We start from the raw sequence: 44,865 nt of genomic DNA on the forward strand, positions 1-44,865 counted from the left end.
CCGTGCACGTCCGCCGCCGCGCCCGGCCGCCGCCCTCCCCGGCCGGAGCGGGAGGACGGCGGTGGGCCAGGCCGTTCCGCGTCGGATCAGGAGATCGGATCAGGAGAACTGGATGCCGCCGTCGATCATCACCGACTGGCCGGTCATGTAGTCGGAGTCCGGCGAGGCCAGGTAGGAGACGAAGGCGGCGACGTCCGCGGGCTCCTCGACCCGGCCGAGCGCGATCGCCTCCGCGTGCTTCTTGATCGCACGGCCCTTGGCCAGGCCCTCCGCCTCCGCCAGCTTCTCGTCGATCAGGTCCCACATGGCGGTCCCGACGATGCCGGGGCAGTACGCGTTGACGGTGATGCCGTGCTTCGCCCACTCCATGGCGGCGGCCTGGGTGAGGCCGCGTACGCCCCACTTGGAGGCGGAGTACGGGCCGAGCAGCGCGAAGGGGCGGTAGGCGACGATCGAGGCGGCACCGATGATCTTGCCGCCCGTGCCCTGGGCGATCATCTGGCGCGCGGCGGCCTGGTAGGAGAGGAAGACGCCGCGCAGGTTCACGGCCATGACCTTCTCGAACTCCTCCACTTCGGTGTCCAGCAGAGGAGCGACACGGGCGATGCCGGCGTTGGCGACGAAGACGTCGAGCTTGCCGAAGTGGTCGGCCACGTCCCGCACCAGCGCGTCGGTCTGCTCCTTGCTCGTCACGTCCGTCTCCACGGCGAGGGCCCGGCGGCCCCGCTGCTCGATGGCGGCCACCACCTCGTCCAGCTCTCCGCGCATGGCGGGCAGATCGGCGACGGCCACGTCGAGGCCGTCCTGCGCCAGCCGCTCCGCTATGCCCCGTCCGATGCCGCGGGCCGCTCCGGTGACGATGGCGATACGGGAAGTCATGGGTGCTCCTCCGGTCTGTTCCGCTCGTTTCCGCTGAGGCGGAGCGGGCCGCGTGCCCTCCGCGGTCCGCCTCGTCCATCAGCGTGGCGGCGACCGGCTCCGTCGACTTTTTCAATGTGGAACACGGGCGCTCCGCCGTCGCCACGGCGGCCCCGACCGGCGGTCTCGCCGTTCCCGCGCGAGATCTTGCGCTCGAGCCCGGCATTCGTAATATGGCGGAAACACTCCCTCGGAAGACACCTCGCCCATGGACAGCACAGCGCGGGAACGGAACATCGCACGGGCGCGCCTGAAGTTCCTGCAGAGCGCGGAACCACCGGCCTCGGTCGTGCCCGAGAAGATCCGCGACTCCTGGCAGCGCTCGAAACACTGGGGAATCGGCATCGACGAAGTGACCGTTCCCTACCAGCCGGACTACGACCGGGAAAGCCGCCTGATGCGGGCCGCGACACCCGTGCTGGACCGGCTGGAGCGGACGCTGGCCGGTTCCGACGTCTGTGTCATCGTCACCGACCGGAAGGGGTGGGTGCGCGACCGCCGCGTCGGGGAGCTGCGGCTGTCGGCCCATCTGGACCGGGTGAAGCTGGCGCCCGGTTTCAGCTACGCGGAGCAGTTCGTCGGCACGAACGGCATCGGGATGGCGCTGGAGGAGCGCCGCTCCTCCATGGTGCTGGGCACCGAGCACTTCAACGAGCGCTTGCAGAAGGTCTCCTGCGCGGCCTCTCCGATCCGCAATCCGATCAGCGGTCGGGTCGAGGGTGCCATCAACCTGACCTGCTGGAACGGCCCTGCGGGCTCGCTGATGGCCGCCCTGGTGCAGGAGGCCGCCGACGACGTCGAGCGGATGCTGTACGAGTCCGGCACCACCTGTGAACACGCCCTGCTGGAAGCGTTCCGGCAGGCGACCCACTACGGCTGCCGGCCCGTGCTCTGCCTCGGCCAGGACCTGCTGCTCGCCAACTCCGCCGCGGCGGAACGGCTGACCGGCGACGACCACCGGCTGCTGCACGAGGCCGCGGCCGAGCTGGGGCACGCGCCACGCACCCGCCGGAGGGTGCAGCTGACGGGTGGCCGGTCGGTGCTGGTGCGCTGCCGCCGGGTGGACGGTCCGGCCGGCAAGGCCGGCTATCTGCTGGACCTGACCTTCGACGACGCGCCCACGGCGGAGGAGCCGCGCGGGACGGCGGGAAGCCGCGCCCCCGGCGGCCCCCGCGGCAGGGACACCAGGCCCTGCCCGCTGCCGGGGCTGGCCGGGACCGACCCCGCCTGGAACACCGTGGCCCGCACGGCGGCGCGCTGCGCCCGTGAGCGGGTACCGCTGCTCATCTACGGCGAGGCCGGGACGGGCAAGGCCGCGCTGGCCCGTGCCGCCCACGCGTTCGCCGGGGCGGCCTGGGCGCCGGTGGTCATCGACGCCGCGGATCCGCGGTACGGCGCGGACGAGGCCACCGGTCCGAATCCGCCGTACGGCGCGGACGGGGCCACCGCTCCGAATCCGCTGTACAACGCGGACGGGGCCACCGGTCCGGATGACGCGCCCCTCCCGGGCAGCCTGCCGTACGCGCTGCGCTCCGCGCCCGCCGGCCCCGGCCGCGCCCTGGTGCTGCTCCATCTCGACGCCGTGACCACCGCGGGGGCCCCGGCCGTCGCCCAGGCGCTGTCCGCCGCGGCGGCGCGGGGCACCTGGACCGTGGCGACACTGGGCGGTGCTCCCGAGGGGGCGGACACGTTGCTGCGGTGTTTCGCGGAGGCGGTCACCGTGCCACCGCTGCGGCACCGCCTCGCCGACCTGCCCGCGCTGGTGGACGCCCTGCTGCGGCGCGTCGGCGCGGGAGCGGAGTGCTCCCCCGAGGTGCTGCCGCTGCTGCGCCGGCAGGACTGGCCGGGCAATGTCCGCCAGTTGGAGTCCGTGCTGCGCAAGGCCGCCGCGGGGCGGCGCACGTACCGTGTCGAGCCCCGCGACCTGCCGCCGTCCCTGCACGCCGCCGGGCACCGCTCGCTGAGCGGCTGGGAGACCGCGGAGCGCGACACCCTGGTCGCGGCGCTGCTGGAGGCCGACGGCAACAAACTGCTCGCGGCCCAGCGGCTGGGCATCTCGCGCACGACGGTCTACCGCAAGATGCGGGCCTACGGAATCACCCTGCCCGCCCACCACTGATCGGGGCGTACCGTCCGGGCCCGGTGTTCCTGCCCGGATCGGCGTATCTCCTCGTCAACGGCCGCCGGACGGGGGCGGAAGGCGCCCGGCACACCCGCCTGGCGCTCGGCGGCTACGCACCGTGGCGGGTGTCCGCACCCGGCCGTCGGTGGTCGGCGGTCGTCTCCCGCGGCGCGGCCGGTGCCCGCGTGGCGGAGGCCAGGAGTGCCAGTTTCTCGGCGCTGTCGGTGCCGGGGTCCGGGTGGAAGATGACGAGCTTCTGGGCCGCCGTGCCGGCGATGCCCAGCCGCTCCCGGTTCAGCCGCAGACCACCGAGCTGGGGGTGGTCGATGCGCAGGGGTACGCCTCCGCAGCGCTGAACGTCGTGGCGGGCCCACAGCCGGCTGAACCGGGGGCTGGCCAGGGACAGCTCGCCGACCAGCTCGATGAACCGGGGGTCGTCCGTCTCGGTGCCGACGGACTGGCGGAAGCCGGCGACCAGGTCCACCAGGGCGTTCTCCCAGTCCGGGTAGAGGGCCTGCTCGGCGGGGTCGAGGAACGCGTCCCGCAGGCGGTTGGCCCCCGCCACCAGGCGCGGCGACAGGGCGGTGGCCACGTCGTTGGCGGCCAGGACGTCGAGGTAGCGGCCCTCGACATAGGCGGGCAGCGGCAGCGTGGCGATGAGCTTGGCGGTGCCCGGAGGGACGGTCTCCTGCCGGGGCCGGCGCCGCTGCCGTCGGGGGGTGGCGGCGCCGAGGCGGAGCAGGTGTGCCGTCGCGTCGTCGTCCAGCCGCAGCACACGGGCGAGGGACTCGAGGACCTGCACGGAGGGGTTGCGGTCGCGGCCCTGTTCCAGGCGCAGGTAGTAGTCGGCGCTGATGCCGGCGAGCATCGCGACCTCCTCCCGGCGCAGTCCCGGCACGCGCCGCAGCCCCTGTACGGGGATGCCCGCCTGTTCCGGGGTGACGAGCTCACGGCGGGCGCGCACGTAATCGCCCAGCGGGTTCGGTTCGTCGGCCATGCCCTCACTGTAATTTGCGCGGCCACGCGTGTGCCTGGTCCTGTCACCCCCAGGAACGCGGGGACTCTGGCACGGCCGGGGCCCGGGGCGGCAGCGTGATCGGTGGCCCCGCCCGCGCCAGATGCGCGCGGGCCGCCGTCCGTATATGTCCTCGTCCTTCCGCGCCCCGACGCGGACCGCCACAGCAAGGAGCGACAACCATGGCGACATATCTGCTGGTCCACGGTGCCTGGCACAGTGGACAGTGCTGGGAGCGGGTGGTGCCGTTGCTGACGGCGGCCGGCCACCGGGTGTTCGCGCCGTCGCTGACCGGCTACGGCGACACGACGCATCTGGCCGGCCCCGAGGTGGGGCTGGACACGCATGTCGACGACATCGTCGAGCTGATCACCGGGGAAGACCTCACCGACGTGATACTCGTGGGCCACAGCTACGCCGGGCTGGTCATCTCGTCCGTCGCCAACCAGGTCCCGGACCGGATCGCCCGGCTGATCTACCTCGACGCGATGGTCCCGGAGGACGGCGAGAGCGCGGTCGACGCCCAGCCCGCAACCCAGGCCCTGATCGACCTCGCGCTGAAGTCCGACAGCGGCTGGCGGGTTCCGCCGCTGCCCGAGATGCCGCCGCCCTTCGGCCTGTTCGGGGTCACCGACCCGGCGGACGTCGCCTGGCTGCGCACGATGCTCTCGGACCAGCCGGTGCGCTGCCTCCAGCAGCCGGTCCGGCTGGACAACCCGGCCGTGACGACGATTCCGCGGACGCACATCCACTGCACCGTCAAGCCCGACGGCATTCCCCGGCGGCCCGTTCCCGCGGTACAGCCCAACGGTGACCCGGCGCAGGTGTGGGAATTGGCGACCGGCCACGACTGCATGATCACCATGCCGGACGGGCTCTGCGAACTCCTGCTCAGGCTGGGCTGACACAGGCCCGCGGTGGAGCCGCACGCGATGGCGGCTCCACCGCGCGGTACGGCGGACGACCGCGCCGGACGGGCGCGGTCCCGGGCGATCACACAGGGGTCTCCTGTGGTGTTACGAGCCCCCTCGGCCTGATCGGGCCGGGGCGGCGGAGGGCCCCGGCGGAGCGCTTCGGCGACGTCATGACGCCACCCGCTCACCGCGTGCGTCGTCCGGGTGGGCGAGGCCGAGGTGGTCGCGCAGGGTCGGGCCCTGGTACTCCGTGCGGAAGACGCCCCGTTCCTGAAGCAGCGGCACGACCTTGTCGGCGAAGACGTCGAGGCCGCCGGGGGTGATGTGCGGGACGAGGATGAAGCCGTCGCTCGCGTCGGCCTGTACGAAGTCGTTGATGGTCTTCGCGACGGTGGCCGGGGAGCCGATGAAGGTCTGCCGGTTGCCGGTCTCGATGACGAGGTCGCGGATGGACCAGTTGTTGGCGGCGGCCAGCTCCCGCCACTCGCGAGCGGTGGCCAGCGGGTCGTGGTACATGCGCACCTGGGCCCGGCCGCGGGCGATGTGGTGCTCGCCGGGGTCCGGGTCGATGTCGGGGAGGGGGCCGTCCGGGTCGTACGCCGACAGGTCCCGGTTCCAGACGAACTCCAGGTGCTTGATGGCCGTGGCCCCGCTGACCTGCTGGCGGCGCACCTCCTTGGCCAGTTCCTCGGCCTCGGCATCGGTGTCGCCGAGGACGAAGCTGGCGGCGGGCAGGATCTTCAGTTGGTCGTGGCCGCGGCCGTAGGTGGCGAGGCGGTTCTTGACGTCCCGGTAGAACGCCCGGCCGCCTTCGAGCGTGGCGTACCGGCTGAAGATCGCGTCGGCGCTGGACGCGGCGAACTCGCGGCCCTCGTCGGAGTCGCCGGCCTGGAAGATCACCGGGCGGCCCTGCGGCGAGCGGGGCACGTTGAACTGACCGTGAATGTCGAAGTGCCGGCCGGTGTGCGTGAACGAGCCGGCCTTCGCATCGCGCAGGAAGGTGCCGGTGGCCTGGTCGGCGAGGATCTCGTCGCCGCGCCAGGAGTCGAAGAGTTCGTTGGCGGTGGCCAGGAACTCCTTCGCGCGGGAGTAGCGCTCCTCCTGCGGCAGGAAGCCGCCGCGCCGGAAGTTCTCACCGGTGAAGGCGTCCCAGGAGGTCACGACGTTCCACGCGGAGCGGCCGCCGGAGAGGTGGTCCAGGCTGGCGAACTGCCGGGCCACCTCGTACGGCTCGTTGAAGGTGGAGTTGATCGTGCCGGTGAGGCCGAGGTGTTCGGTGACGGCCGCGAGCGCGGCGAGGACCGTGAAGGTGTCGGGGCGGCCGACCACGTCCAGGTCGTAGATCTTCCCGCCCTGTTCGCGCAGCCTGAGCCCCTCGGCGAGGAACAGGAAGTCGAACTTGGCGCGTTCGGCGGTCCGCGCGAAGTGGGCGAAGGAGCTGAACTCGATATGGCTGCCGGCCGCGGGGTCGCTCCACACGGTGGTGTTGTTGACTCCCGGGAAGTGGGCGGCCAGATGGATCTGCTTCAGCGGCTTGCTCATGGGGCTGCGGTCCTTCCGGCTCAGGCGGTGGCGGTGGCGGTGGCGGTGGCGGTGGTGGCGGCGGTGGTGGCGGCGTAGCGGTTCGCGGGGCGGGCCAGGCCCAGCAGTCCGCGCAGGGTGTCGGCCTCGTAGGCGCGGCGGAAGGCGCCGCGGCGCTGGAGTTCGGGCACCAATCCGCTGGTGATGGCCGGGAGGTCGTGGCCGTGGACGGCGGGGCGCAGCCGGAAGCCGGTGAGGCCGGCGGACTGCAACTCCTGGAGCAGATCAGCGAGTTGGACGGGCGATCCGGTGAAGACGCGGGCGTCGCCGAGGTACGGTTCGCCGGCGAGGTCGTCGAGGCGGGCACGGCGGGACGCGGCGGCCGCGGGGTCGTCGTCGAGGAAGATCACCAGGTCGCCGAAGATGTGCAGCGGCTCCGCGGCGCGGCCGGCCGCCTCCTGCTCGGCGCGGATCTCCGCGACGATCGCCCGGGCCTGGCCGGCGTCGTGCGGGGTGACGTAGCCGATGTCGGCCTGACGGGCCACCAGCCGGTACGGCAGGGTGTCGTGGGCAAGGGCGCTGACCAGCGGCTGGCCCTGCGGCGGGCGGGGCGTGATGGACGGGCCCTTCACACTGAAGTACGCGCCCTCGAAGTCGATGTAGTGCAGCTTGTCGCGGTCGATGAAACGGCCGGTGGCGGCGTCCCGGATCTCCGCGTCGTCCTCCCAGCTGTCCCAGAGCCTGCGCACGACCTCCACGTAGTCGGCGGCCTCGTCGAAGAGGCCGGTGATCAGCTCCTGTCCGGCCGGCGACCGGAGCTGGGCCAGGCTGAACGGGGGGAAGGTGCGGCGGCCGAAGTGCGCGGCCTCGTGCGCCCGGGGGGTGATCCGCACGCGCAGCCCGGCCCGCCCGGTGCTCACATAGTCGAGGGTGGCGATCGCCTTGGAGATGTGGAACGGCTCCGTGTGAGTGGCCACCACGGTCGGTACGAGACCGATGTGCCGGGTGAGGGGTGCCACGCGGGAGGCGGTCAGCACGGCGTCCAGACGGCCGCGGACCTGGTCGGTGCGGCCGTCGAGGTCGCCGAAGTGGGAGGACTGCAGGCCCAGGCCGTCCTCGAAGGTCACGAAGTCGAGCAGGCCGCGCTCGGCCTCCACGACCAGATCGGCCCAGTATCCGGCGGTGAACAGGTCCCGGGGGCGGGCCACCGGCTCACGCCAGGAGGCGGGGTGCCAGCCGGTGCCGTCGAGGGCCACGGCGAGGTGCAGCGGTGAGGAGGGAGCTGAGGACACGAGTGGGTGCCTTCCTGGAGATCCGTAGCGGAGGGCCGGCCCTCGGCGAGGCGCGCGGGGCACGGCGGCGGGCCGGCGGGATGGGGGGGGAACTGCCCCGGCCAGGGGCAGAAGGAGGATCAGGGGCGACAGAGCGCGCCGGCCACACGCCGCAGATCGATGTGCGGCCGGGAGTGGAGACGGATACGGCGGCGGGGGTTCAGGGCGCGGGGGCACGGCAGCCGTCGCATGTGCCGCACCTCCCCGTCGCGCAGTACCGCCATCTCGTCGTAGCCCACAACAGCGGGGCACCGCGGTCTGTTCCCGGCGTGCGCGCGGAAGTGAGGTGCCCGGCGGCGCGGCCGAAACGGACCGCCGCCCGCCTTCCGGCCGCCCGAGGAAGCCGCGCTCGCCTCGGGGCGCGACGTCCCCGGGGGAGCCGTCGCGCGGTCGGGGTGTGGCGGGGCCACGCGCGTGGGATCGCCTTGCGCGGAGCGGGCGAAGACGACGTCAGGAGCGTCGACACCTGGACGCGTCGACGCGCGCCAGATCCACGTACAGCCTGCGGTACAGCGGTGGGGTGCTCATCTCACCATGTCTAGCAGGCGGATGAGGAAAGAATCATTGCGCCCGCGTGAAATCCCGTCGTCAGCGGTGCCGGACCAACACGGCGGGCGCCCGGCGGGGACCGGGCCGGAGCACGACGGGCCCGGCCGGAGCACGGCGGGCCCTGCCGTCCCGTATCGGCGGCCGGCTGCCGTTGACCTGCACCGGCGTCGGCAAGGCGCTCCTGGCGTTCTCCGGCGCCGAGCTGACCGAGGAGGTTCTGGCGGCACCGCTGCCCCGTCTCACCCCGCATTCGGTCACCGACCCGGAGCGGCTGCGCACCGCCATCGAACAGGCCCAGGTCGCGGGTCTGGCCTATGAGGAGGAAGAGGCGGCGGCGGGGTGAGCTGCATCGCGGCCCCGGTCTTCGACGACCCGGTGGCGGTGGCGGCGGTCTCGGTGGCGGTGCCCCGCGGCCGGTTCCGGCCCGCCCAGCCGGCACCGGCGGTGCGGACCGCGGCCCTGGGCATGTCGCGGGCGCTGCGCTCCGGCTCGTGAGCGGGGCGCCCGGCCGCCGGGAAGCGGCCACCGCCGCCGGGACGTGTGCGCACCCGCACGTGGCCGGCCACCGGCTCACAGGTCGAGGTCCTCCACGGCCGGGACCATGAACTCCGAGGGGTCGGTCGTCCGCCGGTCCGGACCCAGCGGCGCCTGCTCGGTCCAGATGCACTTCCCCATCGGTGTGTAGCGGGTGCCCCAGCGGTGGGACAGGGCGGTGACGAGTTGCAGCCCCCGGCCGCCTTCGTCGGTCTCCGTGGCGCGGCGGATGCGGGGCATGGTCAGGCTGCCGTCGAAGACCTCGCAGACCAGTCCGGCGGTGTGCAGCAGCCGCAGCCGCACCGGGCCCTTGGCGTGGCGTACCACGTTTCCCACCAGCTCGCTGGCCAGCAGCTCGGTGGTCGGCGTCAGTTCGTCCAGGCCCCAGGCGGACAGCTGTTCGCGCACGCACCGGCGAGCCTGCCCCGCCGCCTGCGGGGTGTCGGAAAGCGGCCAGGACGCCACCTTCTCGTCCGGCAGGGCGTGCGGCCGGGCCACGAGGAGTGCCGCGTCGTCGGTCATCGGTTCCACGGCCGGGAGCAGTCCGGCCGTGAGGATGTCGCAGAGGCGCTCCAGATCGCCGTCGTCGGCACCGACGCCCCCGTATGCGGCGCGCAGGAGCCGGGCGAGGTCGGCCATGCCGACGTCGATCTCACGGCTGCCCGATTCGACCAGGCCATCGGTGTAGAGCACCAGGAGGGTGCCCTCGTCCACCGCCACCTCGGATGTCTCGAAGGGCGGCTCGGCGGCGCCCAGCGGCGGGTTGATCTCCAGCTCGGGGAAGTACACCCGCCCGTCGGGACACACCACGGCCGGTGGCGGGTGCCCGGCGCAGACCAGGCAGCAGGTCCGGGCGGTGGCGTCGTAGAGCGCGTACAGGCAGGTCACGTACGAGTCCTCGGCCATGTCGGAGACGATGTCGTTGAGGTTGCTCATGATCTCGTCGGGGGGCAGTTCGAGATCGGCCAGGGTGTGCAGCGCGGTGCGCAGCCGGCCCATCGTGGTCGCCTCGGGGAGGCCGTGGCCCATGACGTCGCCGACGACGAGCGCCACCTGGCCGCCGGAGAGCGGGATGATGTCGTACCAGTCCCCGCCCACGTCCGTGCCCTGCCCGGCGGGGAGGTAGCGGGCGGCGGAGCCGCACACGGCCAGCTGGGGCAGGGCCTGTGGCAGCAGGCTGCGCTGCAGTTCGCGCGACCGGGTGTGTTCGGCGTCGAAGAGCCGGGCCCGTTCCAGGGCCTGGGCGACGAGGGCGCAGATCGCGGTCAGCAGGGTGCGCTCCTCGTCGTCGAGCCGGCGTGGTTCGTCGAAGGCGACCACGCACACCCCGAACGTGTGCCCGGAGGCGGTCAGCGGCACGAACGCCCAGGCGTACTTGCCGGCCCGTCCCGGCAGGTCGGCCAGATCGGGGTAGCGGGTGGCGTACTCCGCGGCGGAGGACAGGAAGAGCGGCACACCGGTGCGGATCACTTCCCAGGCCGGGTCGCGCTCCGACCGCGGGCGGCCGTCGACCAGGGCGATGAAGTCGTCGGAGTAGCCGACCGAGCCCACGGCGTGCAGCCGGTCGTCCTCGATGACCTGCACCAGCAGACCCCCGGCGCCGAACGGCGGCAGCACCCGGGCGGCGACCCCGTTCACCACCTCCCGCGAGGTCATCGCCTTGGCGAGGCCCGCGGTGAGCTCCGCGATCCGGGCCGCGCGCTCGGCCGCGGCGTGCTCGGCCGCCCGGCGCTCCTCCTGGTGCCGCCGCTGCTCGGTGACATCGGTGAGGTAGAGGGTACGGCCGTCGGGCCCCGGGACCAGCCGTACGTGGTAGCGGCGCCCGCTGTCCGGCATCGTTACGTCGAAGCCGGTGGACTCGTCCTCGGCCGCGGCCTGCCGGCAACGCTGCTCCAGGTCGGGGACCTGCCGTACGGCGGGCAGGTCCCACAGCACCCGTCCGAACAGCTCCTCCTCGGAGAAACCCAGCGTCCGCTCGGCTTCGAGATTGGCGAAGATGATCTTCCATGCGTCGTCCACGGCCAGGAAGGCGTCGCTCATGTACCGCAGCGCCCGGCTGAGGGCGTCGCGGGCCGAACGGGACTCGTTGCTGTCCCATCCCATGCCGACCATGCGGACCGGTTCGCCGCGGTCGTCGTACGTCGCCCGGCCGCGGGCCCGGGTCCAGCCCCAGCTTCCGTCCAGTTTGCGCACCCGGTACTCGGCCTCGTACACCCCGTGGTCCCTGATCGCCCGCTGCGCCGCCCCGAGCGTGGGAGGCAGATCATCGGGGTGGACGGTCCTCATCCAGCTCTCGATCTTGCCGGTGAACTCCTCGGTTCTGATGCCGTAGAGCTCCATGGCGGCCTCGTCGAAGATCACGTCGCCGGTCTGGATGTTCCAGTCCCATGAGCCGACCCGGACCGCCTTGAGCGCGTGCCGCAGACGGTCGCCGCCGCGCTCCTCCCGTGCCTGCCGCGTGGGCGGCGGCGCCTGGCTCAGGCGCTCCTCGACCCAGGCGATCACGGACCGCAGGAACTCCCAGGCGTCCGGGCCGGGTTGGTCCGCGTCCACCACGAACAGGGTGAGCACGCCGATGCCGCGCTCCCCGCTGAAGAAGGGCACGGCGACCCGGCCGACCGGCAGCCACCGGGCCGCGGCGGGGCCGCCGGCACCGGTGGCCCCGTCCGGTTCGGTGGACTTCGGTGGCACCCACACGCCTCTGCCGCCGCGCAGGGCGCGGGCCGCGGCCAGCGGCCCGTCCTGGTCGATGATCTCCAAGGAGCCGGTGATGCCGGAGGGGAGACCGGCCGACGACACCAGCCGCAGCGCGGACATGGGGCCGCGCAGGTGGACGGTTCCGCCCAGGGCGCCGAGTTCCGCGGCGGCGTGGTGCAGGGCCAGCCGGAAGACTTCGCTCTCCGGGACGCCCGGATCCACCGAGGCGAGCAAAGCCAACCGCGCGCTCATGACATAAAGCGTACAAATTTACTACCGCAATGGCACCCAATGTACGCATTTACGTTCATATGTGTTCATGTACGTGATTGGACGGCACCCGGCCTCCAGGAAACCCATCACCGCTCTGACGGGTGACGAGCTCAGCGGCGCACCCGGCGGGGGCCGGTGATGTGCACCGTCGCCGGGCGATGTGCACGTCGCCGGGCCGGTTCCCCCGCCAGGCGGCGGAGACCGGCACACCGCCCGGTGACGGCTGAGCCCGCGCCGCCCACGGGCCGCGCCGTCAGCCGAGGTCGGGGCGGCGGTGCCGGACCGGGCTGACCGCCTCCAGGGCGGCGCCCAGGCGCAGGATGGTCGCCTCGTCGTACCAGCGGGAGACGAGCTGAACACCGATCGGCAGATTGCCGGTGGTGGCCCCGAACGGCAACGACAGCGCCGGCAGACCGGTGAGGTTGAACGGCACGGTCGCACGCATGATGCCGCGCGCCGGTACGGTCGTGTCCCCCACCTGGAACGCCGGCCGGGCGTGCGGCGGGGCGGGGATCGGGCACACCGGGCACAGCAGCGCGTCGTAGCGCTCGAAGTACCCGGCGAACAGGGAGCTGAGCGCCTCGACCTCCTGCTGTGCGGCGATGTAGTCGGCCGGGGCCACCTCCGGCGCGGCGATCGTCCGCTGGATGACCGGGTGCACTTCGGATGCGCGGCCGGCGGTCACCCGCCGGAAGTACGGCCCCACCTCGGCGGCGTACAGCACCGCGCTCAACGCGGTCGCGTCGATCGCCTCCAGCCCGGCGGGCGGGGCGGGTTCGACCGTGCAGCCCAGCTCCCGCAAGCCGTCCGCGGCGGCCTCGACGGTGGCCATCACCTCGCGGTCCACCGGGCCGAACGCGGGATCGCCCGCCCAGCCCACCCGCAGCCCGGCCAGGCTCCGCGCGTCGGCCGCGTCCGGCGGCGACGGCGGCGAGTGCCGTACGTACCCGTCGGCACCGTCGGGGCCGGCGAGGATCCGCAACGCGGCCGCGATGTCCCGCACGCTGCGGGCCATCGGGCCCACGTGCCAGTAGCGGCGGGGGACCTCGGGCCAGTGCCCGGTGATCGGCACCCGCCCCCGGGTGGCCTTCAGGGCGACGATGCCCGTGTCATGGGCCGGGCCGCGCACCGAGATGGCCACGTCGCTGCCCAGCCCCAGCGGTGACATCCCGGCGGCGATCGCCGCCGACTCGCCACCGCTGGAGCCGCCCGGCGTGCGCTCACCGTCCCAGGGGTTGCGCGCCCTTCCGACCAGCGGGTTGTCGGTCTCGGTCCAGTAGGAGAACTCCGGCAGGTTGGTCTTGGCCAGCGGGATCCCGCCGGCCGCCCGCAACCGCGCCACCGCGGTCGCGTCGGCGGCGGCGACGCGGTCCCGGAACAACACCGAACCGCGCGTGGTCACCGCTCCCGCCACGTCCAGCGCGTCCTTCACGGTGAACGGCACACCGTGCAGCGGCCCCACCGCCTCACCGGCGGCCACGGCCTCGTCCGCGGCGCGCGCCGCGGCGAGCCCCTGTTCGGCCAGGACCGTCACCACGGCGTTGACCTTCGGGTTGACCGCCTCGATGCGGTCCAGGTGTGCCCGCATCACCTCCGTCGCGGACACCTGCCGCCCGCCGATCAACGCGGCCAACGCGGTCGCATCCTGGTACCAGAGCTCACCCTCGGTCATCGCCACCTCCATGTGACACCCCCACCGGCTCATCCCCTCCCCCACCCGCGCGGTTTCCCCGCCGGGCCGTTCCCGTGTCCACCAGGTTCGCCGCGGCCCGCCGCGGCGTCTCCCCGGTGTCCGGCCGGCGGGACACGCGCTCACGGCCACCCCGTCGCGCGGCCCGGCCGGGCGCCCGCGCCACGCGACCGGGACCGGGGTGGCCCGCACCGGCCGCGTCCCGCTCCCGCGGATGGGCGGCGACCATACCGTCCTTGCCGGGGAAGTGGCGGTGGACGGTGGCCCTGGCGGCCCCCGCCCCGGTGAGCAGCTGGTCCGCTCCGGCGGTGTGGCCGCCGTTCGCGCGGGACAACCGTGCCGCGGTGTTCAGCAGCCGCTCTCGCGGAGGGACTCTCTCACGGGCACCCGATGTCATGGGCACAGCGTACGGAACGGCCGGACGCCGCCCTCCGGCCGGTGGGCCCCGGCGACCGCCGCGCCTGACAGGTGGTCACCGGGGGTTCGGTCTCCTCGACGAGGTACGTGGCACCGATCGGGCTGACGGGCGGCGAGGGCCCACCTGTGGTGCACGACGGCGGCGGCGCCCCGGACCGCGTCGCGCGGCACCGGCGTGCGCTAGAGTGTTCGCACCTTCGCTGTCCGACGAGGAGACCAGACATGGTGGGTGACGACGACATCTCCGGGTGATACCCGGATCTGACAGGCCACCGGCCGGTGCTCAGGAGCATCGCCGTCGTGGCCGTTCGGTCGTTCCCTCCTTTCCCATGTCCCGGGCGGCACTGTGCGCGCGCCCGCGTCTCATTTCGAGGTCTCTTCCATGTCCGACGCCTCCGTCATCTGCTCGAACCTGTCCTTCTCCTGGCCGGACGACACACCGGTCTTCGACGACCTGTCCTTCACCGTCGGCAGCGGACGCACCGGTCTCGTCGCGCCCAACGGGTCCGGCAAGAGCACCCTGCTCAAGCTGATCGCCGGTGAACTGCGGCCCACCACCGGGTCGGTGTCCGTGACCGGCACACTCGGCCATCTGCCGCAGACCCTTCCGCTGACCGGTGATCTCACCGTGGCCGAGGTGCTGGGCGTCGCCGAGGTCATCCGGGCCCTGGACGCCGTCGAGTCCGGGGACGTGAGCGAGGAACACTTCACGACCATCGGCGACGACTGGGACATCGAGGAACGCACCCGCGCCCAGCTGGACCGGCTGGGCCTGGCCCACCTCGCCCTCGACCGGAGCCTGAGCACGCTCAGCGGCGGCCAGATCGTCTCGCTCGGCCTGGCGGCCCAGCTGCTGAAGCGGCCCGATGTGCTGCTGCTCGACGAACCGACCAACAACCTCGACCTCGACGCCCGCCACAAGCTCTACGACGTGCTGACGGACTGGAACGGCTGCCTGCTGCTGGTCAGCCACGACCGCGCGCTGCTGGACCGCATGGACCGCATCGCCGAACTCGACCGCGGCGAGGTGCGCTTCTACGGAGGCACCTTCACCGAGTACGAGGAGGCCGTGCGCGCCGAGCGGGAGGCCGCCGAGAAGAACGTGCGCAACGCCGAGCAGGAGCTGCGGCGGGAGAAGCGGGAGATGCAGCAGGCGCGGGAACGCGCCGAGCGGCGCGCGAGCAACGCCGCCCGCAACCTCAAGAACGCGGGCCTGCCGCGCATCTTCGCCGGGAACATGAAACGCGGCGCCCAGGAGTCCGCCGGCCGGGCGGGCCAGACGCACGCCGCCCGGGTCGGCGCGGCCAGGGCCCGGCTGGACGAGGCGGAGCGCGCCCTGCGCGACGAGCAGCACATCACACTGGATCTGCCGGACACCAAGGTGCCGGCCGGGCGCACCGTCTTCCTCGGCGAGCGGATGCAGGTCCGCCACGGCGAACGGCCCCTGTTCGCCGGAGAGGGCGTGGACCTGACGATCCGCGGCCCCGAACGCATCGCGCTGACCGGTCCCAACGGCGCGGGCAAGACCACACTGCTGCGCCTGGTGGGTGGCGAACTCGCCCAGGACGGCGGGCGGACCAGGCGGGCCGACGGGCGGATCGCCTACCTCTCGCAGCGGCTGGACCTGCTGGCCCTCGACCGCACCGTGGCCGAGAACTTCGCCGCGTTCGCCCCGCACAGGGCGGAGGCGGAGCGGATGAACCTGCTCGCACGCTTCCTCTTCCGGGGTTACCGCGCCCATCTCCCGGTCGGGGCGCTGTCCGGCGGCGAGCGGCTGCGCGCCACCCTGGCCTGTGTCCTGTGCGCTGAGCCGGCCCCGCAGCTGCTGCTCCTGGACGAGCCGACGAACAACCTCGATCTGGTCGGTACGGCCGGGCTGGAGAGCGCCCTGGGCTCCTACCAGGGGGCGTTCGTGGTGGTCAGCCACGACGAACGGTTCCTCACCCGGATCGGTGTGGACCGGTGGCTGCGGCTGGCCGACGGGGAGCTGACGGAGACGGGGGCCCCGGAGGTGTGAGCCGCTGACGTGTCGAACAGGTCCGCGTCCGAGGCGTGTCGCCCGGCGGACCAAGAAAACGATCACGTTGGACGGATCGGACGGATTGGACGGATCACCCATGCCTCGACCAGCCCTGCTCGCCCACGACATCGTCCGTACCCTCGGCACCCGGCGGGTCATCGACGGTCTCTCCCTCACCGCCTCCCCCGGCCACCGCATCGGGCTGATCGGGGAGAACGGCGCCGGCAAGTCGACCCTGCTGCGGCTGCTCGCCGGCGCGGACGAACCCGACTCCGGGAGCGTCACCCGCCCGGCCGACCTGGGCTTCCTGCACCAGGAGATGCCGTTCGACGCCGCCTCGACGGTGGCCGATGTGCTGGCCGACGCCCTGCGCGAGGCACGCGACGACCTCGCGGAGCTCCAGCGCCTCACCGAGCAACTGGCCCGCACCCCGCACGACTCCCCCGGCTACGCCGCACTGCTCGACGCGTACGGCAGGCGGCTGGACGGCGCCCAGCGGCGCGAGGCGTGGGACGCCGACCGCCGTGCCGCGATCGTGCTCGACGGACTGGGCCTCGGCGCGGTCGGGCACGACCGGCCGCTCGGATCGCTCTCCGGCGGGCAGCGCGGCCGCCTGGCGCTGGCCGCGCTGCTGGTCCGGCGGCCTTCCGCCCTGCTGCTGGACGAGCCGACCAACCACCTCGACGACAGCGCCGCCGCCTTCCTGGAGGACCAGGTGCGCGGTCTGCCCGGAGCGGTGGTGGTGGCCAGCCACGACCGGGCCTTCCTCGACGCCGTCTGCACGGATCTGATCGACCTCGACCCGGCCGTGGACGGCCCGGTCCGGTACGGCGGCAACTACAGCGCCTACCTGGCCGAGAAGTCCGCGGAGCGGGAGCGCTGGGAGCGGCGTTACGCCGAGGAGCAGGAGGAACTGGCGGCGCTGCGCCGCTCGGCCGGGGTGACCGCGCACCGCCTCGCCCCGGACCGCGAGCGGCGGGACAACGAGAAGATGGGCTACGGCCACCGGGCCGGCCGGGTACAGAGCCAGATCTCGCGGCGGGTGCGCAACGCCACCCGCAGACTGGCGGAACGGGAGCGCGACCAGGTCGGCGAACCGCCGCAGCCGCTGCGTTTCCGGCGCACCGCGCTCGCCGAGCAGGCGGCGGACGGCACCCTCGTCTCGCTGCGCGAGGTGCGCGTGCCGGGCCGGCTCACCATCGACCGCCTCGAGGTGTCGGCCACGGAGCGCCTGCTGGTCACGGGGGGAAACGGGACGGGGAAGTCGACCCTGCTGGCGGTGCTCGCCGGGCGGCTCCCGGCGGAGGGCGCGGTACGGCGACGGCGCGGGCTGACCGTGGGACTGCTGGCCCAGGACACCGTGTTCGACCGGCCCGGCCGTACCGTCCGTGACACCTACCGGCTCTCCCTCGGCGCCGAGCGGGCGGAGGCCGTCCCGCTGGGCTCGCTGGGCCTGGTGCACGAGGCGGACCTGGACAAGCCGGTCGGGCAGCTGTCGGTCGGCCAGCGCCGCCGGCTCGCGCTGGCGCTGCTGGTGGCGCGCCCGCCGCAGCTGTTGCTGCTCGACGAGCCCACGAACCACCTGTCCCCCCGGCTGTGCGACGAGCTGGAGGCCGCCTTGGGCACCGGTCCCGGCGCGATCGTCCTGGCCAGTCATGACCGCTGGCTGCGGAGGCGCTGGCAGGGCCGGGAGATCCGGCTGCGGTGACCGTACGGCGTGGCGGCAGCGCGAGAGCGCGTCCGCCGCCACGCCGGAACGGACCGCGGGACGGGCCGGGGCGGACCGGGATGGGCCGCCGCAGCGCCGGGCGGACCGTGGATGGGCCGGGTGGACCGCGCGAGGGGCCGGGACGGACCTCGGATGAGCCGGGGCGGACCGCGCGGATGGGCCACGGCGGATGGCATGCGCCGGCAGTGGTGCGGCATGAAGTCCTGCGGAAACAAGATCAAGGCAGCCGCGTACCGCGCCCGGAAGAAGGGCGCACCCGTCGCGGCGGCCCGCTGACCCGGCCCACTGACCCGGCCCGCTGACCCGGTCCGTGAGCCGGAGGAGGTCCACGGCGAGGGCGGTGACCGGCCGCCAGGCAGAAGAAGACGCCCCAGGGTCCGACGTGGTGGTCCCGGGCCCGCAGCTGGACGCCGAAACACGCCCCGCGGGCCGACGTCCGCGGCAGGCCCGTACCACCAGCGCGGCCCGTACCACCAGCGCGGCCCGCGCCCGCCCGGTGCGGCCCACGCCCGCCCGGTGCCGCCCGCGCCCGCCCGGTCGGCAGCACGGGCTCCCGGTCGGCAGTGCGGGCTCCCGGCTCGGTGTACGCGCCTGGAGCCGGGCCGCCGGCCGGGGGCGTGTGCGCACCCGTCCCGTTCCTCCGCGAACGCCACCGGCCGGCGGTGGAAGGGGCGGCCCGGCGCGGCCCGGCTTTCCGGGAGGGCGGGCGCCGGCCGGACTTGACCTTGCCGCGGCGTCAGGGTTTCTACTTCCACCATGCGCATCGGAGAGATCGCCGCGCTCGTCGGAGTCACCTCCCGGGCCGTGCGGCACTACCACCACATCGGTCTCCTGCCCGAGCCCGTGCGGCGGGCCAACGGATACCGCTCCTACGGCATCCGGGACGCGGTCGCCCTGGCCCGGATCCGCCGGCTGACCGAGCTGGGGCTGAGCCTGGATGAGGTGCGTGACGTCCTCGCGGACGACGCGGGGCGCGAACTGGCCGAGGTGCTCGGCGAGTTGGACGCCGACCTCGCGCGCCAGGAACACGAGATCCAGCGCCGCCGCACGGTACTGGCGGCGCTGCTGGACGGCCCGCTGACACCCGACGCGCCGCTCTCCCCCGCGCTCGTCGAGCTCTGGAAGGCCGCGCCCGCCGCCACGTCACCGGCCGCCGCCAAGGACCGCGAACACCTCATCCTGCTGGAGGGGGCGATCGGCGGGGAGGCGCTGTACACGGCGCTGCGGCCACTGGCCGACGACCCGGCCGTGCCCTCGCTGTACGAGCGGCTGGACGAACTGGACGGGGCGCCGGCGGACGATCCGCGGATCGCGGCGCTGGCCGACGACCTGGCCGCCCTCGTACCGGACGAGGTGCTGGAGGCCGTCTGGGACGGCGGCCCGGCGGTGCCGGGCTTCGGACAGGCCCTGCTCGCCGACTACTCCCCCGCCCAGGCCGACGTGGTGCGCGGAATGATGGAACGGCTGGCCGCCCGGATGGACGGGAGGCCGTCATGAGCGTGCGGACCGCGCGGGCCGCGGTGTGGGCGGCGCTGCCCGCCGAGGCGGCCCTCCTGGGGTGTGCGGTGGCAGGCGTACGGATCCCCGGAGCGGTCCTGGTGACGGCCGAGGCGCTGGTGGCGGCCGTACTCGCGCTGGAGGCCGTGGTCCTGTGGCGGCTGTACGCCGCCCGGCGGCGGGCCGGGGCGGACCGGCGGGACGCCGCGCGAGACGCGCTGCGCACCCCGGTCCCGGTGGCCGTGCGCCGGCTGCTCGCGCACGAGGTCCGCACCCTGCACAGCCTCGGGCTGTGGGTGCTGCGCCGCCGCCACCGGATCCCCGAGGGCGCGCTGGCCGTCGCCTACACCGGACCCCAGACGGCCATCATGTACGCGCTGCTCTTCGTCTCGGTCGTCGAAACGGTCGCGCTGGCCGTGGTGATCCCGTGGCCGGCCGTCCACGCCGTCCTGCTGGTGGTGGACGTGTACGGCGTGGTGCTGGTCCTCGGCCTGCACGCGGCCTGTGTGGTCCGGCCCCATGTCGTGGGAGCGGACGGCTCGCTGCGCCTGCGCTACGGCGCACTGTTCGACCTGCGGGTTCCGGCCGCCGCCATCGCCGCCGCCCGGGTCGATCGGCGCTACCCCGACGGGCGGCTGGTGCGGCTGGGCGCGGACGGGGTGCTCGATCTGGCGGTGGGCAGTCAGACCACGGTGACGGTGGAGCTGACGGAACCGGTGGAGTGCGTGCGTCCGCTCGGTGCGCGGGGCTTCGCCCGTACGCTCCGGTTCCACGCGGACGACCCGCGGGAGGTGGTCGCCGCGCTCACGCGGGTCCGCACCGACGCGTCGCCGTGACCCCTTCTGGTGAGCGTCAGCCGAGGAAGAGCGGCAGTTTCCCGGCCGGCCCGCCGAGTTCGGCCCGCTCCGCGTCGGTCGGCGCCCGGCGGCCGGTGCCGACCATCAGCGCGTCCTTGTCGCTGAACGACGTGGGGAACGCGGCACCGGCGATCTCTTCCAGCATCGCGCGGGAGCGGGCCAGGCCCTCCGGGGGCGGTTCCGCCGCGCCCGGGAGGTGCGCGATCAGGTCGAGGTGGTGCAGCGTCCACTCCAGCACGTACGCGGTGAGGTAGTCGGCCACGGTGAGGACCTCGCCACGGGTGCTCACCCGGGCGCCGGGGTCGGCCAGTTCGGCGGCGCGTCCGGCGGCCGAGCCCACGTCGTCCAGGTGGAACGTGAGCAGGCCCGGCTCCTGGTACGCGGCGGCCAGCCGGACGGTCAGCGCGTCCAGCGGGTCCTCGCCGGTCGGCGGCCGGTCCTGGACCCTCCAGTAGGTCACCGCGTTGACGGTCGGTTCCGTCCCGGCGGGGGTGGCGAGGGTGATCAGCACGTCCTGCGCGTCGATGACCAGGTGACTCACCAGGTCCCGCACGAGCCAGCCGGTGCAGCCGGAGGGCCGCTCGAAGTCCTGGTCGGGCAGTTCGGCGACCGCCGCGCGCAACGCGGCCCAGGAGCGTGAGAAGAGGTCCACATCGGCACCGTAGTGCGGTGCCGGACGGCGGACAACCGCGTTGCGGCGGAGCGCCCGGGCATCCGGAGGGCCACCGCCGGGCAGGTCCGGGCGGCGGCCCCGCGCGGCGTCCGGCGCCGTGTCACGGGTGGGCGCGTATCACGGGCGGGCACATGTCACGGGCGAACGCGTATCACGGGCGGGCACGTGTCACGGGCGGGCACGTGTCACGGGCGGGCGCGTGTCACGGGCGGGCGCGTGGTGTGCGGCCGGGCATCTTGATGTCGTACCGCGCCATCTTGCGGTAGATGGTCGCGCGGCTCATGCCGAGTTTGTCCGCCGCCCCCGCCATGGTCGTCCCCGGCTCGCTCAGACAGCGCACGATCTCCTCGCGTTCGAGGGCTTCGATGCGGCTCAGCCGCCGGCCCGTGCTCGTGAAGATCTCGCCGGGCAAATGTCGGAGATCCACCACATCCGTACGCGATACCGCGTCCCGCACCACGCGTTGCAGCTGCTTGACGTTCTCCGGCCAGTGGTGGTCGGCCAGGGCGCGGGCCGCCGCCGTGGAGAAGGTGACCGGGCGGCCGCGGTGCCGGCGCGCGAAGTGGTGGGCGAGCGGCAGGATGTCGTCGGGGCGCCACCGCAGGGCGGGGGCCTCCACCACGGCGCCGACCAGGACGCGCAGGGGCTCGGGGATGCTCGCGTAGTCCTCGGCCGTGATGACGGACGGCTGCAGGGCCCGCCGGCCCGGCTCCGGGGCCGTGCGGGGAGCGGCGGTGAGCAGCCGCGCCAACTCCTCGGCCACCCACGCCGGGAGCCTGTCCACTCCCGCGGTGATGACACAGGTGTCGTCCTTGGCCAGTTCGGGGGCCCAGAGCGTGAGCCAGAAGTCGATGTCGGCGCCGGCGGGCGGACGGGCGCACAGCAGGCGTTCGCGTGGCTTGATCTCCCGCCGGGCGATCGAGGCGAGGGCCGCCTTGCCCGCGCCCGGCTCACCGACCACGGCGAGGAGCTGCCCCCGGGTCATCGCCGCACGCGCCTCCGCGACCGCGTCGGTCCAGCGCGGGGACAGCAGCGGTGTCCCGCCGCCGTCCCGGGCACGCCCCGGGTACACCTGGAACACCTCGCCGCGCGGGGCCGGCCGGGCCCTCCTGCCGCTCCCGCGGGCCAGCATGAGGGCCTCGGTGTGGCCGGCCGCGGCCTGCGCGAGGGCCAGCAGCAGCGCCGAGGAGGAGTCGGACCAGGTGGTGAGGTTGACGCTGCCGGCCAGCTCACCGGTCATCGGGTCCAGGACCGGCACCGCGGCGCAGGTGTATCCGCGCAGGCTCGTGCAGTAGTGCTCATCGGCCCGCACCAGCGACGGCGCCCGGTCGGCCAGGGCGAGCCCGAGCCCGTTGGTGCCGGCGTTGCTCTCCGCGAAGTAGAAGCCGGGTGCCAGATTGACCCGGTCGAGCGACCGGTTGATGGAGGCGTCGTCGCACAGTCGGCACAGCACCAGGCCGTCGCTGCTGGTGATCATCATGCTGACCGGCTCGTCGGCCAGTGTCGTCCGCAGCCCCTGGAGCACCTCGTGGCCGCATTCGTACAGCAGCGATTCGGTGTCCACCGCCCCCGTGAACACCGGCTGCATCTCCTCCGGCGTCACTCCGTACCGCCGGCTGCGCTGCCATGACGCGCGCAGGCGGGGCGCCAGGACAGCCGCTTCGCCGTCCGCCGCCCCGTACGGGGTGAGGGGTGCCGTGCTGCAGTGAGGGTCCACCGCGACCTCCAAGCCCGTGCGTCAACCTGCGGTCAGGCTACTGCCGGGGCCGGAAAGTGCTCCCGGCCGGTTGTCTCAAAGTGAGACAGCCGACGGCTCCCCGGTGAACACCGGTATGCCTAACGTCGCTTTCCGAAACACGGTCGTCACCGGGACGGAGGCCGGCATGTACAGCAAGGACGGCGAGAACTACTTCATCGTGGACGCGCATGTCGCATTGTGGGACGCGCGCCCCGAGAACCAGATCAACATTCACGGCAAGCAGTTCATCGACTGCTTCTACGACTACCACCGGAATCTCAGCCCGGAATCGGAGAAGTGGTCGTACGAGGAGTACCTCTACTACGGTGGCGAGCGGCTGATGAAGGACCTCTTCACCGACGGGTACGTCGACCACGCCATTTTCCAGCCCGCGCGGCTGGGCGCGTTCTACCGCAACGGCTTCGGGCAGACCGAGGAAGCCTTCGCGCTCACCCAGCGGCACCCCGGCAAGCTGACCTACAACCACTACTGGGACCCCCGCTTCGAACAGGCGGGGCTGGACCAGCTCCGGCGTGACGCCGAGCGGTTCCAGCTCAAGGGGGCCAAGCTCTACACGGCCGAATGGCACGGCGACTCGCGCGGGTACAAACTGGACGATCCGTGGTCCTACCGGTACCTGGAGGCGGCCCAGGAGATGGGGATCAGGAACATCCACATCCACAAGGGCCCGACGATCCGGCCGCTGGACCGGGACGCGTTCGACGTGGCCGACGTGGACAAGGTCGCCACACAATTCCCGGACCTGAATTTCGTCGTCGAGCACTGCGGGCTGCCGCGGCTCGAGGACTTCTGCTGGATCGCCACCCAGGAGCCGAACGTGCACGCGGGTCTGGCGGTCGCGATACCTTTCATCCACACCCGTCCGCGGTATTTCGCGCAGATCATCGGCGAGCTGCTCTACTGGCTGGACGAGAACCGTATTCAGTTCTCCAGTGACTATGCGCTGTGGACGCCCAAGTGGCTGGTCGAGTCGTTCGTCGACTTCCAGATCCCGGAGGACATGCGGGGCGAGTACCCGCCGATCACCGTGGCGCAGAAGAAGAAGATCCTCGGGCTGAACGCGGCGGCGATGTACGGCATCGAGGTGCCCGCCGAGTACACCGTGGCCCAGCCGGCGGGGGTGTGAGATGTCCGCCGGTCCACTGGCGCGCGAGACCGGGAAGGCGCTCGAGCGGCGGGCCAGGAAGGCGCTCGACGCCGTCCACGACCCCGAGTTGGACGAACCGATCACCGACCTCGGCTTCGTCCGGTCCCTGGAGGTCCACTCCGGCCGCCGGCTGACGGTCCATCTGCGGCTGCCGACCTCTTTCTGCTCCCCGAACTTCGCCTACCTCATGGCCTCCGACGCCAAGGACGCCCTGGCGGCCCTGCCCGGCGTCGAGGCCGTCACGGTGCTGCTCGACGACCACCACGACTCGGAGATGATCAACCGTGGACTGGCCGCCGACGCCGACTACCGGGGCACGTTCGGCGCGGAGGCCGAGGAGAGTCTGGACGAGCTGCGGCTGATCTTCCGCCGCAAGGCCCATGCCGCGGCGATGGAGCGGGTCCTCACCTCGCTGCTGCGGCAGGACCCCGCCCGCACCGTGGAGCGGCTGCATGAGGTGGTGATCGGCGACCTCCCCGGGGGGACGGCGACCCACGCGCTGCTGCGCCGGCGCGAGGCGCTCGGCCTCGGTGTGGCGCCGTCCGACCCCGTCCTGGTGGACGAGCACGGACGGCGCTTCCCGCCGGACGAGGTCCCGCTGCGCCTGCGCTTCGCCCGCTCGGTCCGCATCTCGATGGACGGCAACGCGCACTTCTGCCGCGGTCTGCTGCGGACCCGCTATCCGGAGTCCGCTGCCGACCAGTCCCCGCGGGCGGTGGATCCCACCGGTCCCGCATGCGTCACCACCCCCCTGAAGGAGCACGTCTCGTGAAAGCAGTCCAGGTCGTGGGGTACGGCCAGAACCTCGAGATGGCCGAGGTGCCGGAGCCCTCGGTCACCGGTCCGTACGACGTCATCGTCAAGATCGGCGGGGCGGGGGTGTGCCGCACCGACCTCCACATCCTCGAAGGGCAGTGGGCCGAGAAATCCGGTGTGACCCTGCCCTACACGATCGGGCACGAGAACGCCGGCTGGGTGCACGCGGTCGGCAGCGCCGTCACCAACGTCGCCGAGGGCGACAAGGTCATCGTCCACCCGCTGATCACCTGTGGGCTGTGCCGGGCGTGCCGGTCCGGGGACGACGTCCACTGTGAGCAGAGCCTCTTCCCCGGCATCGACACCGCCGGCGGCTACGCCGAGTACCTCAAGACCTCCGCCCGCAGCGTGGTGCGCATCGACGACTCCCTGGAGCCGGCCGATGTCGCCGCGCTGGCCGACGCGGGGCTGACCGCGTACCACGCGGTGGCCAAGGCCGCCCGGAAGCTGCGGCCGGGGGACCGCTGCGTGATCATCGGCGCCGGCGGGCTCGGGCACATCGGTGTGCAGGCGCTGCGGGCCGTCACCGCCGCCGAGATCATCGTGGTCGACCGCAACCCCGACGCGGTGGAGCTGGCCGTCTCCCTGGGCGCCGACCACGGCGTCGTCGCCGCGGGCGAGCAGGTGCCGCGGGTGCTCGAGCTGACCGGCGGCCAGGGGGCCGAGGTGGTGATCGACTTCGTGGGTGAGGGCGGAGCGACCCGGGACGGTGTGCGGATGCTGCGCCGCGCGGGCGACTACCACGTGGTCGGGTACGGCGAGAACATCGACGTGCCGACCATCGACATCATCTCCACCGAGATCAACTTCATCGGCAATCTCGTCGGCTCCTACACCGACCTGTGCGAGCTGATGGTGCTCGCCGCCCAGGGACGGGTCCGGCTGCACACGACCGCGTACCCGCTCGAACGTTTCCAGGACGCCCTGGACGATCTCGACGCCGGCCGGGTCCGCGGACGCGCGATCCTGGTCCCCTGACCTGACCGCTGCGCGCGGGGCCGGACCGGGCTCCGCGCGGGAGGCCGGGTGAACCGTACCGGTCGCGCCGGGACAAACCCCGGCGCGCCGGGCGGCCCGCCGGCCGCCGTACCACCACGACCGACCCGACCCGACCCGATCCGTCCAGGGAGCATCATGATCTTCATCACCGCCAAGTTCCGCGTCCTGCCCGAGCACGCGGACGCCTGGCCCGAGATCACCCGGGAGTTCACGCAGGCGACCCGCGAGGAACCGGGGTGCCTGTGGTTCGACTGGGCCCGCAGCGTGGAGGACCCCACCGAGTACGTGCTGACCGAGGCGTTCCGCGACGACGAGGCCGGGGCGGCGCACGTCCGGTCCGACCACTTCACGACGGCGCGGCGGACGCTGCCTCCGCACCTCGCGGAGACGCCCCGCATCATCAATACGACCGTTCCCCAGGACGACTGGTCCCGCCTGGGGGAGATGGCCGTACCGCAGCAGGACTGAGGACCCGGACGCGGGCCGGTCGTGCGGTGCCCGGGGGTCAAGCACCGCGGACACCGGCGGTCCGCCCCCGCGCCACCGGGGACAGCCGGGCCGGGCCGCCGGGCGGTCCGGCCCGGGCCGGCGGTCCGGCGGCCGGGTGTGTCAGTCGGCTCCGGTCCCCTCGACCAGGACGCGGATGGTGCGCAGCGTGGGGTCGGCGGCGTCGGGGAGGTTCATCCCGGCCTCCAGGCCCGTGCGCAGATAGTCCAGCACCGGCTGCTTCAGCACCTCGCCGGGCAGCACGGCCGGTATGCCCGGCGGGTACGGGGTGATCATCTCGGCCGCCACCCGGCCTGCCGCACCGGCCAGGGGCACATCCGCCACGGAGCCGAAGTAGGCGTCCCTCGGCAGACAGGACTGCTCCATCCGCAGCTCGCCCGGCGACGGCACGGCCACCTCGGGAACCGGCCGCAGCTCGTCCGCGTGGGCGGCCAGCTCGCGCAGCGCCGCCAGCAGCGCCCCGGTCGTCGAGTCGTCGTCCGCGTGGGTCAGCTGGGTGCTGATCCGCCGGTGGTCGGCCAGATGGGCGTTGACGTCGTGGTGTTCCCGGAGCCAGTCGGCCGCCCGGTAGCCGCTCACGCCCAGACCGGTGAGGTCGATGACGACCGGGAGCGGGTCGAAGTCGGCGGCGAGGCCGGGGCCCACGTAGTCCGCGCGCCCGTCCACGTGCAGGCCGTCGATGGCCCCGATCTCCTCGCGCACCGCGTGCGCCCGCCGCAGGGCCGCGCCGAGCAGGGCCTCGCCGTGCGACACCATCTGCCGGCGCCACCCGTCCATCCCCGCGTAGAGGAGCACCGACGGACTGGTGGTGCCGAGCAGATCGGCGCGTGACGTCAGCACGGCCGGATCGATCAGATCGCCCTGCAGGTGGAAGACCGAGCCCTGCTCCAGGCCGCTGCCCATCTTGTGGATGCTGGTCACGCACACGTCCGCGCCCGCGTCCATGGCCCAGCTCGGCAGCTCCGGGCAGAACGGCAGATGCGCTCCCCACGCCTCGTCGACGATCAGCGGGCGCCCGCGCCGGTGGCAGACCTCGGCGATCCGCGCCAGATCGGCGCAGGCCCCGTACGGAGTGGGGCTGGTCACCAGGGCGCCCTTGGCCTCCGGGTGCTCAGCGAAGGCCCGTTCGAACGAGGCGGCGGAGGGCGGATGCGCGATATGGCGGTCCCGGTCCCACTCGGGTTCCACCCAGACCGGGCGGACCCCGGAGATGATCAGGCCGGAGACCACCGACTTGTGCGCGTCACGGCCCACCAGCAAGGTCTCATGGGGACCGGCCACCGCCAGCATCGCCGCCTTGACGGACAGCGAACTGCCGCAGGTCGAGAAGAAGGTGTGGTCGGCGTGCACCGCGTCCGCCATCAGCGCCTCGGCGCGCTCCAGCACATGGCCCGACTGCAGCCGGTCGTCCAGGCCGCCGAAGGCGAGGACGTCGGCGCGGAACACCTCGTCCCCCAGGATCTTGGCGACCTCCGGGTCGGCGCCCCGGCCCTGCTTGTGACCGGGCGGGGTGAACGGGAGGTACCCACGCTCGTGATACCGGGCGAGGGCCTCCAGGACAGGAGCCTCCGTGTGATCCATGCCTGCCGGGTGCCCCGCCGCGCGGCGGGAAAACCGGGCGGCACCGGGCCGGGCCACCGGGCGGGGCGGCCCACGGCACCGCTCACCGGCCCTTTCGGGTCCGGTGGAACAGCACCGCCGCGGGGACGAACCAGCAGCTCACGAACCACACCAGGGCCCCGGCCGCCAGCCACATCGCGGTGGTGCCGGCCACCACGACCCGCAGGATCAGCAGCAGTGCCGACGCCACCGTGCACAACAGCAGCACCAGCCCGGCCACGGTGAAGCGGGAGGCCCAGTGCACGGTTTCCGGTTTCAGCCGCCGTCCGGTGACGATCCGGTGCAGGGAGACCGGGGCGATCAGCGCGCCGGTGGCCGCCGCGCCCAGCAGGACGGTCACGACGTAGATGGACCGGTCCACCTGGCCGAGATCCTGGAACCGCGGGGTGAAGGCGACCGTGAGCAGGAACGCGAACAGAATCTGCACGCCCGTCTGCGTCACCCGCACCTCCTGCAGCAACTCGGCCCACTTGCGGTCCGCCCGCTCCTCCCGGGTCTCCGTACGGCCGGACCGGGTCTCCGCGCGGCCGGACGGCGCTTCGCGGCCGTGCTGCTCAGGCCCCTCGTGGTCCTCGTGCATCAACAGACCTCCTTCGCGTCCCCCACGCTTTCCCGGTACCGCGGAAGGCGAACGTGGCACCCGGCCCGGTACGCCGACGGGCACCTGAGCAGCGCGGCCGCACCGGGATGCGTGCCTCCACGACGCGTCGGGCGGCCGGGCCCGCGGGCCCGGCCGCCGGGGAGGGCCCGCCCGGGGCGGTGGCGGCTCAGGCGGTGGCCGCACACACGGTGACCCTCGGACGGTGGCACACACGGTGACCCTCGGGCGGTGGCGCACACGGTCGCCCTCGGGCGGTGGCCGCTCAGCTGGGGCCGCTCACACGGTGGCCGCGAACGCGACGCAGAACGCCACGAAGAGCAGCACCAGGACCAGGATGAGGATCGTCGGGCCCTTCGCCCAGCCCTTGGTGGGGTTGTACGTCTCCTCCGGCCCCGCGTCCAGGGTGCTGCCTTCGGCCGGTGGGGTCTCCTCCGGGGGCACGCCACCGCTCTGCGGGAGTCCGGGACTGCGGTCCGGGCCCTGGTCAGGGGCCGGGTCGTGCTGGTTCATCGCCGATGCGCTCCTTTCCGCCGTCGGCGTGCCGCCGGGACGCCGGGGACACGTCGCACATGGTGCGTTCCGCGGACCGCCTCGCTCTCTCCACGGTACGGCGGAGCGACACGGCGGAGGACGGACCAGGTCAAGCCCGGTTCACCGGTTCACCCGCCCGCCGGGCGGCCGCTCGCGCCGGTGCGGAACGCCAGCCGTCCGTCCGCGACCTCCACCCGGACCCGGTCGGCCGCGGAGAGCTCACCGTCCAGCAGCAGCCGCGACAGACGGTTGTCGACCTCTCGCTGGATGGTGCGGCGCAGCGGCCGGGCGCCGTACTCGGGCTCGTGGCCGCGCCGGGCGATCCAGTCGACGGCCTCCGGGGCGAATTCCAGGGTGATGCCCTGCGCGTGCAGCCGGCGGCGGGTCTCCTCCAGCAGCAGGTCGGTGATCCGGCGCAGATGCTCGTTGGTGAGCTGCCGGAAGACCACGATGTCGTCGATGCGGTTGAGGAACTCGGGACGGAAGTGCTCGCGCAGCGGTCGCAGGACGCGCTCCCTGCGGGCCCGCTCGTCCGTCTCGGCGTCCGCGCTCCGGAAGCCGAGGGCGGTGCCGCGCCCGCCGATGGCCTCGGAACCCAGGTTGCTGGTCATCACGATCACCGTGTTGCGGAAGTCGACCGTGCGGCCGTGGGCGTCGGTGAGCCGGCCGTCGTCGAGCACTTGCAGCAGTGTGTTGAAGACGTCCGGATGGGCCTTCTCGACCTCGTCCAGCAGGAGCAGCGCGTACGGGCGGCGGCGCACGGCCTCGGTGAGCTGCCCGGCCTCCTCGTGGCCGACGTACCCGGGCGGGGCGCCGACCAGCCGGCTGACGGTGTGCCGCTCCTGGTACTCGCTCATGTCCAGGCGCACCATCAGGTCCTCGCTGCCGAACAGCGCCTCGGCCAGCGCCCGCGCGAGTTCGGTCTTGCCGACGCCGGTCGGGCCGAGGAAGAGGAAACTGCCGATGGGGCGGGACGGATCGGCCAGCCCGGCCCGGGAGCGCAGCACCGCCTCGGCGACGGCGCCGACCGCCTCGTCCTGCCCGATGACGCGCTCGCGGAGGTGTTCCTCCAGGCCGAGCAGGCGGTCCTTCTCCTCCTGGGTGAGGCTGCTGACCGGAATCCCGGTCTGCCGGGACACCACCTCGGCGATGTCCTCGGCGGTGACCTCCAGGCTCTGCCCGTCGTCGGGCCCGGTGCCGCGGCCGGCCTCGATCCGGCAGGTCAACTCGCCGATGCGGTCGCGCAGTTCGGTGGCCCGCTCGTACTGTTCCGCGGCCACCGCCTGGTCCTTGTCCCGGGCGAGCTGCTCGGCCTCCCGTTCCAGCGCCCGGGTGTCGGTGCCCTTGGTGCGGGAGCGCAGGCGCACCCGGGCGCCGGCCTGGTCCACCAGGTCGATGGCCTTGTCGGGCAGGTACCGGTCCGTCAGATAGCGGTCGGACAGCTCCACGGCCGCGAGCAGCGCCTCATCGGTGAAGCGCACCTGGTGATGGGCCTCGTAGCGGTCGCGCAGACCCCGCAGGATCTCCACCGCGTCGGCGGCGGAGGGCTCGGGGACCAGGATGGGCTGGAAGCGGCGGGCCAGCGCCGCGTCCTTCTCGATGTGGCGGCGGTACTCCTCCACCGTGGTGGCGCCGATGACATGCAGTTCGCCACGGGCCAGGGCGGGCTTGAGCATGTTGCCCGCGTCCATGGAACCGCCCTCGCCGCCCGCTCCCGCGCCGACCACGGTGTGCAACTCGTCGATGAAGACGATCAGTTCCTCGGAGTGGGTACGGACCTCGCCGATGATGCCGCTCAGCCGCTCCTCGAAGTCGCCGCGGTAGCGGGTGCCGGCGACGACGGCGGACATGTCCAGGGTGACGACCCGGCGGCCGAGCAGGATGTCGGGGACGTCTCCGTCGGCGACGCGCTGCGCGAGCCCTTCCACGATGGCGGTCTTGCCGACACCGGCGTCGCCGATCAGCACGGGGTTGTTCTTGCCCCGGCGGGACAGCACCTCCACGGTCTGCTCGATCTCCTGTTCGCGGCCGATGACCGGGTCGATGCGGCCGGCGTGGGCGAGGTCGGTCAGATCGCGGCCGAACGTGTCGAGGGTGGGCGTGTCATGCCGTGGCCCGGGCTGCTGCCCGGCCGCCCCCGAGGCCGGTGGACGCCCCGGTGCGCTCCGCGGTCCCGGCTGTGCCTCCGTGGCGTCGAAGGACAGGGAGCCCAGGAGGCGGCCGGCCGTGGAGTCGTGGTTGGCGGCCAGCGCGCCGAGCAGATGCTCGGGGCCGATGTAGGAGGCGCCGCCGGCGCGGGCCAGTTCGTGGGCGTCCAGCAGGGCGCGCTTGACCGCGGGGGTGACGGACAGCTGGTTCCGCGGCGGTCCCTCACCGCTCATCCGGTCGATCTCCGCGGCCAGCGCGTCGGGGTCGGCGCCCGCGCCCGCCAGCAGGCCCCGGGTCGGCTCAGTGGCGAGCGCGGCCCGCAGCAGGTGCTTGGTGTCCAGATCGGCACTGCCGTGCTCGGCGGCGTAGGAGGCCGCGTCGGTGACGAGTTGCCGGGCCGGGCCGCTCATCAGCCGGCCGATGTCGATGTGCCGGAGGCCGGGGCGCGGTCCGCCGCCGAGGAATCGCGCCATGAATTCCTCGAACGGGTCTGGACCGAATCCTCCCGGACCCATGAAACCGCTGCTCATGGCCTTCCGTTCCGCGGCTCCGGCCGGAGGTCCGGTCCGGCGCCGCTGTACTGGTAGGCGTAGATCCTTGCGGGTCGCGGGTGCCCGGAAGGGGTCCGGGATACACCTGCGCTTCCGCGCGGGGCCGTCCGTGGGCGTCGCGGCCGCCGTTTGCCGTGGCGCGGCCCGCCCGCGGGTCAGCCGTGGTCCGCGTCGAGGTTCTTCTCGCTCCAGATGCCCCGTACGTGGCCGATGTGGCGGCGCATGAGGGCTTCGGCGCCGTCCGCGTCACCGGCCTCGATGAGGTCGAGCAGTTCGGTGTGCTCGTGGGAGGAGCTGAACAGCGCGCCGCCCTCGGGAAGCATGCGCAGGCCGTAGATCCGGGAGCTGGTGCGCAGGGACTTCACCGTCTCCAGCAGGCGGGGGTTGCCGGCCAGTTCCAGCAGCGCGAGGTGGAACTGCATGTCGATGGTGACGTGTGCGATGAAGTCGCGGCGGGCCGCCGCCTTTTCGATGCCCGCCGCCAGGGGCCGCAGCCGCTCCAGCGTTTCCGCCGAGACGCCTTGTTCGGTGATGCGGCGGACGGTGGGCGGTTCGATGAGCGCCCTCAGCTCGGTGATGTCGTCGAGCTCCTTCGGGGACAGGGCGGTGACCCGGAAGCCCTTGTTGCGGACGACTTCGACGAGTCCCTCTTTGGCGAGGTCGAGCAGCGCCTCGCGGACGGGGGTCGGGGAGACGCCGAACTGCTCGGCGAGGCTGGGGGCGGAGTAGACGGCGCCCGGCTTCATCTCTCCCGAGATCACCGCTCCGCGGAGGGTTTCGGTGATCTCCTCGCGGAGGTTGCGGCGTCCGCGGAACGAAGGCAGGCGCACCGTCGTGCCGTCGTCCGCGCTCATGTCCGTCGTCCTCACTGTCGCCAGCACCGTCGTTCCGGCCTCGCCCCGCGGTGGGAGCGGTGGCCTTGGCGATCCTATACCGGGGTGCGCTATGTGCTGTATCGCATGGTCGCGCGTACCGTGGCGACGTCCCCGGTGAACCGGCTGGTACGGGGCGCGTACCGGCGTGAGCCGACCGGTGCGCGCCCGGTGTCCGCCGGCCCGTTTCAGGTGCGGCGCCCCGCCACCGGCGGTCACAGTGCGAACCCCGCGGGGAAGGGGTCGTCCGGGTCGCGCAGGTACTGGGCGGTCCCGGTGATCCAGGCGCGGCCGGTGACGGTGGGGATGACCGCCGGCCGGCCGGCGACCTCGGTCTCCTCGACAAGTTCGCCGGTGAAGTGGGTGCCGATGAAGGACTCGTTGCGGAACGCGGTGTGCAGCGGCAGCTGTCCGCGGGCGTGCAGCTGTGCCATGCGGGCGCTGGTGCCGGTGCCGCAGGGAGAGCGGTCGAACATGCCCGGGTGGATGACCATGGCGTGCCGGGAGTGAGCGGCCGTGGAGCCGGGGGCGGCCAGGTAGACGTGGTGGACGCCGTTGATCTCGGGGTTGCCGGGGTGGACGGGGCGGTCCTGTTCGTTGATGGCCGCCATGATGGCCAGGCCCGCCTCCATGATCCGGTTCTTGGCGGCCCGGTCGAAGGGGATCTTCAGGCCGTCCAGCTCGGCGATGGCGTAGAAGTTGCCGCCGAAGGCCATGTCGTAGGCGACCTCACCCCAGGGGGCCACCTCGACCGTGCGGTCCAGGGCGAGCGCGAACGCGGGTACGTTGCGCAGGGTGACGGCCTTGGCGGCGCCGTCCTCGACGCGGACGTCGGCCGTGACGAGCCCGGCGGGGGTGTCCAGGCGGATCGTGGTGACCGGCTCGTGGACGTCGGCCATGCCGGTTTCCACCAGGACGGTGGCCACGCCGATGGTGCCGTGCCCGCACATCGGCAGACAGCCGGAGACCTCGATGAACAGGACGCCGAAGTCCGCGTCCGGGCGGGTGGGGGGCTGGAGGATCGCCCCGCTCATCGCGGAGTGGCCGCGCGGCTCGTTCATCAGCAGGGTGCGGATGTGGTCGAGGTGGTCGATGAAGTACCGGCGCCGGTCGGACATGGTGGCCCCGGGGACGACCCCGACGCCACCGGTGATGACCCGGGTCGGCATTCCCTCGGTGTGCGAGTCGACGGCGTGGAAGACCCGGTCGCTGCGCATGCTCAGGTGAGTCCTTCCGCGATGGCCTTCTCGGTCGCCTCGCGCACCAGCGCCTCGTGTTCGGGGGTGAGCGGGAGGCGTGGCCGGCGGCAGGGGCCGCCGTGGCGGCCGACCAGGTCCATGCTGAACTTGATGGCCTGCACGAATTCGGTGCGCGAGTCCCAGCGCAGCAGCGGGTGCAGGGTGCGGTACAGGGGAAGCGCGGTGGCCAGGTCGCCCTGGGTGGCCGCCGCCCACAGCGCGGCGCAGGCGCGCGGGAAGGCGTTGGGGTAGCCCGCGATCCAGCCCGGCGATCCGGCGATCGCCATCTCCAGGGCCAGGTCGTCGGTGCCGGCCAGGACGTCAAGACCCGGGGCGAGTTCGGTGATCTGGTAGAAGCGGCGGATGTCGCCGGAGAACTCCTTGACCGCGACGATCAGGCCCTCGGCGTACAGCTCGGCGAGCAGTTCGGGGACGAGGTCGACCTTGGTGTCGTGCGGGTTGTTGTAGGCCACCACCGGCACACCGGCCCGGGCGACCCGGCGGTAGTGGTCGATGACGGCCCGGTGGTCGGCGCGGTAGGAGTTGGGCGGGAGCAGCATCACGGCCGGGGCGCCGGCCTCAGCGGCCTGTTCGGCCCAGCGCCGGGCCTCGTCCGCGCCGTAGGCGGCGACGCCCGGCATGACGGTGAAGCCTTCCGGGGCGGCGGACAGGGCGGTGGTGACCACCCTGGCGCGCTCCTCGGGGGACAGGTTCTGGTACTCGCCGAGGGAGCCGTTGGGCGTCACGCCGTCGCAGCCGTTCGCGGCGAGCCAGGCGATGTGGCCGGCGTAGGTGTCGAAGTCGATGGCCGGTCCCCCGCTCCGCGCCGCGCGCAGGGGCAGGGCGGTGGCGACCAGTACCCCGTGCCAGGGCTTCGCCCGCGTCATGAGTCCTCCATGTGGTCGGTGAGCCACCGTCAGAATCAGTAATATATTACATTACACACCTCGGGAGTCCCTGTCACCGGTGGCGCGGGAAACCTTCCCCGGTCAGCCACCGCCGCTGTCGTCGCCGCCGCTGTCGTCGCCGGCGGCGAGGGCGCCCAGCGTGAGGGGGTGCGCGATCGGCCGGGTGGCCATACCGCGCAGGTCGTCGGCGGTGGGCCGGCGGCCGGTGGCGCGGGCGACGAGACAGGTGGTGGCATAACCGCAGACACGGCCCTGGCACAGGCCCATGCCGGGGCGGGCGTAGAGCTTGACCGCGCGGGGGTCGGTCGCGCCGAGGTCGTCGACCGCCTCGCGGATGGCGCCGGCGGTGACCTCCTCGCAGCGGCAGACGGTGGTGTCCCGCTCCAGCCAGGTCTGCCAGCCGTCGGGCACCGGATACGCCCGGTGCAGCGCGGCGGCGAACGACCGCTGGGCGGCACGCCGCCTGAGCAGCCCGGCCAGGCGCCGGCGGTCGGGGGCGGAGCCGGTGGTCGCGTACGCGGCGTGCAGTCCGGCCAGCTCTCCTTCGACGGCGCTGAGCTGGGCGCCGCCGACCCCGCACGCCTCACCGGCGACGTAGACGCCGTCCACCGAGGCGCGCTGCCGGGCGTCGACGCGGGCGACGAGGCTGCCGTCGGCGTCCCGCCTCATCGCGCAGCCGAGTTGCAGGGGGATCTCGGTCTGCGGGGTGAAGCCGTAGCCGACCGCGACGGTGTCGCAGTCGATCTCGCGGGTGCTGCCGGGCACGATCCGCCACCGCTGGTCCAGCCGGGCGACGGTGGCCCCGGTGACGGTGGCGGTGCCGTGTGCGGCGACGACGGTGGTGCGGGTGCGGTAGGGGACGCGGTGTCTGAGGAGGGTGCCCAGGTATCCGGCGCCCTCGGCGAGTTTGGGCAGGTTGCGCAGGGTGGCGAGCGGGTGCCGGCCGAAGGCGGTGGGCAGTCCCGCCTCGAAGACGCCGACGACCCGCACCCCGGCTTCGGCCAGCCCGGCCGCCACGGGGAGCAGGAAGGGCCCGGTGCCCGCGACCGCGATCCGCCGGCCGGCCGGCACGCCGTGGCCCTTGAGGAGGGCCTGGACGGCGCCGGCGGTGAACACCCCGGGGGTGGTCCAGCCGGGGAACGGCAGTTGGCGGTCGTAGGCGCCGGTCGCGACGATCACGGCCTTGGCGCGGACGGTGCGCGGGCTCCCCTCACGCGTGGCGTGCACGGTGAAACCCGCCTCGGTGCGCTCCACGTGCCAGACGCAGTGGCCGGGCCGGTAGTCCGCCCCGTGGGCGCTCAGGCCCCGGCGCAGCCGCCGGAAATGGCCCCAGCCGTGGTGGAGGGCTCCCTCGTCGCCCTCGCGGTGGCGCCAGTACTGCCCGCCCGGACGTGCCCCGGCGTCGATCAGGACGGTCCCGGCGCCCTGTCCCGCGGCGGCGACGGCCGCGGCCAGACCGGCCGGGCCCGCGCCGAGTACGGCGATGTCGTACCGGGTGCCGGGCCGCTCAGCAGGCGAGGTCGTCACGGCCCGCTCCTTCCTGGGTGCTCACCACGTCGCCGGGCCGGACCTCGGCGAGACAGGCCCGGTGGTTGGGGGTTCCGTTGATGGTGACCAGGCAGTCGAAGCACACCCCGATGCCGCAGAACACCCCGCGCGGGCGTCCTTCGGCGCGGGTGTGCCGCCAGGAGCGGTGCCCGGCGGCGATCAGGGCGGCGGCGACGCTCTGTCCGGGCTCCGCCCGGACGAGCCGGCCGTCGAAGGTGAAGGCGAACGGTGGCGGGGTCATGCGGTGGCCTCCTCGAAGCGGTCCGGGCGGAACGGCGTCAGGTCCAGGTCGGGCCGCTCGCCGGTCAGGTGCTGGGCCAGCAGGTGTCCGGTGGCGGCGGCCAGTCCGACCCCGGCTCCCTCGTGGCCGCAGGCGTGCAGCAGTCCGGGGGCGCGCGGGTCCGCGCCGATGACGGGCAGATGGTCCGGGCAGTACGGACGGAACCCCAGGTAACTGCGGAGCAGCAAGACATCGGCGAGGAACGGGAAGAGGCCGATGGCCTGCGCCGCCAGCGTGCGCAGCACCGGCAGGGACACGCCGCGGTCGAAGCCGACCCGCTCGCGGCTGGCGCCGATCAGGACGGTCCCGGCCCGGGTGCCCTCGACCACCACGGAGGTCTCCAGCCCGGCGTCGCTGCTGGCGACGTTGGCCAGGTACTCCGCGGTGTAGACCTTGTGCCGCACCACGCGCGGCAGCGGTTCGGTCACCAGGACGTAGCCCTTGCGCGGCAGGACGGGCACCGGGGCCCCGGCGAGTCGGGACAGCCGTCCCGCCCAGGTGCCCGCGGCATTGATCACCCACCGCGCGGACACCACCGGGACCTCGGCCGAGTCGGTGCGCACTCCGGTGACCGCGCCCCGCCGGTCGCGTACGAAGCCGACGACCCCGGTTCCCGTGTGCACCACCGCTCCGCGCTGCCGGGCCCGGCGCAGCAGGTGGGCGGTGGCCAGCATCGGCTGGACCTGGGCGTCCTGCGGGTAGAACGCCCCGCCGACCGCCTGCCGGGTCACCCGGGGCTCCAGCTCGGACAGCTCGCCGGGGCCGATGTCGACCGCGTCGACGCCCCTCGCGCGCTGCCCCGCGGTCAGGCGCAGCAGACCGTCGGCGGTCTCCCGCGACCCCGCGACCACGACGCCGCCCTTGGCCTCGTACTCGACCGTGCCCCCGCCCAGGTCCTCACTGATCTCCCGCCACCGACGGGAGGACAGCAGGGCCAGGTCGAGTTCGGGGCCGGGCTCCTTGTCGGAGACCAGGATGTTGCCCTCGCCGGCGCTGGTCGTGCCGCCGCCGGCGGCGCCGCGCTCGACCACGGCCACGCGCAACCCGGCGGCGGTGCACGCGTACGCGCACGCCGCGCCCACGACGCCCGCTCCGACGATCAGGACGTCGGGCCGGGAGGATGGATACGTCATGCCCGTAGCATGTCATATTGCACTGCTGTGGGCCGCGGTTCCGCCGAGAGCCGTCGCAGGGCCCGTAAGAGCGGCGTCAAAGGTGTGCGGAGCGCCGTATGGGACCCGTCAACGACGCTCGGATCCGGCCATCGGAGGGGATTTTCTTCTGTGTGTCCGATCCGTTTGCGGATTCCCCGACCTCTTCCAGGAGCTCGCGATGGCCGATCTGGCCTTCGTCGTCACCACGATCGCGGTGTTCGCGCTGGTGGCCTTCGTCGCCAAGGGGGTGACGAAGCTGTGACCGCCGAGAACGCCATCGGCCTGGTCGTGGCCGTCGCCCTGCTGGGCTATCTGATCCTCGCCCTGATCTTCCCGGAGAGGTTCTGAGCACCGTCATGGGTCCCGTACTTGCCGGCGTGGCGCAACTGCTCGCCCTCATGGCGGCGTTGGCACTCGTCTACGTCCCCCTTGGCACCTATATGGCCAGGGTCTACTCCTCCGACAGGCACTGGCGCGTGGAGCGGTGGATCTACAAGGGCATCGGCGCCAACCCGGACGCCGAGATGCGCTGGGCCGCCTACCTGCGCGGTGTGCTGGCCTTCTCGGCGGCCGGGGTGCTCTTCCTGTACCTGCTGCAGCGGCTGCAGGGCAGCCTGCCCGGTTCGCTCGGGTTCTCCTCGATCGAACCGGCGCAGGCGTTCAACACGGCCGCGTCCTTCGTGACGAACACCAACTGGCAGTCGTACTCCGGCGAGCAGGCCATGGGCCATGTCGTGCAGACCTCCGGTCTGGCCGTGCAGAACTTCGTCTCGGCCGCGGTCGGCATGGCCGTCGCGGTGGCGCTGGTGCGCGGCTTCGCGCGCTCGCGCACCGGTGAACTCGGCAACTTCTGGGCCGATCTGGTGCGCGGCACGGTCCGCGTCCTGGTGCCCGTCGCGGCGGTCGCCGCGGTCGTCCTGGTGGCGTGCGGCGCCCTCCAGAACTTCTCCGGCATCCACGAAGTGGGCCAGTTCATGGGCGGCTCGCAAGCGTGGAACGGCGGTGCGGTGGCCTCGCAGGAGGCCATCAAGGAGCTGGGCACCAACGGCGGCGGGTACTTCAACGCCAACAGCGCCCACCCGTTCGAGAACCCGACCCCGTTCACCAACCTCTTCGAGATCTTCCTGATCCTGGTCATCCCCTTGTCGCTGACCCGCACCTTCGGGGTGATGGTCGGCTCGGTCAAGCAGGGGTACGCGATCCTGGCGACCATGGTCACCATCTGGGCCGGCTTCACCGCCCTGATGATGTGGACCGAGTTCGCCCACCACGGCCCGGCCCTGCAGGCCGCGGGTGGCGCGATGGAGGGCAAGGAGGCCCGTTTCGGCGTCGGCGCCTCGTCGATCTTCGCGGTGTCCACCACGCTCACCTCGACCGGAGCGGTGGACTCCTTCCACTCCTCCTTCACGGGCCTGGGCGGCGGCATCACCATGCTCGGCATGATGCTGGGCGAGATCGCGCCCGGTGGTGTGGGATCCGGTCTCTACGGCATGCTGATCATGGCGATCATCGCGGTGTTCATCGCCGGGCTGATGGTCGGCCGGACGCCCGAGTACCTGGGCAAGAAGATCGGCTCGCGCGAGATCAAGCTGGCGGCCTGCTACATCCTGATCACCCCGGCGCTGGTCCTGGTCTTCACCTCCGCCTCCCTGGCCCTGCCGACACCGCCGCACTCGATGCTCAATTCCGGCGCGCACGGCTTCTCCGAGGTCCTGTACGCCTTCACCTCCGCCTCGAACAACAACGGCTCGGCCTTCGCGGGCCTGAACGCGAACACCGACTGGTTCAACACCACGACCGGGCTCGCGATGCTGCTCGGCCGCTTCCTGCCCATGATCTTCGTCCTGGCGCTCGCGGGCTCGCTCGCCGGGCAGCGGCCGGTCCCGGCCACCGCGGGCACCCTGCGCACCGAGAAGCCGCTGTTCTCCGGGCTGCTGGTGGGCGCGATCCTGATCGTCACCGGTCTGACGTACTTCCCGGCCCTGGCGCTGGGGCCGCTGGCCGAGGGGCTGGCGTGATGACCACCCGCACAGAAAACCACGAGGACTCCATGTCCACTGCCACTCCGACCAGGGCGCCGCACAGCGACGTCCCCGCCGGGCGCACCCCGGCCGAGGGCCGTGCCGGCACCGGCCTCTTCCATCCCCAGCAGCTGCTCACCTCGCTGCCGGACGCCTTCCGCAAGCTGGACCCGCGGGTGATGGTCACCTCCCCCGTGATGTTCGTCGTGCTCATCGGGTCCGTCCTGACCACCGCCTTCTCCTTCGCGGACCCGGGTGACTGGTTCGGCTGGACGATCAGCGCCTGGCTGTGGCTGACCGTGCTCTTCGCCAATCTGGCGGAGGCGGTCGCCGAGGGCCGCGGCAAGGCCCAGGCCGACACCCTGCGCAAGGCCAAGACCGACACCGTCGCGCGCCGGCTGCTGGGGGACGGCTCGGAGGAACGGATCCCCGGCGCCGGGCTGACCATCGGTGACCTGGTGGTCTGCGAGGCCGGCGACGTGATCCCCGGCGACGGCGACGTGGTCGAAGGCGTCGCCTCGGTCGACGAGTCGGCGATCACCGGCGAGTCGGCGCCGGTCATCCGTGAGTCCGGTGGCGACCGCTCGGCCGTCACCGGCGGCACCAAGGTCCTCTCCGACCGCATCGTCATCAGGATCACCACCAAGCCCGGCGAGACCTTCATCGACCGGATGATCAACCTGGTCGAGGGCGCCGCACGGCAGAAGACGCCGAACGAGATCGCGCTGAACATCCTGCTCGCCTCGCTGACGATCGTGTTCCTGCTGGCCTGCACCACGCTGACGCCGTTCGCGGACTACGCGGGCACCCATCTGACCATGGTGGTGCTGGTCGCGCTGCTGGTCTGCCTGATCCCCACGACGATCGGCGCCCTGCTGTCGGCGATCGGCATCGCGGGCATGGACCGCCTGGTGCAGCGCAATGTCCTGGCGATGTCGGGCCGCGCGGTCGAGGCCGCCGGTGACGTCTCCACCCTGCTGCTGGACAAGACCGGCACCATCACCCTGGGCAACCGGCAGGCGGCGGAGTTCGTGCCGGTGCGCGGCACCACCGAGGCCGAGGTCGCCGACGCCGCCCAGCTGTCCTCGCTGGCCGACGAGACCCCCGAGGGCCGGTCCATCGTCGTCCTGGCCAAGGAGAAGTACCGGCTGCGCGAGCGCCACCAGGGCGAACTGGTGGGCGCCGGGTGGATCGAGTTCACCGCGCAGACCCGGATGTCGGGGGTGGACGCCGACGGGCGCAGGATCCGCAAGGGCGCGGCCGGTTCGGTCCTGGCCTGGGTCCGGGAGCAGGGCGGTACGGTCGCCGAGGACGCGGACGAGATCGCCGACCGGATCTCCGCGGCCGGTGGCACCCCGCTGCTGGTGGCCGTCCAGGACCGGACGGGCGCTCGCGTCCTGGGCGTCATCCACCTCAAGGACGTCGTCAAGGACGGGATGCGGGAGCGGTTCGGGGAACTGCGCCGCATGGGCATCAAGACCGTCATGATCACGGGTGACAACCCGCTGACCGCGAAGGCGATCGCCGAGGAGGCGGGCGTCGACGACTTCCTCGCGGAGGCCACTCCCGAGGACAAGATGGCGCTCATCAAACGGGAGCAGGCGGGCGGCAAGCTGGTCGCGATGACCGGTGACGGCACCAACGACGCCCCCGCGCTGGCACAGGCGGACGTCGGCGTGGCGATGAACACCGGGACGTCGGCCGCCAAGGAGGCCGGCAACATGGTCGACCTCGACTCCAACCCGACCAAGCTCATCGAGATCGTCGAGATCGGCAAGCAACTGCTGATCACCCGTGGCGCGTTGACGACGTTCTCCATCGCCAACGATGTCGCGAAGTACTTCGCGATCATCCCGGCGTTGTTCGCGGCGGTCTATCCGGGCCTGGACAAGCTGAACGTCATGCGGCTGTCCTCGCCGGACTCGGCGATCCTCTCCGCGGTCGTCTTCAACGCGCTGATCATCATCGCGCTGGTGCCGCTCGCCCTGAAGGGCGTGCGCTACCGGCCGATGAGCGCGGACCGGATGCTGCGGCGCAACCTCGGGATCTACGGCCTCGGCGGCCTGATAGCGCCCTTCCTCGGCATCAAGATCATCGACCTGCTCATCTCCCTCATCCCCGGGATCGGCTGATCGCCATGAACCATTCCGTCATGAACACCGCCCGGCTGTTCGGGGCCGGTCTGCGCGCCCTCCTCATGCTGACCCTGGTGGCGGGCGTCGCCTATCCACTGGTGGTCACCGGCATCGCCCAGGGGCTGTTCCACGACAAGGCGAACGGCTCCGAGATCACGGCGAACGGCAAGGTCGTCGGCTCCTCGCTGATCGGGCAGTCCTACGACCTGCCGCTGAAGAAGGGCGAGCGGACCCCGCGGCCCGATCTGAGGTGGTTCCAGGGACGCCCGGCGAACGGTCTCGGCGGCAACAGCGTCAACACCCAGTACAAGCTGCTGCTGTCCGGAGCCACCAATCTCTCCGCCGACAGCGAGGTCCTCCTGAAGCGGGTTCAGGACGCCAAGGCCGCGGTCATCAGGGACAACTCGGTGCCCGGCTACACCGTCAAGCCCTCTCAGGTGCCCCCCGACGCGGTGACGTCCTCCGGCTCCGGCCTGGACCCGGACATCTCGCCGCGGTACGCGGAGATCCAGGTCCACCGGGTGGCCGCGCGGAACGGGCTGTCCGTCGCCCGGGTGGCGAAGCTGGTCAAGGACAAGACCGAGGGCCGCGTGGCCGGCTTCCTCGGCGAGCCGCGGGTGAACGTCCTCGAACTCAACATCGCGCTCAAGGACCTCATGGCCAAGAGCTGATGGCGCTGCCCGGCCCGGGAAGCGGGAGCCGGCGGCCGGAACCACCTTCCGGCCGCCGGCTCCCGCCGCCATGAGCACAGGTCACGCCACGCCATATGCCCCGCCACGCCACGCTGGGCGTCCGGCGTCCGGCGTCCGGCGTCCGGCGTCCGGCGTCCGGCGTCCGGCGTCCGGCGTCCGGCGCATCTCACCAGGTGCGTCCACACCTCGTCAACGCGTCGTCAAAGCGCCGTCAACGTCCCCCGCGTCGCCGTCAGCGTTCCGTCAGGAGGCGTCCACGGACCGGGCGGGCGGGCATAGCGTCGTCGGTGAGCCCCGGTCCGCCTCCCCGCGTCCGGGGCATCTTCTCCCTCTCCCCCAGCACGTCGGATCCTCCCGGAGGCATCCCATGGCAGAACTCCTCCACGGCGAAGACCCCGAACCCTCCGATCGGTACCCGGCCGGACCCCTGTTCGTCCCGGTCCGGCCGGGCCCCTCACGGTGCGCGACCCGGCTCTTCCGTACGCCCCTCGGCGGCCGTACGGCCGTCGGCTTCACCTCCGAGCACAGGCTGACCGCCACGCTCGGCGCCCACCAGGGGTGGATCCGGCTCGCCGAGCCCGCGCTGCGGGCCCTCACCGCACCGCTCGGCGTCACCACCGTCACGGTGAACCCCCAGTTCGCCGCCCCGGCGCCGGCCCCCGTCCGGTCACCGCTGCCCGAACCGGCGCCGGCCCCGGCACTGCGGATCGGCTGAGAGGAGAGCAGGCGATGACCATCCTCCGCCGGCCCGCCGCCCCCGCCCCCTCCGCCGCACCGTCGGTGTGGCCCGCCTCCACCACCGAACCCCGGCCCGGCGACCCGGCCGTGGGCGGGGTACCGCTCAGCGAGATCGCCGACCGCTTCGGCACCCCCGTCTACGTCCTCGACGAGGCCGAGGTCCGCGCACGCTGCCGCACCTACCGGCGCGCCTTCCCCGACGCCGACGTGCTCTACGCGGCCAAGGCGTTCCTGTGCCGGGCCATGGTCCGCTGGATGGCGGAGGAGGGGCTCGGCCTGGACGTCTGCTCGGCGGGCGAACTGGAACTCGCGGTCACCGCCGGGTTCCGGCCGGAGCGGATCGTGCTGCACGGCAACGCCAAGTCCCCGCATGATCTGGACACCGCCCTCCGGCTCGGCGTCGGCCGCGTCGTCATCGACAGCCCGTCGGAGATCGCCCGGCTGGCCGCCGCCGTCGGCCCCCGAGGCCGCCAGAAGGTGATGGTCCGGGTGGTGCCCGGTATCAGCGCCGGTGGCCACGAGAAGATCCGCACCGGCACGGACGACCAGAAGTTCGGCCTCTCCATCACCGACGGCCACGCCCAGCACGCGATAGCCCGGATCCTCAGCCAGCCCCAGCTGGAACTGACCGGTCTGCACTGCCACCTGGGTTCACAGATCACCAGCGTCAAACCGTATCTGGCCGCCGTGCGGCGGATGGTGGGGCTGATGGCCCGGCTGCGCCGGCAGCACGGTCTGCTCCTGCCCGAGCTCGACCTGGGCGGAGGCCACGGGGTCGCCTACCGCCCCGGCGACGCGGCCCTGGACCTGTCCGCGCTGGCCCGCAGAGTGCGCACGGAACTCGCCGCGGCGTGCGCGGCGGCCGGGCTGCCCGTGCCCCGGCTGATCGTCGAACCGGGACGGGCCGTCGCGGGCCCCGCGGGCATCGCGCTCTACCGCGTGCTGGCCGTGAAGCGCGCCGGCGGCCACGTGTTCGTGGCCGTCGACGGCGGTATGAGCGACAACCCGCGGCCGGCCCTGTACGGCGTGCGGTACGCACCCCGGCTGATCGGCCGCCCTGGCACCGCGGCCGAAGCCGCGGTGACCGTGGCCGGACGGCACTGCGAGGCCGGGGACATCCTGGCCGACGGAGTACCACTTCCGGGCGACGTACGGCCCGGAGACCTGCTGGCGGTGCCGGTGGCGGGCGCCTACCACCTGTCCATGGCCTCGGGCTACAACCTGGTCGGCCGCCCACCGGTGGTCGCCGTCCGCGACGGCCGCGCCCGGCTTCTCGTCCGCAGGGAGTCCCTGGAGGACATCCGCGGCCGCGACGTGGGCCTGTAACCCGCACCGCGGTCCGGGGGACCTGGTCCGCTCCGGCGGTATCGGCTCCCGGGCGGGCCGGCCTCCCCTCCCTCACGCCGGCCGGCCCGCCCGGGCCCTGCCGTGAACGCACCCCCGCCCACGCGCGGCCCTGCCCCCTCCTCCGGCCGTCTCAGCGCCCCGGACGGCCGCGCGCTCGGCGACGACGGGGTACCGGTGCCCGGTCCGTACGCGGCCGGCGAAGCCACCGGCGGGCCGTTCCACGGCGGCTGTCCCGGGGCGCCGCCCTCGTGCGCGCCGCCGTGTTCGGCCGCGCGCCGGGCGGACCGCCTCGACATGACGTCGCCGTGGGCAGGTGGTGACGTTCGGCCGCGCGGCCGGGCGGACCGCCGCGGCCGAGGCCAGCTGCCCCCGTTCGGCGGCCGGCCCGCGCATCGCCCTTCCCCGATGGTGCGCGGGCCGGTGCGGTGCCGGTGCCGGGTCGAACCGTACGGCTCTTGCGCTTCCGTCCCCGCGGCGGTAATTCCGTGGTATGGGG

General features: G+C 73.1%; 37 protein-coding genes and 2 pseudogenes. 19 read left to right on the plus strand and 20 right to left on the minus strand.

Annotation, left to right across the window (positions count from 1 at the left end):
• Positions 1 to 99: 99 nt before the first annotated feature.
• Positions 100 to 879, minus strand: a complete 780-nt coding sequence (locus tag AXW62_RS12120) for an acetoin reductase (protein ID WP_060944513.1) — start codon at positions 877 to 879, stop codon at positions 100 to 102.
• A 247-nt stretch (positions 880 to 1,126) separates the two neighbouring features.
• Here AXW62_RS12120 and AXW62_RS12125 point away from each other — a divergent pair, with 247 nt between their 5' ends.
• Positions 1,127 to 3,037 carry a sigma-54-dependent Fis family transcriptional regulator gene (locus AXW62_RS12125; RefSeq protein ID WP_060944514.1) on the plus strand — a complete coding sequence of 637 codons (1,911 nt, stop codon included), beginning with the start codon at positions 1,127 to 1,129 and terminating at the stop codon, positions 3,035 to 3,037.
• 112 nt (positions 3,038 to 3,149) lie between these two features.
• Here the strand turns inward: AXW62_RS12125 and AXW62_RS12130 are convergent, their stop codons facing one another.
• Positions 3,150 to 4,037, minus strand: a complete 888-nt coding sequence (locus AXW62_RS12130; RefSeq protein WP_060944515.1) for a helix-turn-helix domain-containing protein — start codon at positions 4,035 to 4,037, stop codon at positions 3,150 to 3,152.
• Positions 4,038 to 4,237: 200 nt separating this feature from the next.
• Here AXW62_RS12130 and AXW62_RS12135 point away from each other — a divergent pair, with 200 nt between their 5' ends.
• On the plus strand, positions 4,238 to 4,960 hold the full coding sequence (locus AXW62_RS12135; RefSeq protein WP_060944516.1) for an alpha/beta fold hydrolase: 723 nt from the start codon (positions 4,238 to 4,240) through the stop codon (positions 4,958 to 4,960).
• Positions 4,961 to 5,137: 177 nt separating this feature from the next.
• On the opposite strand, the gene AXW62_RS12140 is transcribed toward AXW62_RS12135, so the two are convergent.
• The 3 genes from AXW62_RS12140 to AXW62_RS47070 form a co-directional block, all read right to left on the minus strand.
• Positions 5,138 to 6,511: an NtaA/DmoA family FMN-dependent monooxygenase gene (locus tag AXW62_RS12140; RefSeq protein ID WP_060944517.1), complete on the minus strand. Its 1,374-nt coding sequence runs from the start codon at positions 6,509 to 6,511 to the stop codon at positions 5,138 to 5,140.
• A gap of 20 nt (positions 6,512 to 6,531) precedes the next feature.
• Positions 6,532 to 7,782 carry an LLM class flavin-dependent oxidoreductase gene (locus AXW62_RS12145; RefSeq protein ID WP_060944518.1) on the minus strand — a complete coding sequence of 417 codons (1,251 nt, stop codon included), beginning with the start codon at positions 7,780 to 7,782 and terminating at the stop codon, positions 6,532 to 6,534.
• A gap of 119 nt (positions 7,783 to 7,901) precedes the next feature.
• Positions 7,902 to 8,045 (minus strand): putative leader peptide, encoded by a 144-nt coding sequence (locus AXW62_RS47070; RefSeq protein ID WP_338918906.1) that lies wholly within the window; start codon positions 8,043 to 8,045, stop codon positions 7,902 to 7,904.
• Positions 8,046 to 8,488: 443 nt separating this feature from the next.
• Between AXW62_RS47070 and AXW62_RS12150 the strand changes: the two are divergent.
• Positions 8,489 to 8,865 (plus strand): annotated as a pseudogene (locus AXW62_RS12150) (IclR family transcriptional regulator domain-containing protein); the annotation flags it as partial.
• Positions 8,866 to 8,940: 75 nt separating this feature from the next.
• Here the strand turns inward: AXW62_RS12150 and AXW62_RS12155 are convergent.
• From AXW62_RS12155 to AXW62_RS47075, 3 genes are all read right to left on the minus strand, one after another.
• The gene (locus tag AXW62_RS12155; RefSeq protein ID WP_060944519.1) at positions 8,941 to 11,853 is read right to left on the minus strand and encodes a SpoIIE family protein phosphatase; all 2,913 of its coding nucleotides are present in this window, start codon (positions 11,851 to 11,853) and stop codon (positions 8,941 to 8,943) included.
• 274 nt (positions 11,854 to 12,127) lie between these two features.
• On the minus strand, positions 12,128 to 13,546 hold the full coding sequence (locus AXW62_RS12160) for an amidase (RefSeq protein WP_060944540.1): 1,419 nt from the start codon (positions 13,544 to 13,546) through the stop codon (positions 12,128 to 12,130).
• Complete coding sequence (locus tag AXW62_RS47075) at positions 13,533 to 13,961, minus strand: TetR/AcrR family transcriptional regulator (RefSeq protein WP_079115578.1); 429 nt, start codon at positions 13,959 to 13,961, stop codon at positions 13,533 to 13,535. Before AXW62_RS47075 ends, AXW62_RS12160 begins: the two co-directional genes overlap by 14 nt.
• A 402-nt stretch (positions 13,962 to 14,363) precedes the next feature.
• On the opposite strand from AXW62_RS47075, the gene abc-f reads away from it, so the two are divergent.
• The 5 genes and pseudogenes from abc-f (at position 14,364) to AXW62_RS12180 (ending at position 20,063) form a co-directional block, all read left to right on the plus strand.
• Positions 14,364 to 15,998 (plus strand): ribosomal protection-like ABC-F family protein, encoded by a 1,635-nt coding sequence (abc-f, locus tag AXW62_RS12165; protein WP_060944520.1) that lies wholly within the window; start codon positions 14,364 to 14,366, stop codon positions 15,996 to 15,998.
• Positions 15,999 to 16,098: 100 nt separating this feature from the next.
• Positions 16,099 to 17,709, plus strand: coding sequence for an ABC-F family ATP-binding cassette domain-containing protein (locus AXW62_RS12170; RefSeq protein WP_060944521.1), 1,611 nt, complete (start codon positions 16,099 to 16,101; stop codon positions 17,707 to 17,709).
• A gap of 192 nt (positions 17,710 to 17,901) precedes the next feature.
• Positions 17,902 to 18,006, plus strand: a pseudogene (locus tag AXW62_RS40735) (CGNR zinc finger domain-containing protein); the annotation flags it as partial.
• Positions 18,007 to 18,486: 480 nt separating this feature from the next.
• Positions 18,487 to 19,227 carry a MerR family transcriptional regulator gene (locus AXW62_RS12175; protein WP_060944522.1) on the plus strand — a complete coding sequence of 247 codons (741 nt, stop codon included), beginning with the start codon at positions 18,487 to 18,489 and terminating at the stop codon, positions 19,225 to 19,227.
• On the plus strand, positions 19,224 to 20,063 hold the full coding sequence (locus AXW62_RS12180) for a hypothetical protein (RefSeq protein WP_060944523.1): 840 nt from the start codon (positions 19,224 to 19,226) through the stop codon (positions 20,061 to 20,063). Before AXW62_RS12175 ends, AXW62_RS12180 begins: the two co-directional genes overlap by 4 nt.
• 16 nt (positions 20,064 to 20,079) lie before the next feature.
• Here AXW62_RS12180 and AXW62_RS12185 read toward each other — a convergent pair whose 3' ends face one another.
• Together AXW62_RS12185 and AXW62_RS12190 are read right to left on the minus strand one after the other, a co-directional pair.
• On the minus strand, positions 20,080 to 20,736 hold the full coding sequence (locus tag AXW62_RS12185) for a maleylpyruvate isomerase N-terminal domain-containing protein (RefSeq protein ID WP_060944524.1): 657 nt from the start codon (positions 20,734 to 20,736) through the stop codon (positions 20,080 to 20,082).
• A 223-nt stretch (positions 20,737 to 20,959) separates the two neighbouring features.
• On the minus strand, positions 20,960 to 22,474 hold the full coding sequence (locus tag AXW62_RS12190; protein WP_244502876.1) for an AAA-type ATPase lid domain-containing protein: 1,515 nt from the start codon (positions 22,472 to 22,474) through the stop codon (positions 20,960 to 20,962).
• 166 nt (positions 22,475 to 22,640) lie between these two features.
• Here AXW62_RS12190 and AXW62_RS12195 point away from each other — a divergent pair, with 166 nt between their 5' ends.
• The 4 genes from AXW62_RS12195 to AXW62_RS12210 all read left to right on the plus strand — a co-directional run bounded on the left by AXW62_RS12195 (position 22,641) and on the right by AXW62_RS12210 (position 25,946).
• On the plus strand, positions 22,641 to 23,642 hold the full coding sequence (locus AXW62_RS12195) for an amidohydrolase family protein (RefSeq protein WP_060944525.1): 1,002 nt from the start codon (positions 22,641 to 22,643) through the stop codon (positions 23,640 to 23,642).
• Between the two features lies 1 nt (position 23,643).
• Positions 23,644 to 24,435: a metal-sulfur cluster assembly factor gene (locus tag AXW62_RS12200; protein WP_060944526.1), complete on the plus strand. Its 792-nt coding sequence runs from the start codon at positions 23,644 to 23,646 to the stop codon at positions 24,433 to 24,435.
• Complete coding sequence (locus AXW62_RS12205) at positions 24,432 to 25,457, plus strand: NAD(P)-dependent alcohol dehydrogenase (RefSeq protein WP_060944527.1); 1,026 nt, start codon at positions 24,432 to 24,434, stop codon at positions 25,455 to 25,457. The genes AXW62_RS12200 and AXW62_RS12205 overlap by 4 nt, the downstream gene beginning before the upstream one ends.
• A 156-nt stretch (positions 25,458 to 25,613) precedes the next feature.
• The gene (locus AXW62_RS12210; RefSeq protein ID WP_060944528.1) at positions 25,614 to 25,946 is read left to right on the plus strand and encodes a putative quinol monooxygenase; all 333 of its coding nucleotides are present in this window, start codon (positions 25,614 to 25,616) and stop codon (positions 25,944 to 25,946) included.
• Positions 25,947 to 26,087: 141 nt separating this feature from the next.
• On the opposite strand, the gene AXW62_RS12215 is transcribed toward AXW62_RS12210, so the two are convergent.
• From AXW62_RS12215 to AXW62_RS12260, 10 genes are all read right to left on the minus strand, one after another.
• Complete coding sequence (locus tag AXW62_RS12215) at positions 26,088 to 27,566, minus strand: aminotransferase class I/II-fold pyridoxal phosphate-dependent enzyme (RefSeq protein WP_060944529.1); 1,479 nt, start codon at positions 27,564 to 27,566, stop codon at positions 26,088 to 26,090.
• Between the two features lie 82 nt (positions 27,567 to 27,648).
• Entirely contained in the window at positions 27,649 to 28,185 is a 537-nt protein-coding gene (locus AXW62_RS12220) for a DUF6328 family protein (RefSeq protein WP_107406268.1), read from the minus strand.
• Between the two features lie 297 nt (positions 28,186 to 28,482).
• Complete coding sequence (locus AXW62_RS12225) at positions 28,483 to 28,716, minus strand: DUF6480 family protein (RefSeq protein ID WP_060944530.1); 234 nt, start codon at positions 28,714 to 28,716, stop codon at positions 28,483 to 28,485.
• 149 nt (positions 28,717 to 28,865) lie between these two features.
• Entirely contained in the window at positions 28,866 to 31,415 is a 2,550-nt protein-coding gene (locus AXW62_RS12230; protein WP_060944531.1) for an ATP-dependent Clp protease ATP-binding subunit, read from the minus strand.
• Between the two features lie 176 nt (positions 31,416 to 31,591).
• Positions 31,592 to 32,290 carry a GntR family transcriptional regulator gene (locus tag AXW62_RS12235; protein ID WP_030829255.1) on the minus strand — a complete coding sequence of 233 codons (699 nt, stop codon included), beginning with the start codon at positions 32,288 to 32,290 and terminating at the stop codon, positions 31,592 to 31,594.
• 233 nt (positions 32,291 to 32,523) lie between these two features.
• A complete protein-coding gene (locus AXW62_RS12240) occupies positions 32,524 to 33,525 on the minus strand; it encodes a proline racemase family protein (RefSeq protein WP_060944532.1) in 1,002 nt (333 codons plus the stop codon).
• Between the two features lie 2 nt (positions 33,526 to 33,527).
• A complete protein-coding gene (locus tag AXW62_RS12245; protein WP_060944533.1) occupies positions 33,528 to 34,433 on the minus strand; it encodes a dihydrodipicolinate synthase family protein in 906 nt (301 codons plus the stop codon).
• Positions 34,434 to 34,535: 102 nt separating this feature from the next.
• Entirely contained in the window at positions 34,536 to 35,981 is a 1,446-nt protein-coding gene (locus tag AXW62_RS12250; RefSeq protein ID WP_060944534.1) for an NAD(P)/FAD-dependent oxidoreductase, read from the minus strand.
• Positions 35,962 to 36,243, minus strand: coding sequence for a (2Fe-2S)-binding protein (locus AXW62_RS12255; RefSeq protein WP_060944535.1), 282 nt, complete (start codon positions 36,241 to 36,243; stop codon positions 35,962 to 35,964). Before AXW62_RS12255 ends, AXW62_RS12250 begins: the two co-directional genes overlap by 20 nt.
• Positions 36,240 to 37,415 carry an NAD(P)/FAD-dependent oxidoreductase gene (locus AXW62_RS12260; RefSeq protein WP_060944536.1) on the minus strand — a complete coding sequence of 392 codons (1,176 nt, stop codon included), beginning with the start codon at positions 37,413 to 37,415 and terminating at the stop codon, positions 36,240 to 36,242. Before AXW62_RS12260 ends, AXW62_RS12255 begins: the two co-directional genes overlap by 4 nt.
• Positions 37,416 to 37,497: 82 nt before the next feature.
• On the opposite strand from AXW62_RS12260, the gene AXW62_RS43865 reads away from it, so the two are divergent.
• From AXW62_RS43865 to lysA, 7 genes are all read left to right on the plus strand, one after another.
• Positions 37,498 to 37,698 carry a hypothetical protein gene (locus AXW62_RS43865; protein WP_143712369.1) on the plus strand — a complete coding sequence of 67 codons (201 nt, stop codon included), beginning with the start codon at positions 37,498 to 37,500 and terminating at the stop codon, positions 37,696 to 37,698.
• Positions 37,695 to 37,784 carry a K(+)-transporting ATPase subunit F gene (gene kdpF / locus AXW62_RS12265; protein ID WP_037645930.1) on the plus strand — a complete coding sequence of 30 codons (90 nt, stop codon included), beginning with the start codon at positions 37,695 to 37,697 and terminating at the stop codon, positions 37,782 to 37,784. Before AXW62_RS43865 ends, kdpF begins: the two co-directional genes overlap by 4 nt.
• An 8-nt stretch (positions 37,785 to 37,792) precedes the next feature.
• Positions 37,793 to 39,454 carry a potassium-transporting ATPase subunit KdpA gene (gene kdpA / locus AXW62_RS12270; protein WP_060944537.1) on the plus strand — a complete coding sequence of 554 codons (1,662 nt, stop codon included), beginning with the start codon at positions 37,793 to 37,795 and terminating at the stop codon, positions 39,452 to 39,454.
• Positions 39,454 to 41,589 carry a potassium-transporting ATPase subunit KdpB gene (gene kdpB, locus AXW62_RS12275; RefSeq protein WP_107406269.1) on the plus strand — a complete coding sequence of 712 codons (2,136 nt, stop codon included), beginning with the start codon at positions 39,454 to 39,456 and terminating at the stop codon, positions 41,587 to 41,589. The genes kdpA and kdpB overlap by 1 nt, the downstream gene beginning before the upstream one ends.
• 5 nt (positions 41,590 to 41,594) lie before the next feature.
• On the plus strand, positions 41,595 to 42,263 hold the full coding sequence (locus AXW62_RS12280; RefSeq protein WP_060944538.1) for a potassium-transporting ATPase subunit C: 669 nt from the start codon (positions 41,595 to 41,597) through the stop codon (positions 42,261 to 42,263).
• A gap of 388 nt (positions 42,264 to 42,651) precedes the next feature.
• A complete protein-coding gene (locus AXW62_RS12285; RefSeq protein WP_030829234.1) occupies positions 42,652 to 42,999 on the plus strand; it encodes an SAV_915 family protein in 348 nt (115 codons plus the stop codon).
• 14 nt (positions 43,000 to 43,013) lie between these two features.
• Positions 43,014 to 44,348, plus strand: coding sequence for a diaminopimelate decarboxylase (gene lysA / locus AXW62_RS12290; RefSeq protein ID WP_060944539.1), 1,335 nt, complete (start codon positions 43,014 to 43,016; stop codon positions 44,346 to 44,348).
• The last annotated feature ends 517 nt before the right edge of the window (positions 44,349 to 44,865 follow it).

Origin of the sequence: Streptomyces hygroscopicus subsp. hygroscopicus (assembly GCF_001553455.1) — a bacterium.
GTDB lineage: Bacteria > Actinomycetota > Actinomycetes > Streptomycetales > Streptomycetaceae > Streptomyces > Streptomyces hygroscopicus.

Bases quoted from the DNA above. Each gene is read 5' to 3' on its own strand.
- AXW62_RS12120 (WP_060944513.1), bottom strand. From the start codon at position 879: ATGACTTCCCGTATCGCCATCGTCACCGGAGCGGCCCGCGGCATCGGA.
- AXW62_RS12125 (WP_060944514.1), top strand. From the start codon at position 1,127: ATGGACAGCACAGCGCGGGAACGGAACATCGCACGGGCGCGCCTGAAG.
- AXW62_RS12130 (WP_060944515.1), bottom strand. From the start codon at position 4,037: ATGGCCGACGAACCGAACCCGCTGGGCGATTACGTGCGCGCCCGCCGT.
- AXW62_RS12135 (WP_060944516.1), top strand. From the start codon at position 4,238: ATGGCGACATATCTGCTGGTCCACGGTGCCTGGCACAGTGGACAGTGC.
- AXW62_RS12140 (WP_060944517.1), bottom strand. From the start codon at position 6,511: ATGAGCAAGCCGCTGAAGCAGATCCATCTGGCCGCCCACTTCCCGGGA.
- AXW62_RS47070 (WP_338918906.1), bottom strand. From the start codon at position 8,045: ATGGCGGTACTGCGCGACGGGGAGGTGCGGCACATGCGACGGCTGCCG.
- AXW62_RS12155 (WP_060944519.1), bottom strand. From the start codon at position 11,853: ATGAGCGCGCGGTTGGCTTTGCTCGCCTCGGTGGATCCGGGCGTCCCG.
- AXW62_RS12160 (WP_060944540.1), bottom strand. From the start codon at position 13,546: ATGACCGAGGGTGAGCTCTGGTACCAGGATGCGACCGCGTTGGCCGCG.
- AXW62_RS47075 (WP_079115578.1), bottom strand. From the start codon at position 13,961: ATGACATCGGGTGCCCGTGAGAGAGTCCCTCCGCGAGAGCGGCTGCTG.
- abc-f (WP_060944520.1), top strand. From the start codon at position 14,364: ATGTCCGACGCCTCCGTCATCTGCTCGAACCTGTCCTTCTCCTGGCCG.
- AXW62_RS12170 (WP_060944521.1), top strand. From the start codon at position 16,099: ATGCCTCGACCAGCCCTGCTCGCCCACGACATCGTCCGTACCCTCGGC.
- AXW62_RS12175 (WP_060944522.1), top strand. From the start codon at position 18,487: ATGCGCATCGGAGAGATCGCCGCGCTCGTCGGAGTCACCTCCCGGGCC.
- AXW62_RS12180 (WP_060944523.1), top strand. From the start codon at position 19,224: ATGAGCGTGCGGACCGCGCGGGCCGCGGTGTGGGCGGCGCTGCCCGCC.
- AXW62_RS12195 (WP_060944525.1), top strand. From the start codon at position 22,641: ATGTACAGCAAGGACGGCGAGAACTACTTCATCGTGGACGCGCATGTC.
- AXW62_RS12200 (WP_060944526.1), top strand. From the start codon at position 23,644: ATGTCCGCCGGTCCACTGGCGCGCGAGACCGGGAAGGCGCTCGAGCGG.
- AXW62_RS12210 (WP_060944528.1), top strand. From the start codon at position 25,614: ATGATCTTCATCACCGCCAAGTTCCGCGTCCTGCCCGAGCACGCGGAC.
- AXW62_RS12215 (WP_060944529.1), bottom strand. From the start codon at position 27,566: ATGGATCACACGGAGGCTCCTGTCCTGGAGGCCCTCGCCCGGTATCAC.
- AXW62_RS12220 (WP_107406268.1), bottom strand. From the start codon at position 28,185: ATGCACGAGGACCACGAGGGGCCTGAGCAGCACGGCCGCGAAGCGCCG.
- AXW62_RS12225 (WP_060944530.1), bottom strand. From the start codon at position 28,716: ATGAACCAGCACGACCCGGCCCCTGACCAGGGCCCGGACCGCAGTCCC.
- AXW62_RS12230 (WP_060944531.1), bottom strand. From the start codon at position 31,415: ATGAGCAGCGGTTTCATGGGTCCGGGAGGATTCGGTCCAGACCCGTTC.
- AXW62_RS12235 (WP_030829255.1), bottom strand. From the start codon at position 32,290: ATGAGCGCGGACGACGGCACGACGGTGCGCCTGCCTTCGTTCCGCGGA.
- AXW62_RS12240 (WP_060944532.1), bottom strand. From the start codon at position 33,525: ATGCGCAGCGACCGGGTCTTCCACGCCGTCGACTCGCACACCGAGGGA.
- AXW62_RS12245 (WP_060944533.1), bottom strand. From the start codon at position 34,433: ATGACGCGGGCGAAGCCCTGGCACGGGGTACTGGTCGCCACCGCCCTG.
- AXW62_RS12255 (WP_060944535.1), bottom strand. From the start codon at position 36,243: ATGACCCCGCCACCGTTCGCCTTCACCTTCGACGGCCGGCTCGTCCGG.
- AXW62_RS12260 (WP_060944536.1), bottom strand. From the start codon at position 37,415: ATGACGTATCCATCCTCCCGGCCCGACGTCCTGATCGTCGGAGCGGGC.
- kdpA (WP_060944537.1), top strand. From the start codon at position 37,793: ATGGGTCCCGTACTTGCCGGCGTGGCGCAACTGCTCGCCCTCATGGCG.
- kdpB (WP_107406269.1), top strand. From the start codon at position 39,454: ATGACCACCCGCACAGAAAACCACGAGGACTCCATGTCCACTGCCACT.
- AXW62_RS12280 (WP_060944538.1), top strand. From the start codon at position 41,595: ATGAACCATTCCGTCATGAACACCGCCCGGCTGTTCGGGGCCGGTCTG.
- AXW62_RS12285 (WP_030829234.1), top strand. From the start codon at position 42,652: ATGGCAGAACTCCTCCACGGCGAAGACCCCGAACCCTCCGATCGGTAC.
- lysA (WP_060944539.1), top strand. From the start codon at position 43,014: ATGACCATCCTCCGCCGGCCCGCCGCCCCCGCCCCCTCCGCCGCACCG.